48 protein-coding genes and 1 tRNA gene (1 of these 49 running past the window's edge) are annotated in these 57,671 nt (G+C 45.9%); 24 read left to right on the forward strand and 25 right to left on the reverse strand.

Features of this window, described 5'->3' with window-relative positions:
• The 5 genes from IRJ16_RS05110 to IRJ16_RS05130 all read right to left on the reverse strand — a co-directional run.
• Positions 1-458 carry the beginning of a M61 family metallopeptidase gene (locus IRJ16_RS05110; RefSeq protein ID WP_228079868.1) on the reverse strand. 1,339 nt of this gene lie to the left of the window's left edge, so the window shows 458 of its 1,797 coding nt (coding positions 1-458); its start codon is at positions 456-458; the stop codon falls past the left edge of the window.
• 214 nt (positions 459-672) lie between these two features.
• Complete coding sequence (locus IRJ16_RS05115) at positions 673-1,497, reverse strand: hypothetical protein (protein WP_194110455.1); 825 nt, start codon at positions 1,495-1,497, stop codon at positions 673-675.
• Positions 1,498-1,718: 221 nt separating this feature from the next.
• Positions 1,719-2,060: a TfoX/Sxy family protein gene (locus IRJ16_RS05120; RefSeq protein WP_194110456.1), complete on the reverse strand. Its 342-nt coding sequence runs from the start codon at positions 2,058-2,060 to the stop codon at positions 1,719-1,721.
• Positions 2,061-2,123: 63 nt separating this feature from the next.
• Positions 2,124-2,678: a pyridoxamine 5'-phosphate oxidase family protein gene (locus IRJ16_RS05125; RefSeq protein WP_194110457.1), complete on the reverse strand. Its 555-nt coding sequence runs from the start codon at positions 2,676-2,678 to the stop codon at positions 2,124-2,126.
• 44 nt (positions 2,679-2,722) lie between these two features.
• A complete protein-coding gene (locus tag IRJ16_RS05130; protein ID WP_194110458.1) occupies positions 2,723-4,033 on the reverse strand; it encodes a D-alanyl-D-alanine carboxypeptidase/D-alanyl-D-alanine-endopeptidase in 1,311 nt (436 codons plus the stop codon).
• A 63-nt stretch (positions 4,034-4,096) separates the two neighbouring features.
• On the opposite strand from IRJ16_RS05130, the gene IRJ16_RS05135 reads away from it, so the two are divergent.
• On the forward strand, positions 4,097-5,335 hold the full coding sequence (locus IRJ16_RS05135) for an aspartyl protease family protein (RefSeq protein ID WP_194110459.1): 1,239 nt from the start codon (positions 4,097-4,099) through the stop codon (positions 5,333-5,335).
• Between the two features lie 62 nt (positions 5,336-5,397).
• Here IRJ16_RS05135 and IRJ16_RS05140 read toward each other — a convergent pair whose 3' ends face one another.
• Positions 5,398-5,670 (reverse strand): hypothetical protein, encoded by a 273-nt coding sequence (locus tag IRJ16_RS05140; protein ID WP_194110460.1) that lies wholly within the window; start codon positions 5,668-5,670, stop codon positions 5,398-5,400.
• Between the two features lie 530 nt (positions 5,671-6,200).
• Between IRJ16_RS05140 and IRJ16_RS05145 the strand changes: the two genes are divergently transcribed.
• Positions 6,201-9,104 carry an outer membrane beta-barrel protein gene (locus tag IRJ16_RS05145; protein WP_194110461.1) on the forward strand — a complete coding sequence of 968 codons (2,904 nt, stop codon included), beginning with the start codon at positions 6,201-6,203 and terminating at the stop codon, positions 9,102-9,104.
• A 516-nt stretch (positions 9,105-9,620) separates the two neighbouring features.
• On the opposite strand, the gene IRJ16_RS05150 is transcribed toward IRJ16_RS05145, so the two are convergent.
• The gene (locus IRJ16_RS05150) at positions 9,621-10,001 is read right to left on the reverse strand and encodes a response regulator (protein WP_194110462.1); all 381 of its coding nucleotides are present in this window, start codon (positions 9,999-10,001) and stop codon (positions 9,621-9,623) included.
• Positions 10,002-10,219: 218 nt separating this feature from the next.
• On the opposite strand from IRJ16_RS05150, the gene IRJ16_RS05155 reads away from it, so the two are divergent.
• The 5 genes from IRJ16_RS05155 to IRJ16_RS05175 all read left to right on the forward strand — a co-directional run bounded on the left by IRJ16_RS05155 (position 10,220) and on the right by IRJ16_RS05175 (position 16,704).
• A complete protein-coding gene (locus IRJ16_RS05155) occupies positions 10,220-10,870 on the forward strand; it encodes an NAD-dependent epimerase/dehydratase family protein (protein ID WP_194110463.1) in 651 nt (216 codons plus the stop codon).
• Between the two features lie 5 nt (positions 10,871-10,875).
• Positions 10,876-12,753, forward strand: coding sequence for an ABC-F family ATP-binding cassette domain-containing protein (locus IRJ16_RS05160; RefSeq protein ID WP_194110464.1), 1,878 nt, complete (start codon positions 10,876-10,878; stop codon positions 12,751-12,753).
• A gap of 1 nt (position 12,754) precedes the next feature.
• Complete coding sequence (locus IRJ16_RS05165; RefSeq protein ID WP_228079870.1) at positions 12,755-13,000, forward strand: CBU_0592 family membrane protein; 246 nt, start codon at positions 12,755-12,757, stop codon at positions 12,998-13,000.
• Between the two features lie 81 nt (positions 13,001-13,081).
• On the forward strand, positions 13,082-14,944 hold the full coding sequence (gene mnmG, locus IRJ16_RS05170) for a tRNA uridine-5-carboxymethylaminomethyl(34) synthesis enzyme MnmG (protein ID WP_194110465.1): 1,863 nt from the start codon (positions 13,082-13,084) through the stop codon (positions 14,942-14,944).
• A gap of 113 nt (positions 14,945-15,057) precedes the next feature.
• The gene (locus tag IRJ16_RS05175) at positions 15,058-16,704 is read left to right on the forward strand and encodes an Ig-like domain-containing protein (RefSeq protein ID WP_194110466.1); all 1,647 of its coding nucleotides are present in this window, start codon (positions 15,058-15,060) and stop codon (positions 16,702-16,704) included.
• Here the strand turns inward: IRJ16_RS05175 and IRJ16_RS05180 are convergent, their stop codons facing one another.
• Positions 16,705-17,220, reverse strand: coding sequence for a gamma carbonic anhydrase family protein (locus tag IRJ16_RS05180; RefSeq protein WP_194110467.1), 516 nt, complete (start codon positions 17,218-17,220; stop codon positions 16,705-16,707). It abuts the gene before it with no gap.
• A gap of 51 nt (positions 17,221-17,271) precedes the next feature.
• Here IRJ16_RS05180 and IRJ16_RS05185 point away from each other — a divergent pair.
• A tRNA-Gly gene (locus tag IRJ16_RS05185) sits at positions 17,272-17,344 on the forward strand.
• Here IRJ16_RS05185 and IRJ16_RS05190 read toward each other — a convergent pair.
• Entirely contained in the window at positions 17,344-17,892 is a 549-nt protein-coding gene (locus tag IRJ16_RS05190) for a hypothetical protein (protein WP_194110468.1), read from the reverse strand. The two genes, IRJ16_RS05185 and IRJ16_RS05190, sit on opposite strands and share 1 nt — an antisense overlap.
• 12 nt (positions 17,893-17,904) lie before the next feature.
• Positions 17,905-19,497, reverse strand: coding sequence for an L-aspartate oxidase (gene nadB / locus IRJ16_RS05195; protein ID WP_194110469.1), 1,593 nt, complete (start codon positions 19,495-19,497; stop codon positions 17,905-17,907).
• A 408-nt stretch (positions 19,498-19,905) separates the two neighbouring features.
• On the opposite strand from nadB, the gene nadA reads away from it, so the two are divergent.
• The 3 genes from nadA (at position 19,906) to IRJ16_RS05210 (ending at position 22,735) form a co-directional block, all read left to right on the forward strand.
• Positions 19,906-20,898 carry a quinolinate synthase NadA gene (gene nadA, locus IRJ16_RS05200; RefSeq protein WP_194110470.1) on the forward strand — a complete coding sequence of 331 codons (993 nt, stop codon included), beginning with the start codon at positions 19,906-19,908 and terminating at the stop codon, positions 20,896-20,898.
• A 124-nt stretch (positions 20,899-21,022) separates the two neighbouring features.
• Positions 21,023-21,649, forward strand: a complete 627-nt coding sequence (locus tag IRJ16_RS05205) for a hypothetical protein (RefSeq protein WP_194110471.1) — start codon at positions 21,023-21,025, stop codon at positions 21,647-21,649.
• Positions 21,650-21,892: 243 nt separating this feature from the next.
• Positions 21,893-22,735 carry a DUF2911 domain-containing protein gene (locus IRJ16_RS05210; protein ID WP_194110472.1) on the forward strand — a complete coding sequence of 281 codons (843 nt, stop codon included), beginning with the start codon at positions 21,893-21,895 and terminating at the stop codon, positions 22,733-22,735.
• Between the two features lie 446 nt (positions 22,736-23,181).
• On the opposite strand, the gene IRJ16_RS05215 is transcribed toward IRJ16_RS05210, so the two are convergent.
• From IRJ16_RS05215 to IRJ16_RS05230, 4 genes are all read right to left on the reverse strand, one after another.
• Positions 23,182-24,861, reverse strand: a complete 1,680-nt coding sequence (locus tag IRJ16_RS05215; RefSeq protein ID WP_194110473.1) for a sodium:solute symporter — start codon at positions 24,859-24,861, stop codon at positions 23,182-23,184.
• Between the two features lie 108 nt (positions 24,862-24,969).
• Complete coding sequence (locus tag IRJ16_RS05220; protein WP_194110474.1) at positions 24,970-25,161, reverse strand: hypothetical protein; 192 nt, start codon at positions 25,159-25,161, stop codon at positions 24,970-24,972.
• Positions 25,162-25,400: 239 nt separating this feature from the next.
• The gene (locus IRJ16_RS05225) at positions 25,401-26,987 is read right to left on the reverse strand and encodes a S8 family peptidase (protein WP_194110475.1); all 1,587 of its coding nucleotides are present in this window, start codon (positions 26,985-26,987) and stop codon (positions 25,401-25,403) included.
• A 53-nt stretch (positions 26,988-27,040) separates the two neighbouring features.
• Positions 27,041-29,533 (reverse strand): PIG-L family deacetylase, encoded by a 2,493-nt coding sequence (locus IRJ16_RS05230; protein ID WP_194110476.1) that lies wholly within the window; start codon positions 29,531-29,533, stop codon positions 27,041-27,043.
• A gap of 218 nt (positions 29,534-29,751) precedes the next feature.
• On the opposite strand from IRJ16_RS05230, the gene IRJ16_RS05235 reads away from it, so the two are divergent.
• The 4 genes from IRJ16_RS05235 to IRJ16_RS05250 are packed head-to-tail and all read left to right on the forward strand — an operon-like array spanning position 29,752 to position 34,394.
• On the forward strand, positions 29,752-30,381 hold the full coding sequence (locus IRJ16_RS05235) for a TetR/AcrR family transcriptional regulator (protein ID WP_194110477.1): 630 nt from the start codon (positions 29,752-29,754) through the stop codon (positions 30,379-30,381).
• 20 nt (positions 30,382-30,401) lie between these two features.
• A complete protein-coding gene (locus tag IRJ16_RS05240; RefSeq protein WP_194110478.1) occupies positions 30,402-31,760 on the forward strand; it encodes a TolC family protein in 1,359 nt (452 codons plus the stop codon).
• A 29-nt stretch (positions 31,761-31,789) separates the two neighbouring features.
• Complete coding sequence (locus IRJ16_RS05245) at positions 31,790-32,848, forward strand: HlyD family secretion protein (protein ID WP_194110479.1); 1,059 nt, start codon at positions 31,790-31,792, stop codon at positions 32,846-32,848.
• 4 nt (positions 32,849-32,852) lie between these two features.
• Positions 32,853-34,394: a DHA2 family efflux MFS transporter permease subunit gene (locus tag IRJ16_RS05250; protein ID WP_194110480.1), complete on the forward strand. Its 1,542-nt coding sequence runs from the start codon at positions 32,853-32,855 to the stop codon at positions 34,392-34,394.
• A 324-nt stretch (positions 34,395-34,718) separates the two neighbouring features.
• Here IRJ16_RS05250 and IRJ16_RS05255 read toward each other — a convergent pair whose 3' ends face one another.
• From IRJ16_RS05255 to dapF, 3 genes are all read right to left on the reverse strand, one after another.
• On the reverse strand, positions 34,719-35,303 hold the full coding sequence (locus IRJ16_RS05255) for a carboxymuconolactone decarboxylase family protein (protein WP_194110481.1): 585 nt from the start codon (positions 35,301-35,303) through the stop codon (positions 34,719-34,721).
• A 167-nt stretch (positions 35,304-35,470) separates the two neighbouring features.
• Positions 35,471-36,016, reverse strand: coding sequence for a peroxiredoxin (locus IRJ16_RS05260; protein ID WP_194110482.1), 546 nt, complete (start codon positions 36,014-36,016; stop codon positions 35,471-35,473).
• Between the two features lie 256 nt (positions 36,017-36,272).
• Complete coding sequence (gene dapF / locus IRJ16_RS05265) at positions 36,273-37,064, reverse strand: diaminopimelate epimerase (RefSeq protein ID WP_194110483.1); 792 nt, start codon at positions 37,062-37,064, stop codon at positions 36,273-36,275.
• Between the two features lie 200 nt (positions 37,065-37,264).
• Between dapF and IRJ16_RS05270 the strand changes: the two genes are divergently transcribed.
• Positions 37,265-38,812: a trypsin-like peptidase domain-containing protein gene (locus tag IRJ16_RS05270; RefSeq protein ID WP_194110484.1), complete on the forward strand. Its 1,548-nt coding sequence runs from the start codon at positions 37,265-37,267 to the stop codon at positions 38,810-38,812.
• 142 nt (positions 38,813-38,954) lie between these two features.
• On the opposite strand, the gene IRJ16_RS05275 is transcribed toward IRJ16_RS05270, so the two are convergent.
• Positions 38,955-39,680, reverse strand: a complete 726-nt coding sequence (locus IRJ16_RS05275) for a YebC/PmpR family DNA-binding transcriptional regulator (protein ID WP_194110485.1) — start codon at positions 39,678-39,680, stop codon at positions 38,955-38,957.
• A gap of 89 nt (positions 39,681-39,769) precedes the next feature.
• The gene (locus tag IRJ16_RS05280; RefSeq protein WP_194110486.1) at positions 39,770-40,720 is read right to left on the reverse strand and encodes an NAD-dependent epimerase/dehydratase family protein; all 951 of its coding nucleotides are present in this window, start codon (positions 40,718-40,720) and stop codon (positions 39,770-39,772) included.
• A 190-nt stretch (positions 40,721-40,910) separates the two neighbouring features.
• On the opposite strand from IRJ16_RS05280, the gene IRJ16_RS05285 reads away from it, so the two are divergent.
• From IRJ16_RS05285 to IRJ16_RS05300, 4 genes are all read left to right on the forward strand, one after another.
• On the forward strand, positions 40,911-41,228 hold the full coding sequence (locus IRJ16_RS05285) for a hypothetical protein (protein ID WP_194110487.1): 318 nt from the start codon (positions 40,911-40,913) through the stop codon (positions 41,226-41,228).
• 77 nt (positions 41,229-41,305) lie between these two features.
• Positions 41,306-43,636, forward strand: a complete 2,331-nt coding sequence (locus IRJ16_RS05290; RefSeq protein WP_194110488.1) for a TonB-dependent receptor — start codon at positions 41,306-41,308, stop codon at positions 43,634-43,636.
• A 124-nt stretch (positions 43,637-43,760) separates the two neighbouring features.
• Positions 43,761-44,738, forward strand: coding sequence for an alpha/beta fold hydrolase (locus IRJ16_RS05295; RefSeq protein ID WP_194110489.1), 978 nt, complete (start codon positions 43,761-43,763; stop codon positions 44,736-44,738).
• A 62-nt stretch (positions 44,739-44,800) separates the two neighbouring features.
• Positions 44,801-45,535: a 2-phosphosulfolactate phosphatase gene (locus IRJ16_RS05300; RefSeq protein ID WP_194110490.1), complete on the forward strand. Its 735-nt coding sequence runs from the start codon at positions 44,801-44,803 to the stop codon at positions 45,533-45,535.
• 375 nt (positions 45,536-45,910) lie between these two features.
• Here the strand turns inward: IRJ16_RS05300 and IRJ16_RS05305 are convergent, their stop codons facing one another.
• Both IRJ16_RS05305 and IRJ16_RS05310 read right to left on the reverse strand, forming a co-directional pair.
• Positions 45,911-47,710, reverse strand: a complete 1,800-nt coding sequence (locus tag IRJ16_RS05305; RefSeq protein WP_194110491.1) for a tetratricopeptide repeat protein — start codon at positions 47,708-47,710, stop codon at positions 45,911-45,913.
• Between the two features lie 69 nt (positions 47,711-47,779).
• On the reverse strand, positions 47,780-48,445 hold the full coding sequence (locus IRJ16_RS05310) for an energy transducer TonB (RefSeq protein WP_194110492.1): 666 nt from the start codon (positions 48,443-48,445) through the stop codon (positions 47,780-47,782).
• Positions 48,446-48,536: 91 nt separating this feature from the next.
• On the opposite strand from IRJ16_RS05310, the gene IRJ16_RS05315 reads away from it, so the two are divergent.
• Positions 48,537-48,983: a hypothetical protein gene (locus IRJ16_RS05315; RefSeq protein WP_194110493.1), complete on the forward strand. Its 447-nt coding sequence runs from the start codon at positions 48,537-48,539 to the stop codon at positions 48,981-48,983.
• A gap of 20 nt (positions 48,984-49,003) precedes the next feature.
• Here the strand turns inward: IRJ16_RS05315 and IRJ16_RS05320 are convergent, their stop codons facing one another.
• Positions 49,004-49,771, reverse strand: coding sequence for a phosphosulfolactate synthase (locus IRJ16_RS05320; protein ID WP_194110494.1), 768 nt, complete (start codon positions 49,769-49,771; stop codon positions 49,004-49,006).
• Between the two features lie 179 nt (positions 49,772-49,950).
• Here IRJ16_RS05320 and IRJ16_RS05325 point away from each other — a divergent pair, with 179 nt between their 5' ends.
• Complete coding sequence (locus tag IRJ16_RS05325) at positions 49,951-50,253, forward strand: hypothetical protein (protein WP_194110495.1); 303 nt, start codon at positions 49,951-49,953, stop codon at positions 50,251-50,253.
• A gap of 5 nt (positions 50,254-50,258) precedes the next feature.
• Here IRJ16_RS05325 and IRJ16_RS05330 read toward each other — a convergent pair whose 3' ends face one another.
• Positions 50,259-50,780, reverse strand: a complete 522-nt coding sequence (locus IRJ16_RS05330) for a hypothetical protein (protein WP_194110496.1) — start codon at positions 50,778-50,780, stop codon at positions 50,259-50,261.
• Between the two features lie 126 nt (positions 50,781-50,906).
• Positions 50,907-52,316, reverse strand: a complete 1,410-nt coding sequence (locus tag IRJ16_RS05335) for a tetratricopeptide repeat protein (protein WP_194110497.1) — start codon at positions 52,314-52,316, stop codon at positions 50,907-50,909.
• A 223-nt stretch (positions 52,317-52,539) separates the two neighbouring features.
• On the opposite strand from IRJ16_RS05335, the gene amaB reads away from it, so the two are divergent.
• Together amaB and IRJ16_RS05345 are read left to right on the forward strand one after the other, a co-directional pair.
• The gene (gene amaB / locus IRJ16_RS05340) at positions 52,540-54,081 is read left to right on the forward strand and encodes an L-piperidine-6-carboxylate dehydrogenase (protein WP_194110498.1); all 1,542 of its coding nucleotides are present in this window, start codon (positions 52,540-52,542) and stop codon (positions 54,079-54,081) included.
• A gap of 205 nt (positions 54,082-54,286) precedes the next feature.
• Positions 54,287-55,930, forward strand: a complete 1,644-nt coding sequence (locus IRJ16_RS05345; protein ID WP_194110499.1) for a S8 family peptidase — start codon at positions 54,287-54,289, stop codon at positions 55,928-55,930.
• Positions 55,931-56,298: 368 nt separating this feature from the next.
• Here IRJ16_RS05345 and IRJ16_RS05350 read toward each other — a convergent pair whose 3' ends face one another.
• Positions 56,299-57,537: a PP2C family protein-serine/threonine phosphatase gene (locus IRJ16_RS05350; RefSeq protein ID WP_194110500.1), complete on the reverse strand. Its 1,239-nt coding sequence runs from the start codon at positions 57,535-57,537 to the stop codon at positions 56,299-56,301.
• Between the last annotated feature and the right edge of the window lie 134 nt (positions 57,538-57,671).

A 57,671-nucleotide genomic window follows, 5' to 3' on the forward strand; every position in this document is an offset into this window, starting at 1 on the left:
GTAGAAGCGTTAGCGATAGCACCAGCCGGATATAGGAAAGTGCTCGCACCTACAATAAAACCCTGGGCAGAGGTCACATAATTGTTCCTTACCGACATCTCGAAGCAGTAAAGTGAGTATTTCACCTTCAAGCTTTTAGCGCCCGCAAGGCTAACGCGCCAGGTGCTTTTGTCGGTCTTTTTAAATATAAGGGATTTACCTGCGTTCTCGGCGGAGAACGACTCGAGGTGTTTAGCATACTCGCGTACCATGTACGATCCGGGCGTCCAAACGGGTAATTTCAGGTCGATGGTAGGTTGGGTAATGCCGCTGATATTCATCTCCACCTCTACGTAGTGGGTCTGTGCCTGGGGAAATGATAAAGTATAATCGATCTTTAAATTGCCTGCAGCCTGGGCGGGGTCCATCATAGTTAAAACAGTTAAACAAGTGGTCAATAGTCCAATAATAGTTTTCATAACCGCAAGTTAGTAAAATAGCTGTGTTTGTTAATATGCGGATATTGCCTAAGGTAAAAAGGTTTCGTTTTAGGAGAGAGGTGTTTGGGATGCACCACATTTTACCCCTTATCAACGTCCGTGCTAAAGCAGGGTCTGTGTGTTCCCCTAAATTTAGGGAAAGCAATGGCAGTGCAATTGGCAAGAGCTTTAATAAGGGGTATTTGTACATGGATCAAGGCCTCTTAGCCATCGTATATTCGCCAGCAACATCAGTAGTGGCGTAGCGCGCTTGCGCAAGTCCTGCCATCACGGCGTTGGCCGCGTCAACTTCCGCTTGCGGTGCCGGGGTGCCGTCAGGGCCTTTAATGCCGGATATCCGTAGCTGGCTGGCCGCGCTTACGGTGTACTTGTCGGGGCCACCGTTAAGTAAGATCTGATATTTAAAACCGGCATCATTTTGTGATAGGCCCAGATATTTTAAAGGGATACACAATTCGTAACGGTAACCTAACTGATCATCAAAACGTCCGGCCGCTTTAATGCCCTGATCGTTAAATATGGATATGATCGTATCTACACCTTTAATGCCCCTTACCCCTATCTCTTTAGCTTTAGATGCAAATAAAGTATTGTTCTTTACAACGATGGGGTCCTCTGTATCGGCAGAGAATATCTGGCCCCTTTGCGGTGCATCAAATGACGGCAGTTCTTTATAAGAAAAAACGGGGTAACGGGTGCTCACTTTTTCCGCACTGGTCTTAACAATAAATGTTATCCCACCCGACATGGCTTTATAGAATATCCCCGCACGGTCGGTGACATGAATAGAAAGATAGAGGTTCTCATCGTCATTAGCGATGACATAACTTGCGCCGATAGCCATGTTCTTGGCTTGGTAACCTGCGCTCCACTCGTTGGCTTTGCCATCGATCTTGACGTTGGTGGGAGCCCACACACTTTTTTCTTGTTTGTTCGGGAGCTTTTGCGCCGAAGCTGAGAAACAGGCGGATGCGCATAACATTGCAGCGCAAAATTTAAATATCAGTTTAGGTTTCATAATTCAATTATAGTATAAGATCTGAAATGTAGGTCGTTGTCATTTCCTCGCCGATCGCTCGGCCAGCGGGTTAAAATCCAGCGCTAAACTTACCCAACGCTCTATTTTACCCCCTTATTAGCAGTCTGTGCTAAAGCAGGGTCCATGGTATTCCCCTAAATTTAGGGGAAAGCAATGGCAGTGCAATTGGCAATGGCTTTAATAAGGGGTAATCCCTACTATCACCTCCTCGCGGACCGCTCGGCCAGCGGGTTAAAATCCAGCGCTGAACCTACCCAACGCTCCAATTGCGTTTGGTTTTGCAGCATATCAAAGTCTATGTAAACATAACCCTTCATGGCGGTGTTGCCGCGTTTCATCAGGGAGATGCCTTCTTTATCTACTACCGCTTCATAAACCTCCGGTGCTAAACGTGCGAAGATCTTATCCGTCTTCACGGCTACGCAAAGTTTATCATCTACCAAAAACGCCAACCCGCCAAACATGGCACGCTCTTCTACTTTATCGGTGCGATCGGCAATGATCTCGCGCACACGGTTCACCATAGTTTCATCGTAGGGCATCGTTTTGAATGAGTGAGGGAGTGGATGAGCGGATGAGTGAGTGTTTTTGAATGAAGAATATTTCTATTGTGCTTCTGCCAAAGCCGTAGGCAATCCATCCAGACTTACTAAATTCTTCTCGCGCTTGTAAACCTCCAAGCCTTCGGCCCCCTTGTTTTGTGCCCATTTTTCACCATGGTCCCGCTCCCCCACATATTCATAGTAAGGGACACTGAACCCACAGGATGTTTGTACTTTATGCACATCTGATACGATGAACTGACGGATAGCCAGCGGCACATCAAACATCTCTGCAAATTCTTCCCACTCTGCATCACCCGGTAAAACGGTGCGACCCGTCCCGTACAAACGCAAAATATTCGGCGGGCCATCATAAGCGCAAAACATCAGGGTGATGCGGCCATTCTCCAGAATATGTGCCGATGTTTCGTTACCGCTACCAACAATATCCATGTAAACCACTTTGGTTGGCGACAATACGCGGAAACTATCCATCCCTTTGGGCGACAGGTTTACGTGGCCATCGGCCTGTAGCGGGGCGGTGGCTACAAAATACATTTTCTGTTTTTGTATAAAGGCGGCATGCGCCGGGGTCATCTCGTCAAAAAATTTTCCCATGGTTTGATGTGCTTATGATCAAAAATACGGTTTCGGGGCCGACGTTAAAAATTCTCGTGGATATAGGTCATGACCCTTACCATCTCGTTCCGTATCTCAGCCGTTGGCCGGGTGTAATTATTATTCATAAAACTAAAGGCCAGGTGCTTGCCTTTGCGGGTGGTAATATATCCGCTTTGGTTATGGTTATTACTTAAGGACCCTGTTTTGGCCCAAACAAAGGGTACCCCGTTGTCCGTTTTGTAAGCCGACTTAATTGTCCCGGCCACCCCGCCTATCGGCATCATGCTATGCAGCAGATCATCGTCACCCACTTTATCGCGGATCTTGATCAACAGCTGAACAATACTCCTCGGCGTAAATAAGTTGTAACGTGATAGCCCTGAGCCATCCACCCACTCGGGTTTATCGGGCAGATCGGTCAAATAAGTGCGATTGATGTAGTTGATGGTCGAATCTTTATTCAGTATCCCGAACTTAACGGATGAGCAAACCAGCAATAATTGCTCGGCTATAAAATTATCGCTCGGTTGCAGCATACGGCGCAGGGTCGAGTCGCGGTTAGCGTTGTTTATGGTACCTGCATTGGCCGGCAGCTGGATGTGTATTTCGCCTACGTTCTTTTTCAGGGTATCCTGCAACATATCGCGGGTAAGCGCCGGGGAGGTTTTCCAGGGTATCTCTTGCTTAAAGTTGGTTGTTATCGGCATGGCCGGATAGCGGAAAGTGTTATCGTCAAAATTACGTTGAACGCTAAATCTGGCCGGGTGGAAAGCGCTATCCTGTTTTAAATAAGCGCTCAAATAAGCCGGGCGGATCTTTAACGATCCACCATCAGCATAAACCATAGCCACGTTATCCATCACGGGCAGTTCGGTAATATCGGCCTGGTAGTAATCGTTATAATCGCTCCATGGCCAGCCTGCTCCCCAAAAATGGTTCTGGTACCAGCCCGATGAAAAGTAGATATTTTTATTGCTGCTCTTTAAAAAGTTGAGGGCGTTGGTCCCTTTCAAACTGGTATGCAAGAAGGTCGGATCGCCCGTCGCCCAAAATATCAACGAATCGCCGCGGGTTTGATAACGGATACCGGGGATAGAATCTCCCAGCATCATCAGGCTCGCATAAAAGGTGAACAGTTTAGTGTTCGATGCAGGGTTGTAATATTTATCGTCGTTCAGCCCGTAAATGGTCTTTTGCTCATCCAGATCATACAGGGTAAAGCCTGTAAAATGATCGTTCACTACCTCCGACTTTTTAAACAGCTTTTTGATCTTCCGTTTTGATTGGGCTTCGGCCGGCGCGCTGATGGTGACCGCTACCGTTAAAGATAAAATGATAAGTGACAATCGCATATCGGGTATGGCCTTGTAAACCTTTAATTTACTTAATTTTAATACACTAATTATATTCCTGCTTTGCAAATTAATGGTTTTGGTTGGATAGTGCGGTATTTATGCGTGGCTTTGCTATTGGCATTCTCGCCTGCGTTTGCGCACGGCCAGTCTTTTGATCTGTTGGGGAAAAAGAAAAGGGTTTATATGCCTTTCACCACCATCCGCAATATGGTGATCGTAAAAATGTCCATTAATGATAAAGGGCCTTTTAATTTTGTGCTGGATACCGGCGTGGGCATTATGCTGATCACCGAGCCACGATTAGTAGACTCGCTTAATCTGGCCACCAAACATCTGTTAAAAATTTACGGCTTGAACGGCGAAAGCTTCGATGCTTATATCACCCCTCCTTTAAAATTGGATATGCCCAACATCCAAAGTACCAGCGTCCAGGCGGCTATTTTAAAAGATGATCAGTTTGGCCTGTCCAACTACGCGGGCATGCCTATACATGGCCTATTAGGGTACGATTTTTTTAATAACCTGGCCGTGCGATTCAATTTTTACGATAGCACGCTGGTGATATCCAAACCTAAACATGTGCGGCTGTTAAGTAAGGGCATCAAAATACCACTAAGCATTGAGGATAAAAAACCCTACATCTACACCAATGTTAAAATGGCCGATGGCAGCGTGCAGACCAAAAAATTACTGGTAGATATTGGCGCCGGTCACCCCCTGTCGATAGAGAACTCTCTTGAAAGCGAAGGCATGCCGCAAAATTTTATTGCCGGTAACTTGGGCCTGGGTATCACCGGACCGATCACCGGATACATCAGTCGGATAAAAGAAATAGATCTGGGTAAATACAAGATCAAAGATCCGATCACTTCTTTCCCCGATCAGGAATCGTTGAAAAAAGCTTTGCCGCTAACCCCGCGCGATGGCAACATGGGGATAGGCATACTGCGGCGCTTCACCATGATAATTGATTATACCAACGGCGCCATGTATCTAAAAAAAGGCATCGATATGGACGAACCGTTCGAGCACGACATGAGCGGCATCGAGTACTTTTTTATAGGTAATGATTATAGTAACCTTGTCGTCGGCCGAGTAGAACCGGGTTCGGCGGCGGATGCTGTGGGCATGAAACCTAAAGACGAGATATTGGCCATCAACTTTAAACCTGTGGATAAATTGACCATCGACCAGATCGATAACCTATTTAAATCAAAAGACGGGCGCAACCTGCTTTTAGAGGTTTATCGCAATAAAGAATATATTAAAGTGTTGCTCACCCTGCGTAAACGGATCTGATAGTGCATAGTTATACACTCCGCTTACCTAAGCAGGTGTGAGCCTGTAAAAATGTGGTCCCGTTATTTTAGCTGACTAATATTATCAAAGAAAGCCGTTTGCAGATCCAGCAGCGAATTCACTTTCACTTTCTCGCCGTAAGTATCAAAACAAAGGAACTGGGCTTTTTCGGGGTGGCCTTTTTCTTGTTTCTCAAAAAAGTTAAAGGTCTCAAAAAAGTAGTGGTTTGTGGTGATCTTTTTCTTTTGATCTACCTGTGATGCATTCAGCCTGAACCCTATCCCGTCTATCCAGCTATGGATCTTGGAGTGCAATGATGCGCGGATGTTTCTCATTGTAGTGGTGCTTTAGATGATCGATGTGTTTTAACTTTAACGCAATTATTTTCTTAATGTTCCATTTATTTTAAATTCACTTATTCACGATCGTAGATAAAGTTTGTTGATAACCAGGGTGTTTAGTAGTGAGTATTTAGTATCAAGACTTTGGGTTAATATTTGAATTTCATCACATGCCAAGATCGCCGACGACACTCCTACTTGCTACTTATTCGCTACTTAATACTTCCTTTCGTCTACTTTTTCTCGGCGGTCGTCGCATTTATAAAATTTGATCAGGATAAAGTTGATATTTGCAGCCCGAAAAACATGGCTGTTCTACGGTCATTTTTGGAGATGGATCTTGTGGCTTTGTTATATATTATTTTTATTACAAATGCCTGTTTTAGGGGCATTTAGGGGCAGATCTGTAACAATGCTATGAATATTAAATATTTGATCCAAAGAAATTGAACTTTTGTGCCCCGTTAATGTATTAGAATAAAATTTGAGCTTTATCCTGTGCCGTAACGGCCTAATTAACATATATGAAACGAATACTTTTCACCCTTTCCTTTTGCCTGATGCTGTGTGGGTTTGCCCATGCGCAAGGTACTCACAACATTACAGGTAGCGTTATCGACTCTACCAAACAGACCGTGCCGGGCGCCAGCGTAAAGCTGAAGACCGATGCCGGCGATAGCACCGTGCGTGTTACCGGTATAGACGGTAAGTTCAGCTTTGCTAACATTAAAGCAAACAAGGTCGATATCACTATAACCTCTATCGGTTATCAGGGACAGATCAAGCATTTCACTTTCGCTAACGATAATGCTCCCTTAGAGATAGGTGCAGTTACCCTTAAAAATCTGTCTACTTTGTTAGGTGGCGTTACCATTGTTGGTATCACCCCGGTTACGTTAAAGGAAGATACTACCCAATATAGTGCAGCTGCCTACAAGGTGCGTGACAACGCCCCTGTTGAGGACCTGATCAAAAAACTACCGGGTATCGACGTAGATAAGGACGGCGCGGTGACCGCTAAAGGTAAATCCGTTGCCCGTATCCGTGTTAACGGTAAGGACGTTTTTGGCGGCGACCTGCAAAGTATCACCAAAAATTTACCTGCCGACGTGGTAGAGAACATCCAGTTGATCGATGATTACGGCGACCAGGCCAACCTCACCGGTATCAAATCCGGCGACCCGACCCAGATCATGAATATCACCATCCGTAAGGATAAAAACTACGGATACTCTGCTAACATTACTGCCGGTGGCGGTAGGGATGCTTTGCCAAGCCCTTTGGCTAACGATCAGCGTTATACAGGTCAGTTAAACTCGTTCAAATTTAAAGGCGACCAGCAGATCTACCTGTTAGGTAACTTTAACAACGTTAATGCCAACACCTTCAACTTTGGCGGCGGCGGTGGCGGCGGTAACTTTGGCGGTGGCGGCGGTGGTGGCCGTGGTAATGCGGCCCGTGGTGCTGGTGGTGGTGGCCAAAATGGTATCACTGATGTGCATACTGCAGGTGTGAACTTTCGTGATCAGTGGGGCGATAAGTTGTCGGTTTACGGTAGCTACAGCTTTCAGGACAACGTATCTAACACCAATAGTACAACTAAACAACAAACTAACATTGGTAACAACTACTTGCTAAGCGATCAAAGCAGCCGCGAGATCAATAACACCCTAAGCCACCGCTTCACGTGGAACATGGAGTGGAAACCGGATACGCTTAACTACGTTAAATTCACTCCAACTTTCTCTTATAATAAAATACGTACTAATTACTCGGATATGACCGCTAACACCAGCAGTAATGATGGTGTAGAAAATAGATTGGCTTACAACTCAACTACCGGTAGTAATTCGGTAGCGCCTAACTATGGTACGCAGTTAATGTTCAATCACAGGTTCTCAAAACCTGGCCGTAACTTTAACGTGTTCACCAACGCATCTTCAAACCACACCGAGCAAGATCAAAACCCTATCTACAACTATACCTTGGGCAACATCCCTCCGGGTGTAGATCCTAACCAGTTCATTACGGTAGCCAGCAGGGTAAATAGCATCAATACCAGCGTATCGTACGCCGAGCCATTGTCTAAAGTTTCTTTCTTAGAATTTAGCTACAATTTTAACTACTCGCATACTACAAGCGAGCGTGTAACATCGTCGTACAACGGCGCGGCAGATCAGTATGTGTTCAACCCAGCCTTGTCTAACGACTTTAGGTACACCTTTATGACCAACCGCTTATCGGTAAACTATCGTTTGATCGAAAAGAACTACAACCTGACCGTAGGTTTGGGTGGCCAGCCAAGTGTGTTGGATGGTGTATCGCCAATGCGTAATGTAAAAACAAGCATCAGCCGCTTCAACATCGTGCCAAGCTTACGTTACCAGTGGAATATCTCTAAAAGCCAATCGCTTAACTTACAATACAACGGTAATGCTAACCAGCCTACCTTTAACCAGATACAACCGGTAACCGATCGTTCTAACGCTCTTTACCCGGTTGAAGGTAACCCTAACCTGGCGCAGGAGTTCAATAACAATATCCAGTTAAGGTTCAACAAGTTTAGCTTTGATAGCGGCGATACTTTCTTCTTTAACTTCAACTACAACCAAACTGATAACAAGATCGTAACCAACTCGGTAACCTTTGCCGACACCCCGGGTACTGTATTAACACGTTACCGCAACGCTGACGGTTATTATCAACTGGGTGGTTTTGGTAATTATTCTAAACCTTTTGATAATCGTAAATTCACGGTTCAGGTTGGTACAGGTCTTCAATATACCAATAACATCGGTTTCCAAACCTCTGTGAACGCAGCCCAGGTAGAAACAAGCTTACGTAACGTGGCTAAAACCTTGACCTTGTCGCCTAACGCTAACTTCAGGGTTGATATTACCGACGTTATCGACACCAGGATATCAACCAGTTACTCTATTAATAAAACAGATAACAGCGTTCAGAACAGATTGACCGCGGCAAGCTCGAACGTACGTGAATGGAAAGTCGGCCTCAATGGTAAGAACTACCTGTGGAAAGACTGGACCGTTAGTTATGATCTTACCAAAACCAATAACTACGGTTACACCATCCCGGTAACTAACCCTACTATTTTGAATACTTACATCGAGCGCAGGTTCCTGAAAAACAACATGGCAACCATCCGTTTATCAGGTAACGACTTGTTTAACCAAAATACAGGTTTCAACTTGTCAACTTCGGCAACGTCATTTACCGAGACCAATACCAACCGTTTAGGCCGTCACTTCTTATTGACGTTGAATATCCGTTTGCAGAAATTTGCAGGCAGAGCGCCAACATCTGGCGACGAGCGCGGTGGTCCTGGTATGCCTGGCGGTCGCGGTGGTGACAGAGGTAACCGTGGTGGCATGGGAGGCCCTCCGGGCGGTGGCCCTGGTGGTTTCTAAAAACCGAACAGATACTTTGATGAAAAGAGCCGATCCATTTTGGATCGGCTCTTTTTTGCGCCTGATGCGACCTCATGGCAATGATAAAACTTTTGCTTTCCCATAGACAAACCTGGGTCTACCCGGTAATCACTTACATTTTCTGCTACCTTTTACTGATGTAAATGATAACTTCCTAAGCCATTTTAGAGGAGGATCAACGCATAAGAAATAATGATGGGGTTATTTAGCGCATCGCAATCAGAACAGAAACATAGCCTCCCTTTAGGTATTTTTATTTGCGTTTTAATACACAAAAATATCTACTTATGACACTAAATTGCTATAGTCGAGTGATCGATGGCTTATTGAAAACTTTATCAATTCCATTGAGATAAGATGCACCGGCTTTGGTAACTTGTTATCTATAAATGATCGATCAGCAAAGAAAATTAGCGACGGTCACGCCAATAAAAGCGTGTCAAGTTCAAATACCCATTTGCGTGATCTGAACATAAAACAAAATATGGGCAGTAATTAAGCTGCTTCTTTCTTCAAAACCCTGTTGATTACTTTCTCCAGGTCGTCAAGATCAAATGGTTTGGCCAGATAGGTTTCGGCGCCGGCATGGTTGGCTAAGGATTGGATATCGCTATTGGCCGAGAAGTATATTACGGGGATATTTTTAAGCTCAGGATCGCCTTTAAGCGTCTGTGTGGCGATAATACCACCAGCATCAGGTATCCAGTTATCCATCAGGATAACGGCCGGGATAATGCCCGATACGCGGTTAACGATGTCGTTACAGTCTGTATAAGTAAAAACTGTCCAGCCCTGCTGTTCTAAAATGTACGAACAAATAGAAAGGATGTCCTCGTCATCATCAAATATGATGACCTTTTTTTCGGCAGCGCTCATTTATCGTGTTAGTATCGGTTTTCCAAATTTATAGGTATAACACAAACAACCAAAATAAATGTTTTAACGTGTAGTAAATAATTGTAAATTTTTTGATTGGCGCCGGTTTCAGTACAATATTTCGGGTCAATTAGGCGGTAAAATAGCATCGCTTTACACAGCCGTTATATAGTCAAGATCAAACCTGATCTATTATGTGTATTTTTGCGGCAAAAATCATGGCAGGTAAAAAAGCGATCATAGCAGGGGCCAGTGGACTGATAGGCAGCAATTTATTGCAGATCCTGTTAGACGAGCCTTTTTACGACGAAGTTTTGATTATCGTGCGTAAGCATTTGAACGTCGATCATCCAAAACTGAGGCAGCTGATCGTCAATTTTGATGAGTTGTATAAGCACGCCGCTGAGTTTACCGGGCATGCCATATTCTTATGCTTAGGCACAACTGCCGCTCAAACGCCCGATAAGGCCCTCTACCGTAAGATAGACCACGACTATACTATCCAGCTGGCACAATTAGCGCATCAAAACAACGTTAAGCAATGCCACCTGATATCGGCAGTGGGCGCGGACGCAACTTCATCTAATTTCTATTTGAAATTAAAAGGCGATACTGAAGAGGATATTAAAAAAGTCGGCATCTCCTCGCTGCATATCTACCGGCCAAGCATGTTACGCGGCCGTAAAGAGAACCAGCGTTTTGGCGAAGGTGTGATCAATGGCATCATGACCGTTGCCGACCACCTGCTGATCGGCAGCTTTTCTAAATACCGAAGCATCTCAGCGGCACAAGTTGCCAGGCGCATGTTTATTCAATCAACTGATAATCAGTTAGGTACATTTTTGTACCATTATAAAGAACTAATATAATATAAGTGAGTACATTCATCTCAGCAGAAAATTTAGGCCACTCTTTTCATGATCGCTGGCTATTCCGCAACCTTACCATTGGTATCAACCGTGGTAGAAGGGTGGCGTTGGTCGGTATTAACGGGGCGGGTAAATCCACGCTGCTTAAGATCCTTTCAGGCAAACTGAACCCTACCGAGGGTAGGGCCGTACAGGCCCGCGACCTTAATATGGGTTACCTGGATCAGGACCCGCAATTTGATAAGGCGCATACCATTAGCGATTACATCTTCCATGCCGATAACCGCAGCCAACAACTGATACGCGAGTACGAGGAGTTGATGGAGAACGACCCGGAGAACATGGATAAGCTGGAAAAACTGACCAGCGAGATTAGCGACCTTAATGCCTGGGAGTACGAATACCAGATCAAGACCATTTTGGGCAGATTAGATATCCATCATCTAAATCAGCAGATAAGCACATTGTCCGGTGGTCAGAAAAAACGTTTAGCATTAGCACGCTTACTTATTGAGGACCCAGAGATCTATGTCATAGATGAGCCTACTAACCACCTGGATATTGATACCATTGAGTGGTTAGAGAAGTTATTGACCGAAGGCAACAAAACTATCCTGATGGTAACACACGACCGTTACTTTTTGGATAACGTTTGTAACGAGATACTGGAGTTGGACAATGGGAAGATCATCCCCTACTTTGGTAACTACGCCTACTATTTGGAAAAGAAGGCAGAGCGCGAAGCATCCGACGCAGCATCGTTTGCCAAGAACAGCAACCTCCTTAAAAAGGAGTTGGAGTGGATGCGCCGTCAACCTCAGGCCCGTGGTACCAAATCTAAAGCAAGGATAGATGCCTATTACGAGCTGGAAGAAAAGACCAAGAACCGTGGCCCTAAAGATAAGGTTGAATTAAGCGTAAAGACCGCGCGCCAGGGTAATAAGATCATGGAGTTGCATCATTTAGATAAAAGCTTCCGCGATCAAAATATCCTTGAAGATTTTAACTACGTATTTAAAAAAGGAGACCGTATAGGTTTAGCCGGCAAAAATGGTAGCGGTAAATCTACATTGCTAAATATCATTACAGGTTCTTTACAACCCGATAAAGGGCATATAGAAACGGGAGAAACAACCGTAATGGGTTACTTCCATCAGGCAGGTATCGTGTTTAAAGAAGATGACCGGGTAATAGATGTGGTGACTGATGTTGCAGAATATATTACCATGGCCGATGGGAAGACCATCACCGCCTCTGCCCTATTGACCTTGTTCTTATTCCCGCCTAAAAAACAATACGGTTTTATATCTAATCTTAGCGGTGGCGAGAAAAAGCGTTTGCAATTAATGGCGCTGTTAATGAAGAATCCCAACTTCTTGATACTGGATGAGCCTACCAATGACCTGGACATTGATACACTAAATGTATTAGAAGAGTTTTTGATGAGTTATACTGGTGTGTTAATGCTGGTATCGCACGATAGGTATTTGTTAGATAAACTAACCGATCAGCTTTTCATCATGGAGGGCGAAGGTCAAGTAAGGTTTTTTAATGGTAACTATTCATCTTATCGTTTAGAGTTAGAAGAACAGAAGCAAGCTGCAAAGAAACAAGCGTCAGCCCCTAAACCGGTAGAGGTTGCCCCTCCTGCACCTAAAAAGAATAAACTTTCTTTTAAAGAGCAAAAGGAGATGGAGACTTTAGAAGCTGAGGTTTCCAAATTGGAAATTCAGATAAAAGGATTGTCTGATAAACTAAATGCAGGTACTCTCAGCAGTCACGAAGAATTGACCGCTTTAGCCAAAGAGATACAGGTGTTGAGCAGCCAAATGGATGACAAGAGTGTCCGTTGGATGGAGTTAGTTGAATTGAACGAAGCGTAATATGAAACTATCAGACATTATAGCATCAGTTGGTGTGACCATCCTTTTAGTGGGCTTTTTCTTGAATTTGAACAAGAAAATAGCTTCAGATGGCAAACTCTATGCCTCATTAAACTTTATTGGGGCGGCAATGTGTGGGGTATCATCATACATGATCAGCTTCTACCCTTTCGTAATCTTAGAAGGGGTGTGGGCATCGGTAGCACTTTATTCGTTAGTAAAAGTTCCACGTGGAACATCTAATTAATGAATCTAAATTAGTGTTCCACGTGGAACATTTGAAAATATAAACAACTTAGATGTTCCACGTGGAACACGGAGGTTTAATATGTTTAAGAAATACGACGTTATAGTTGTTGGTGCAGGACATGCAGGCTGTGAAGCTGCCGCTGCTGCCGCCAACATGGGTTCATCGGTCCTTTTGATCACGATGAATATGAATACTATTGCCCAAATGAGCTGTAACCCTGCTATGGGTGGCGTGGCTAAAGGGCAGATAGTACGCGAGATCGATGCATTAGGCGGTTATTCAGGTATCATTACGGATAAGTCTACCATTCAATTCCGTATGCTTAATATGAGCAAAGGGCCTGCCATGTGGAGTCCACGGGCGCAGACAGACCGTATGCGCTTTGCTGAAGAGTGGCGTATAGCATTAGAAAGAACGCCAAACGTAGATTTTTGGCAGGATATGGTAAGCTCACTAATTGTAAAAGACAATAAGGTTTGCGGTGTAAAAACATCTATAGGTGTAGAAATTGAAGGTGAATCGGTTGTATTAACCAACGGTACTTTCCTGAATGGATTGATCCATATTGGTGAAAAACGCTTTGGTGGAGGCCGCACAGGTGAAAAATCAGCCACCGGATTGACCGAGCAATTGACCACTTTGGGCTTTGAAGCCGGAAGGATGAAGACCGGTACACCACCTCGGGTAGATGGCCGATCATTAAATTACTCCTTAATGGAAGAGCAATGGGGCGACCAGGGAGCAGGCAAATTCAGCTATACAGATACCGTCATATCTACCGACCAACGCTGCTGCTGGGTGACCTATACCAATCCTGATGTGCACGAAACATTAAAGGAAGGCTTTGAAAAGTCGCCAATGTTTACGGGTCGTATTAAAGGATTAGGCCCAAGATACTGTCCATCAATAGAAGATAAGATCAACCGCTTTGCAGAACGAGACCGTCACCAGATATTTGTTGAACCGGAAGGCTGGAACACTTGCGAGATATACGTAAATGGTTTCTCAACCTCATTGCCGGAGGATGTACAGTACCGTGCGTTAACACAAATACCAGGTTTTGAAAAGGCCAAGATGTTCCGCCCGGGTTATGCGATCGAATATGACTTCTTTCCACCTACTCAGTTAGAGTTGACGCTGGAGACCAAGCTGATCAAAAATCTGTTCTTTGCAGGTCAGATCAATGGTACCACAGGTTACGAAGAAGCCGGTTCGCAAGGCTTGATGGCGGGTATCAATGCGCATCAAAAAGTACACGATGGCCATGAATTGATATTAAAAAGGTCCGAATCATACATCGGTGTATTGATAGATGATCTGGTAACTAAAGGCACAGAGGAGCCATATCGTATGTTCACCTCGAGGGCAGAACACCGTTTATTGTTACGCCAAGACAACGCCGATATTAGATTAAGTCCGATCGGTCATGAGTTAGGCTTGATCAGTGACGAGCGTTTAGATAAAGTAAATAAGAAAATCAAAGACTCTGATGATATCGTCGCGCATACCAAAAAGACATCTATTGGCATGGCGGATGTAAATGGCTTGTTAGAAGAACTGGGCACCGCTCCTATCCCGCAGGCGGTAAAAATGTTCAACCTGATCAGCAGACCACAAATCGGAATTAATGATCTGCGCAAAGCCAGTACTGATCTTAACGAGCTTTTATCGAACTACGATCAACAAACTATTGAGCAGGCTGAAATAAAAATTAAATACGAGAGTTATTTTGAAAAGGAAAATGAGATAGTAGAAAAAATGAAGAAAATGGAGGACCGCTCCATCGACCCTAATTTCAACTATCAAACTTTGGGATCATTATCAAAAGAAGCCCGCGAAAAATTGCTGAAGATAAAACCAAAGACCTTGGGCCAGGCATCACGCATTTCGGGGGTATCACCATCAGATATTTCGGTATTGATGATCCATATTACCAGATAATAATATAAACTATTGATTATCAATTATTTATAAAATATCGTTCAGAATAAATTATTTCTGAATTTTAGACATAAGCTTCGTAAAAACGTAAAAGTCGCTGTAATCGCTTAAAAATGGGGTTAAATACAAAATGGTACTTTTCAGGTCAGTTTCTGCTGCTTGTTTTTGTAGTTTCGTTAATAATTGGTTGCGCAAGTATCCAAAAACCTCAGGGAGGTCCGCGTGACCGTACCCCGCCAAAACTTTTGCTGGCCACACCGGTAAATCAGACCAGGAATTTTGCGGCCAAACAGATCAAGCTGGATTTTGACGAATATTTTAAACTGACCAACCAATATCAGGAGATCACCCTAAGCCCGACGATGGAGACACCGCCGGAATATAAAGTGAAAGGAAAAAGCCTGGTGATCAATTTTAAAGACACGCTCTCCAAGAACACCACTTACGTGGTCAACTTCGGCAAGGCTATCCAGGACGTGAATGAATCGAACCAGTTGAAAAACTTCACCTACGTTTTTTCGACCGGTCCGCATATCGATTCGTTAAGTATTTCGGGTACCGTAGTAAATACCCAAACCAGTCTGAAAGAAAAAGATGCTACGGTGATGATATTTCCTTTAGATAAGGATACCACGTATTTCGGCAAAAAGAAACCCGCGATATTTGCTACGACAGACTCGGCCGGTAATTTCACGCTGAGCAATTTGCACGACGGTAAATACAAGATCTACGCGCTTAAAGAAACATCTGTCAACAGGATCTTTGATCAGGATGCTGAAGAGATCGCTTTCCTAAAAACGCCTGTTAACTTAACTAAGGATACCCAGAATGTACAGCTGTCCCTGTTCAAGCAAACGCCAGATAAATTCAGGGTAACTGATCGTCACTTTGATCCGGACGGTAAAATGGTATTGCTATTTAACAGACCGGTGCTTGAGCCGTCGCTAAAAATAAACCACCCGGCAGCGCTTGATGAACAAAAGATAGTGGATATCACTAAAACCCGCGACTCGGCCTATATCTATCTCAAAAACATGAATTTCGATTCGATATCGGTTTCGGTATTAGAAAAAGGACAAGTGATAGAGACCGTAAGCCGTACAAAAAGTGCGAAAGAGAGCTATCAGCGGGTGCTGAATTTTACCTATGGCCTTAATACCGATAGTAAACTTAAACCGGCTACCGACCTGATACTAATGGCATCGCAACCGGTGCAAAGCTTCGAACAGTCGAGAATCAGGTTACTGGAAGACTCGGTAGATAAAGCAGACTTCACCATCGTTAAAGATGATAAAGAACAACGGAAGTTTACCCTGAAATACAAATGGAAACAGAATGCTAAATACGAGTTGCAGATAAACGACAACGCTTTTACCAATATTTATGGGGAACGAAATAAACGCTTGTTAAGGCAATTCCAGGTTGATAAATTGGATAATTATGGCTCGGTACTAATGAAGGTAGTAGTACCTGACTCGACCAAAAGTTATATCGTTGAATTTATTTACGGACTTAACCAGGTAGTAAGGACCGATGTTGTTACAAAGACCACTAAACTGAACTATGCCAACCTCTTCGCCGGAAAATACCGCATTAAAGTGACCTACGACGATAATAGCAACGGTGTTTGGGATAGCGGAAATGTAAAGAAAGGCCTCTATCCCGAAAGCATTTTTGCACCGACTACCGTCTATACCATCAGGCCGCTTTGGGAAGATGAGCAAACTTTAGAAGTGCCCAAACAGCCAATAATACCCTAATTACTTATCAGTAAACCAGCTGGAATACAGTATATAATTTTGCGGTAATTTATTTAATAAAGCCTTTTGCTCATCAGTAAGAGGCTTTATTTTTTTAGCAGGAGAACCGGCATAAAGGTAACCCGACTCACAAATAGTATTCTCCAACACTACAGAACCTGCGCCTATGATCACATACTCTTCTACCACCGCATTATCCATTACAATAGCACCCATACCTATCAACGTATGATCCTGTAGCGTACAGCCATGCACAATAGCATTGTGACCGATAGATACATTACTACCGATCGTGGTAGCAGCTTTTAAATAAGTAGCATGGATCACCACGCCATCCTGGATGTTTGTGTTATTGCCAATGTGGATATAATTAACATCTCCCCTAACAACCGCGTTGAACCATACCGAGCAATTGTTGCCCATGATCACATCGCCAACTATAGTGCAGTTTTCGGCTATGAAACAGTCTTTACCCCAAGTTGGTATTTTATCTTTTACGGGTAGGATCAAAGGCATATATGATGTATTGAATTATTAAATTTAATTTCTAAGTTTGACCAACGATCAGCGAAAATAGCTCAGTTGGTAGAGCATCAGTTTCCCAAACTGAAGGTCGCGGGTTCGAATCCCGTTTTTCGCTCAATTGAAGTTTAAAATATTTAAATTTCTCTCCTCATGAATTTTTCTCAGCGCTATCTGCGCCTCTAATGGATAATCATTATACATTTTATAGAGACCTATCAATTCCCGTTCATCCGAAGAATTAAATTTATCGTAATAGAAAGTCGTCAATTTATCACTCTTATCTGTTATATCTTCATCTGACCCCTTAAAAAATTTGATGATCACTGATAAATTCATCCCTAAAAAAACAACAAGTATCAAAAAAACGATAGGGTCTACAAGAGAGCTAAATCTTGCTGAATGATAAGTAGTAATGGTATCTCCATCTTCAACCGTATAGGTGTAGTTTAGCAGACTAAATAGAGGTACAAACAAAGCCAAAAATATAACTAACTGTATCTTATTAGATCTGGACCACTTGGCCACCGTGCTACCAATTAATAACAACAAGGCAAAAGTTTCATTAATAAACATTACGTCATTTGAAATTTGCCAGAAAATAAAAGCGACAACAGTCAACAATAGCGTCGCTATGAGTGTTATAAATTTATATCTCCTCTCCATTTTAAATACCTTCTAAAACACCGTATCCTCCAAAACTTCCTGATGCTCCGGATAATCTGTAGTATAGTGCAATCCCCTACTTTCCTTACGTTTCATGGCTGATTTTACTACGATGTAAGATACCTGGATCAGGTTCCGCAGCTCGCAAAGTTTTACTGAGAGCTTGGTCTGTTTATAAAACGACTCCGTCTCTTCATACAACAAACCTAACCGGCGCATAGCTCGCTCCAAACGGAAATCAGAACGGACGATACCTACATAGTCATTCATCAATTTCTGCATTTCGCGCACGTTGTGTGTGACCAGGATATCTTCGTTGCTAAGTTTTACACCTTTCTCATCCCAATCGGGTATACTCTCGGGAATGTTATTTTCAGTAAACTCGATAATAGCATCTGTATAGATACGATGTGCAAAAACCAAGGCCTCTAATAAAGAATTAGATGCCAAACGGTTAGCGCCGTGCAAACCTGTTGATGCGCATTCGCCGCAGGCATATAATCTGTTTATGGTCGACTTACCAACATGATCTACCAAAACACCACCACACATATAATGGCAGGCCGGCGAAACCGGGATCATATCACGCGTCATATCAATACCGATATCTAAGCATTTGGCGTAAATGTTAGGAAAGTGTGCCAGGATATCAGCCTTGCTCCGATGGGTCACATCGAGGTGGACATAATCCTCGCCCGACTTCTTGATTTCGGCATCTATGGCGCGGGCAACAATATCACGCGGCGCTAAAGATCCACGTTCATCATACTCGTGCATAAATTCCTCGCCATTGGTACGTTTTAATATACCTCCAAAACCACGTACAGCTTCGGATATCAGGAACGAAGGATATTCACCGGGATTATATAAGGCGGTTGGATGGAATTGCATAAACTCCATATTGCGCACCTTACCTTTTGCACGATAAACCATGGCCACGCCATCACCGGTAGCAATGGTAGGGTTAGTGGTGATCGCATAGATATGCCCGGCACCACCTGCAGCCATTACCGTTACTTTAGATAATATCTTTTCCACAACACTGGTATGGGTATTAAAAGCATAGATACCGTAACAAGTGATGTCCTCGCTCTGCTTATCCACATACTCGCCCAAATGGTGTTGAGTGATCAGATCGACGGCAAAATAATGGGTCAGTATCTCGATGTTGGGGTTCTGGTGGATCTGTTCTAACAGGGTACGCTCTATCTCGAAACCGGTGATATCCTTATAATGTAGCACGCGAAACTCTGAATGTCCTCCTTCTTTGGCCAGATCATAAAAGCCTTCGGTGGTCTTGTCGAAGTTGGTTCCGTAGTCTATAATTTCCTGAATTCTTTCAGGGCCTTCTTCCACAACTATCCTAACAACTTCTTTATCGCACAATCCGTCGCCTGCATCTAAAGTGTCATCTATGTGTTTTTTAAAGGAATCTTCCTTTTTATCCACAACCACCGCAACGCCCCCCTGGGCATACTTAGTGTTGCTCTCGTCTTCGTTGGCTTTTGTAACTATCAGAACTTTACCGTGTTTGGCGGCCTTAAGGGCAAAACTCAATCCGGCTATGCCCGAACCGACCACCAGGAAATCCACATTTTTTGTCATATATAAGGTAACGATGTTTAAAAGGAGCGTATTTGTTAATAAGGGTACTAAAACCTGTTAGTTTTATGTAAACAAATAGAGGATAAGTTTCCTGACTGTGGACAACTCATCATTTATAGCCAAAATTGAATTACTTTTGCCCTACTTACAAGCAGATGTTCGGCATTAACTAACATTTTTAAAGCTAAGTAATTCTTAACAAATAACTTTTTAATAAATAATTTGGTTCTGTCATCTGCCTAAACATCAACCAAATAATAAAAACAAAAACTAACATTTTTGTTGATAACTGTGGTAAAACTCCTATTAGCAAATAAAGATCAACAGACTTTTTAACAGAACTAACACTATAATAACAATAGGTTTATTTTATATAAATAATTAATGGTTATTACTTGAATTGTGGAAATGGATACCTTAGCAGAAATAAACATCAAAGGTTTTGCCGACGAATACATCGACCCGACCCTCGATCTTTTTGATGAAATTGAAAAATTAAAAAAAGAGAAAAATGCCGTCATACTTGCGCACTACTACCAGGAACCCGACATACAGGACGTGGCCGATTACATTGGCGACAGCTTGGGCCTATCGCAACAAGCTGCCAAGACCGACGCCGACATTATAGTTTTTGCCGGTGTGCACTTTATGGCCGAAACGGCCAAGATCCTTTCGCCCACCAAGAAGGTGATCTTACCGGATATGAAAGCCGGGTGCAGTTTGGCCGACAGCTGCCCGCCACATTTGTTCGCCAAGTTCAAGGAGAAATACCCTGACCATCTGGTGATCACTTATGTGAATTGCACAGCCGAACTAAAGGCCATGAGCGATATAGTTTGTACCAGCAGCAACGCCGTACAAATTGTGGAAAGCCTACCGCCCGATCAAAAGATCATCTTCGGTCCGGATAAGAACTTAGGAGCCTACGTAGCTAAAAAGACCGGCCGCGATTTGGTATTGTGGAATGGAGCCTGCATGGTGCACGAGATATTCAGTCGTGAAAAGATATTTAAACTAAAAGAGCGCCACCCCGGAGCAAAGCTTTTAGCCCACCCCGAGTGCGAGGAAGTTATTTTGGAAATGGCCGACTATATCGGCTCGACCACCGGTATCTTAAAATATGCCACGTCCCATCCGGATAAAGAATTCATCGTAGCTACTGAGGCAGGCATTTTACACCAAATGCAAAAGGATAATCCGGATAAAGTATTTATCCCGGCGCCACCAAATAATGCCTGCGCCTGCAACGATTGCCCGCATATGAAACGTAACACGCTGGAAAAACTTTACCTGTGCCTAAAGAACGAACTACCTGAGATAGACGTCCCTGCAACTATCATTGAAAAAGCGGTAAAGCCTATCGAAAGGATGCTGGAAATATCAGCGAGATTGGGGTTGTAAAGAGAAAGGATACGATTGGCGGAATGCTGATCGTAATAAACATAACCGTCATTGCTAAGCAGCCTTGACGGTTTTTCATTTTATTGATAGACAAACACTTCGGCATAAATAATGTACTAACTGTATGAAAAGCGCCGACAAGAATATTCCTGAACAAAAGGAAGGGAAACAAACGGATTTCTCCAACGCTAAAGGCTATCCGGATCGGTTATCTGCTCATAAAGCTTATCTATCGGCAAAGGCCAAAATGTTGGACGTAAATAATTGGCACACGTATACGGGACCTGGCTCTTCGAAATTTGGCTTGGCGGACGTCAATGGAATACAACATTATAGGCTTGCCGAAAAAGGTGATCTTATTTGGGTGGATATGTCGGGCACGCCGGGACCAAATGCCGGCGATGGTTCGGAATGGGTAGTTGTCGAGGACATCTTACATATCGGTGATGCCGATGCTTTGGAAGAGTCTGTTACGATGACATTACGACCCACCAAAGCACCCGGTAACAACAGTGAAAGTATAGCGCATTTTTTTAGCGATGTATCTACTAACACTTTCATCGTAGCACGTTATGATGTTAAAGTTTCTGCTGAAGCCCACGGTAGAAATGAGGTGCCGAATAATACCGATGTCGGTTTATTTGACGCGGTCAGAAACACTTTAGTAGGTTTAACAGCCCGCACAGGTCTGTCGGGTATCCAATGGCAAACACTTGTTAATGGGCTTTTGGAAGATCAACCACATTTCTAAAAAAAAATTTTGGGCTTCGCCCATTCGACGTGGCCAGGTTGCGGCGCTAAACACACTTATCCACACCTTAAATATCAAAAAAATTTCCGGGGGCTTTGCCCCTTTTTTATGTTTTCAGGTTGCGCCGGAAATTTTGGAGCGTTAAGAAATATGTGAAAAACTCCGATCTGTCGTATCAGTAAAATCTTAAAAGATCAGCGGTCCAGATCTCGTACTTTAGCACCAAACTAAAACCAAACAAGCATGAAAAAACAATTAATAGGTTTAGTGGCCATGGCGCTTAGCGTGTGTGCTATGGAAACCAAAGCACAGATCGTTCCGCCGCCAAGTTCGGCGCAGACAATTTCTCAAGGGTTCGGCTTAGGAAAGATCACCCTGACCTACGCCAGACCAAATGTAAAGGGCCGCAAAATATTCGGCGGATTAGAGCCTTATGGTACTGTATGGCGCACAGGCGCTAACAACGCTACCTCGTTAAAATTCAGCGATGAGGTGATCATCAACAACACTAAAGTCCCGGCCGGTGAGTACGGTCTGTTCAGTATCCCGGGCGAAACCGAATGGACCATCATATTAAGTAAAAAACCGCAACAATGGGGCGCTTACACCTACAGCGATAAAGACGACTTGATGCGCTTTAAGGTGAAGAACGAAAAGCTAAAAGACCTGACCGAAACGATGTATTTAGACTTTATCAACGTTACCCCTACCACTTGCGATCTGCAAATGAAATGGGAACGCTCGAGCTTCGTTTTCCACATCGTTACAGACATCGATGCAAAAGTTGTGGCAAGGATAGACTCAGCCATGGCGACCGCGAAGAAACCTTTGTACGACGCCATTATCTACTACTACAATAATAACAAGGATATGGACAAGGCCTTAGTATGGGCCAACGAGTTAGAAAAAACTCCCGGCATGCCGGCCTGGGCTTCTAAAATGTGGAAAGCCCGTGTGCAACTAAAGAAAGGTGACAAAGCTGGTGCCATAGCTACTGCCACTGCCGGTATAGAAGCCGCTAAGAAAGATAAGAATGATGAGTATGTGCGCCTGAACAGCGAGATCATTGCTCAGGCGAAGAAGTAAGACAGTTTCGCTCAACGTCATTGCGAGGAACGAAGCGATCTCTACACGCTAAGGTCGGATAAACAAGTCCGCTCTGCAAACGCAGAGATTGCTTCGTTCCTACCCATGACGTGTTGGTCGAAGATGCTTTAAAGTCGCGCTTCCCCGCTTGATCGGGGTCAGGGGTGTGTCCTTGACTTGCAAGGTCTGCGAAAGGACACACCCCTATCAAGGGTTCTGCTTGATGCTCGTCCTGTGCTTCCCCGCTCAAGCGGGGAGACTTGGGCTTGTCATCTCACCTTCAAGTTCCAACTGATCTAAGAACTTGCATTGACGTATTTAGTAATTAACGATTTCTAAAAAAAATTCGGGGGGCTTCGCCCCTTTTTCATTTGTTCAGGTTGCGCCGAAAATTAGCACCACCAACCCCAATCAGCGGCAGCGTAATCATTCTCCTCAGCGGTCTATCAGCGGTTCAGACGAGAGACAAAGAAGCTAAAAATAATCACCGCAAAACACCCGATCGGATTCAACCATAAATAAGCCACACTATCTGTAAAACCCAATAGGCAAACCAAAGTCTCAGATAATAAAGCACCGACGAACACTGCCGTCCCTCCGATCTTTTTGAAATAGAAGGCTACTACGAACACGCCCAGGATGGTGCCGTAGATGAATGATCCTAATTGATTGACCGCTTCTAAAAGGTTACCCATCTTACCGGCAAATAAAGCCATGCCGATGCAAACTATCCCCCAAAAAAAGGTAGCCAAGCGAGATGCGAAAACGGTTTTTTTATCAGATGCTTCAGGATCGATAATGCGTTTATAAATATCGACGACCGTCGTCGACGCTAAAGAATTTAATGCGCTTGCCGTCGAACCCATCGAAGCGAGGAATACAATGGCGATCAAAAGCCCAATTAAGCCCGTAGGGAGATTTTGTGTAACGAAGCCAAGGAAGACGTAGTTGGTGTCGTCGGTGTTGGCTGAGGCGCTATTTTGCTTCATTAAGACGGTACCGCTTTTGCGAATAGCCAAGCTTTGGCTATCGATGACGGCAAGCTGTTGTTTGGCCACACCGATCTGCTGCTGATCCCCGGTTTTAATGGTCTTCAGCAGGTCCTCGCTTTTTTGATATTTAAGCTGACCGATGGCTTTGTAATCGCGCTCTAATTTTTGATACTCGGCAGCGTAAGGGCTCTGTTTGATCTTATCTACCTCGTAACGGTTAAAGAACATGGGCGAGGTATTGAACTGATAGAACGCGAACACCAGTATCCCGATCAGCAGGATCAGGAATTGCATCGGTATCTTGATCAAACCGTTCATGATCAGACCCAGCCTACTTTGTGCTACCGAACTCCCTGCCAAATAGCGCCCTACCTGACTTTGATCTGTACCAAAATAAGATAGCTGCAAAAAGAACCCACCGATCAACCCGCTCCAGACGGTGTAACGATTGTTCCAGTCAAACTTCCAGTCGATCACATTCATCTTGCCCATTTTGCCTGCCAATTGCAGCGAGTCTATAAAGCCGACCTCTTTGGGCAGCAGTTTCACCACCATCACCCCGGCAAAGAACATCCCTAAAAAGATAATGCTCATCTGCATTACCTGAGTATAGGATACCGCTTTTGTACCGCCGTACACAGTATAGAACGTAACCAGCAGACCGATGAACAGCGTGGTATGCACCACATTGATATTCAAGATAGTTGACAGGATGATAGAGGGCGCGTAAATAGTGATCCCGGTAGATAGTCCCCGTTGGATGAGGAACAGGCCGGAGGTGAGGGTGCGGGTCTTCAGGTCAAAACGTTGCTCTAAAAATTGATAAGCGGTATAAACCTTAAGCTTATGAAAGATGGGGATGAACGTGATGCACAGCACGATCATGGCCAGCGGCAACCCGAAGTAGAATTGCACAAAGCGCATCCCATCATTATAGGCCTGCCCGGGTGCAGAGAGAAAAGTAATGGCGCTGGCTTGCGTGGCAATGACAGATAACCCGACATGGTACCACTTCAGCGAACGGTTGCCGACCAGGAACTGATCAGCATTTTGCTGACGGCCGCTCTTCCACACACCGTACCCGACGATGGAGAGCAGGGTAACGATAAGAACGATCCAGTCGGTTATGCTCATTCAAGATAAATTGTAACGAGCCAAAATACTAAAATTAAAAAAACCAGCCATACAGCCACAAGGGTGTAAAACTGGTTCCAGTTACGTATAAATGATGGCAGCTCCGGATCAGGCGTCGGCACGGCCTTTAACCAATGCATTGTAGAAGAACGCCGCGAACAGCAGACCGGTAACTACACCGCCAATAATAGCGTTGATACCCAGATCCAACAGTAGGCCTACAAAAAAGCCGGCACCGGCACCTACTAACAAATACAGGTTAAGTATATTTTCTTTCTTTTCGGGAGTATGGTGTGACATAGTAATATTTTATGTGACGCAAATGTAGCCGATAAATGTTTAATGTGCAAAGTTTTTGTCATCCTTGAGCTTAGCTAAGGATCGGGATGTTGGTGGGTGTTATCAATATCCGTGAAGGCATCGATCTGCAACTCATCGGTTGCGCGTTTTGTAAAAAATTTCAAAACGCAAAAAAAGCATGTTTTTTTGATCAAAAACATGCTTTTAGCAGGGGTAAAACGAACGGATATTTGCAAGTCCTAATACGTTGCCGCCAGTTTCAAAGCTTCATAAGCGTTAACGATACCACCCGTTTGGCAGATATCACTGAACAATACTTTGCGTTTACCATCACCATTTTTAACGGTCACTTTATGGTCTACTTTTACTGCCGATTTCATTAGGATCTCCTTCACCTGAAGAGCGGTCAGTTTTGGGTAGTAAGAACGGATCAGCGCAGCCAGGCCCGACACTACCGGGGCCGACATGCTTGTGCCATCCTGCTCTTTATATTTTGAACCAGGCATGGTAGAGTTGATCTTTACGCCCGGCGCATAAACATCCACCGTATTTTTGCCGTAGTTAGAAAATGGCGCGGCCAGCGTTTCATCATCGATATAGCCCGATGCGCCTATCTCTATCCATGCGGCTGCTTCGCCACTTTTATCTTCATAAAATTTATTGGGGAAGCCCGGCTCTTTGTCGTTATCCTTTCCATCGTTGCCGGCCGAATGTACGATCAGTACATCTTTGCTCATGGCAAATTTAACGGCATCATCTACAGCGGTTTTGTTGCTGGAGTAGCCTTTACCAAAACTCATGTTGATCACTTTGGCACCGTTGGCCGCCGCGTACCTGATAGCATTAGCTACGTCCTTATCGCGCTCATCGCCATTAGGGACGGTACGTACCGACATAATAGCCACATCGTCGGCCACGCCTTTAATGCCCAGATCGTTGTCCCGTACAGCGGCAATAATACCCGCCACGTGTGACCCATGGTCAGGTGCCGGACCTGCCGCGTCGCCTGTGCCATAATTGCGTTCGTTCACGTCGGCATAGTTATCGCCAACGGTATCGCGCGAGTCGAAATTGATATTGAAATGGTAGTCTAACTGCTCGCGGTAGTGCTTCATCGCGCCGTAGATCTCTTCTTCCATAAAGTTATTGAAGTCGCCGGTACCCCAATTCTCTAAGGCTATCTTTTGCAATTGAGTTTCCGCCGGGTCTTCGGGACTATAATCTGCAAATTGCTTTTTGCTTGGGTTGCGGGAGCCCATTTTGCTCACCATAGAGTTAAACTTTAAAGCTACGTTAAGCATATTGTTCGAGCTTTCTTTGGCCTTATCTATTTTGCCCTGCAACTCGGCCACCATTTTTTGATAGGCCTTATAAGCTTCCTTATCGGTTGGTGCGATGTTCTTGGGGTCTGCAAACTTGGCCTGGCCGAGGCGGATCTGGCGCACCAGTTCTAAATTATCATACTGGATACTGCCTTTGGCCGAGCCTAAAAAGCTCCAGCCGTGTACGTCGTCGGCGTAGCCGTTCTTATCATCGTCGGTGGTGTTGGCGGCTGTCTCTTTGGGGTTTACCCACATGATCTTTTTCAGGTCCTCGTGTTTGATGTCTACCCCGGCATCCAGTACGGCCACAACTACCGGCACATGTTTTTTACCTTTCAGCAACTCGTTGTAGGCTTTTTCGGTACTGATGCCGAACTGCCCGTCAGCTTTCAGATCCAGGTTTTGCCAGTTAGGCAGCGGCGCTTTAATTTTTTGTGCCGACGAAAAAATAGGCGCGCAAATAGCTGCGCCCAAAAGCAATAGTTTAAAATGACGAGGAATCATTGTGTTAAGGTTTGTAGTTAATTATTGTTTATTGTGTTGAAGCAGCGGCCCGCTTACTTGGGCCGCGCCAGCAAATTAATAAATAATCTGTATGCGCCGGGCACACCGGCAGGCAACTCTCTAAAAAAATCTAAAGAAGTGTAAACGAAGCGCCCCTTACCATAGTCGGTGTATATCAGCGAGCCATTGTTGGCTTTCTCGCCCGGATCGTTCATCTCAAATGGGGTTTGATACTTAGGGTCGATGCTTGCGGCGAAATACAGGCCACGCTCTTGTACCCAATCTTTCATATCATCCTGGGTGATCTTGTTGGGGTAATTCAACAGCGGACTGTTAGGCAACACATAATTTACAGGTGCCGACTCGTCGGTTACCCGTTGATTCACTACTTTAAAAGGATACGGACCGATCTGGTTAGTGACCAAATTATTATAGGTATTATACTGTACCAGGTAAGTGCCGCCCGCATTTACATATTCCAGTAACTTGGGCTGCATCACCACCATGCGGGGGTTAACATTGTAGGCGCGCACACCAGCAACAATAGCATCATAACTTGACAAGTTGCCGTGCAAAACTTCATCCTCGGTCAACATCACCACATCAAAACCTACTTGCTTTAAAGCATCGGCCACCTGATCGCCGGCACCGTTAATGTAACCTATCTTTTTTCCTTTAACCAACAGGTCTATGTTCACCAGTTTAGCTTCCGCGGGAGGGAAGAGGGTGATGTTGGGGATGTGATCATACTTAATGCGCATAAAACCCAGGGACGAAGTTTGCCCGTTGATCTCAGCCACGGCGGTCACCACATCATTTTTAGGCCGGCCATCCAATGGTGATACCTGGAATTCGGCTACCCATTCGTCACCTTTCTTTTTGCCGGTAAAATCTATCTTAGCCGGACTGATCTTCCAGCCTTGTACCGGTTTCAAACTCACGCTACCGTTGCCGTCCACAAAGGCTTTCAGGTTCACCTGTACAGTTTGCGGCTTATTCATTTGCAGGGTATAGATATAATTTTTACCTGCGATATTGGCCGTGATCGGTGGGGTGATCTCTACCGGTTGGTAGATCTCGCCTTTGGCAGGATCGGTGAATTTGTAAACAAGTTTTCTGTCGACTTTTATTTTAAAAAGTCCTGTATCCATTCCAAATCCTAATGTAAAGATTACTTTAGGTGCGTCTGGATTTTCGGGGTTGCCAACGAGTGTATCATTTGGCAGAGTATACATTCCTATTCCATGTGGAGCAGCCAACCAATACGGTTGGGACAGATTTTTTGCATACGGAGTTGTGCCACGTGAACTCGATCGATTTTCCATTTGATTTGATTCTAACAGAAAACCGTGTGTCGATATGGTGCTCATTGTAGCATATCCTCCCGCATTAATATTGGATGACACCACCAGCGGATGCCTACCTATCATTTGTGCTTTAACTCTTATTGTGTCTCCAAGTGCGTACGTTGGAGCAAAGGAATATGCCTCGAACCATAATCCTGAACAAGCTACTATCAGATCTTTTAATTCACCGTCTTTCTCATCTCGCCAATAAGCCTTCGATAATTTTTGTATCATGCCAAGTAATTTGAGTTCGTTCTTCACCGACCTTTCCGGATGCTCATCATCAAAGTTCTTTTTAATATCAGCGATCGCTGCTGATATCCCTTCGCTGCCTTTCACCCTGTTCCAGGTCACATCCACACCATCCATCAGGTCGGTCTTGGGAGCATCGCCTAAAATGGTCTTAAAATATTCAAAATACTGCCCGCGTTGACGGGCGGTACCAAAACCTTGTGAACGATGGTTGGAGCGGCTCTCGGCAGCTATCTCGCCAATATTCTTTCCTAAAAGTGGGTTGTAAACCCCAACATCTATTTTGAACTGATCTGGTGCGGTCAAGTTAGTGCCGCCAAAATTGAAGGTGTTCCACAGCAGGCGTTTGGCTTGCCATGGTTGTACATATTTTAACTGTTCGGGGAAACGTTTCGGGTCGGCTGCCGCGGCAAAGGCTTCTTGTGCTAAAATAGCGGATGAGGTGTGGTGGCCGTGGCCACCCTCCCCCGTCGTGGGGAAGCGGGTGATCATTATATCGGGACGGAACTTGCGGATCACCCAAACCACATCACCTAAAATCTTTTCGCGGTCCCAGATCTTCAGCGTCTCCTCGGGATTTTTGCTGAAGCCGAAATCGTTGGCGCGGGTAAAGAATTGCTCGGCGCCATCCACACGGCGGGCAGCTAATAGCTCTTGTGTGCGGATCAATCCTAATAGTTCGCTTTGCTCGTTACCGATCAGGTTCTGCCCACCGTCGCCGCGGGTGAGCGAGAGGTAGCCGGTGCGGTAGTGTTTCTCCTGGGCTAAATAGGCTAACAGGTTGGTATTCTCGTCGTCGGGATGGGCGGCGATATAGAGTACGCTGCCCAAAACCTGCATTTTATTAAGGGCCTGTTTAATGGCGACGGTGTTGGCGGGTGGTGCCGTTTGCGCTATGGCACTTTTTACAAATAGCAGCGAAAACAGGGGTAAATATTTCAATATCATTTACGAGCGGATGGATACTGCCAAAATAATTAATAAAGTTTTAAATAATGGTCACGGCAGATCAATTAACGATGTGTGGTAACCGCCGCGCTGTTAATCGATTGATTGATATTTTTATCATTGATAATCAAATACTTAATTAACGTTTACAATGTTATGACAGGTAGCAAAACACAATAATCAATCGTTTGATTAATTTTGTGCCGTTAAAAATTATCATGGACAAAGATAAGATAGATAAAAAGGACCATATCCTGGATGTAGCCGAGCGCGTGTTCTCGGATCATGGTTTCGACGGCGCTTCTACCCGCAAGATATCGGGCGAGGCCGGCGTGAACATGGCAATGCTAAATTACTACTTCGGATCTAAAGAAGGATTGTTCCTTGCTGTGATCAACCGTAAGATCAGCGGGTTCAGGGATATCCTGATCAGTATCACCAACGAGAGCGATACCACCCAATGGGAAAAGATCGCTAAATATATTGAGCTCTATAGCGAGAAAATAGTCTCTAACAATTGTTTCCAAAAATTACTGTATCAGGAAATGGGCATGAACCGCCGGACTGGATTGGCTAATGAAGTGCGTAGTATATTGATGCAGAACGTTGGCGAATTGAAGAAGATAATGCGCGAGGGTATTGAAAAAGGCGAGTTTAAAGAGGATAGTGATCTGGAGATGGTGATAGCCACCTTGTATGGTACTAAAAACTACGTCGTCAACATGCCTTTAATGTCATCAGCTCTGTTCGGGTTTGATATACAAGATGATAAAATGTTGGAAGGGCAATTTAAGCCTCGCATGAAAACCTACATGAAAAACCTACTCAAGTCATACTTACTTAAATAATAAGCAGCACACACAAATATATGAACACACCTAATAATTCATCAACCCAACGGTACCTGCCGGGTACAGCGGGCAAGGCTTTGGCTTTGGCGCTGGCACTCACAGCTTCCGTTTTTGGCGCACGGGCGCAGGACCGGGCCATTACGCTGGATGAGGCCATTAAGTTGGGCCTGGAGACCAGCAAAACATTAAAACTATCGCAAACTAAGATAGACCAGGCGGTATCGCAATTTGCCCAGGCTAAAGATAAGGCCCTGCCTACCGGTAATGTAAGCCTCGCTTATAACCGTGCACAGATCCCGGCTAATACGTTAGATCTTGGCGCTGGCGACCCTATCCGGTTGCCATCAGCAGCTAATGCTTTTTTAGGCATTGCTTCGGTTAACGAAACCATTTTTGCAGGCCGCAGATTGCGCTACGCGCAAGAGTCGACCGATCTGTTGGTCAAAGCCGCTAAGCTGGATGCAGATAAGGATAAGGAAGAGATAGCTTATAACGTCATCTCCGAATATTATAACCTGTATAAGGTAATGCAAAGCAAAAAGGTGGTCGACCAGAACCTGAAGACCATTGATGCGCAGATCAAACAATCGCAGCGCTTTTTTGAGCAAGGCTTAGTGACCAAGAACGATGTGTTACGTTTCCAATTGCAACGCGCTAATGTGGAGTTGAACGGCATCGACCTGGAGAACAACCGCAAAATCGTTAACTACAATCTGGATATCCTGTTGGGTTTGCCTGAAGGTACCCAACTGAGCATTGCCCAGAACATGACCCCGGATAAAAATGTTGGCCCTATGTCTACCTACTTAGATTCGGCATATACTAACCGTAAGGAGCTAAGGGTGATGGATATCCGCACACAGTCGGCAGAGACCAACATCAAGTCGATCAACGCAGAAAAGTCGCCGACCTTATCGGCAAGTCTTGGCGCATACTATGTAAATGCTTCGGCTAATCCATTGCCACGTAGCGGCCAGTTCATAACCCCCATAACCGCCGGCTTAACTGCTGCCTGGAACTTCGGGACGTTATGGACCACTAAAAATAAAGTGACCGAAGCAAGGATAGAGCGCGACCAGACCGTGATCAATAAAGGCATCGTTACCGACAACATCAAGAACGAGGTTAACCGCAACTATCAAACATATCAGACCGCTTTAAGCAAGATCAAATTGCTGCAAACGTCAATAGATCAGGCGGGCGAGAACAACAAGATCCTGGAGAATAAATACCAAAGCAACATCGCCTCAGCAACCGATCGCGCAGACGCGAACACCTTGCTTTACCAGGCCCAGATCAACCTGGAATTAGCCAAAGCCGATGCAGGCCTGGCTTACTATACTTTACTAAAGTCGACCGGATCATTAACCAAATAATTTTAACACACGCATAACATCAAAATACAATGGCAACAGAACAAAATACCGCAGCAGCACCTAAAAAGAAGAATAAGGTTGTTCCCATCATCCTTGCGCTGGTACTGATAGGCGGCTCGATATTCGGGATAAAAGAATATATCTATTACAGCAAACACGAGGATACTGACGACGCTCAGATAGATGCCGACATCAGTCCGGTAGTGGCCCGCGTTGGCGGATATGTAGACAGTATCTATTTTGAGGATAACCAACTGGTAAAAAAAGGCCAGGTATTAGTTAAGATAGATGACCACGACTATAAAATAAAAGTAGAGCAGGCCCAAGCCGCTAAAGAAGGCGCCGGCAGCAGCACCGGTGTAAATGAGGCACAAGTGCTATCGCAAACCGCAAATTCATCAAGCGCTAAAGCGCAGGCTGTATCGGCACAGGCCCGTTTAGAGAAAGCCGAGAAAGATTACGCTCGTTACGCCAATCTGGTAAAAGATGGTAGCGTTACCCAACAGCAATTTGATCAGGCTAAAGCCGACCGTGATGTAGCCGTTGCTACTTACCGTGCCGCGCAAGATCAGTACAAAGCTTCGGTTGAGCAGATCGGTGCAACACGTAGCCAAATGAACGTGATCAATACCGGTGTCACTCAAAAGCAAGTAGATATAGATTATGCTAACCTGCAATTAAGCTACACTACACTTAAAGCACCTGCCAATGGTATCACATCAAAAAAATCTATCCAGGTAGGTCAGTTAGTGCAAGCCGGGCAGACCTTATTTTCGGTAGTGAACGAGAACAGCATGTACGTGACCGCCAACTTTAAAGAGACGCAATTAGAGAAATTGAAGAACGGCCAAAAAGTGGATATAGAGGTTGATGCTTTCCCCGATACTAAGATAGAGGGTACGGTTTACAACTTTTCGCCTGCTACCGGCGCCAAATTCTCTTTGCTGCCTCCGGATAATGCTACCGGTAACTTTGTGAAAGTAGTACAAAGGGTGCCTGTAAAAATTAAAATTAACGCTGATAAAGAGGTGATGGCAAAATTGCGCGCCGGCATGAGTGTTAATGTATCTGTACTAACTAAAGAATAATACAATGGCTGAAACAGGCTTTAAAAAGTGGATCATCACCATTACGGTGATCGTGGCTTCGTTACTGGAGCTGATAGATACCACTATTGTGAACGTTGCCCTGCCCCACATGCAGGGTAACCTTGGGGCGACCCTTGAAGACGTGGCCTGGGTAGTGACCGGATATGCAGTTGCCAACGTAATTATATTACCGATGTCGGGCTGGTTAGGTGCCCGCTTTGGGCGGAAGAATTACTTCCTGACATCGATCATCGTGTTCACCATCGTGTCTTTTTTATGCGGTAACGCAGAGACGATGGACGAGCTGATCATCTTCCGTATCCTGCAAGGTTTAGCCGGTGGTGGTTTAATATCTACCGCGCAAGCTATCCTGATAGAGACCTGGCCGCGCGAACAGATCGGTACGGCTACGGCTCTATTCGGTCTGGGTGCGGTGGTAGGCCCGACGTTTGGGCCAACCATTGGTGGTTGGATCGTAGAACATTACGACTGGCCTTGGATATTTTATGTAAACATCCCGGTAGGTATCCTGGCTGCATTCTTTACCTACACGTACATTAATGAAACGCCCAAGGACACCAGTAAACCGGTGGATTGGTGGGGTATTATCTTGCTGGCGGTTGCCGTAGGCAGCTTACAGACCGTGTTAGAGAAAGGTGAAAGCGAAGATTGGTTCGCTAAGACGTACATCATTGTACTGACCGTGACCGCGGTATTAGGGGTACTCCTCTTTATATGGAGGGAAATGACCTACGACCACCCGATCGTGAATTTCGCCATCCTCCGGCACCGGAGTTTTACGGTGGGGATGTTTACATCCTTTGTATTAGGGTTTGGTTTGTATGGGTCTATGTTCGTGTTCCCGGTGTTCTGTCAGAATTTGTTAGGGTTTAACGCCCAGCAAACCGGCGAGCTATTGTTCCCCGGTGGTATATGCACCATTGTGATGATGCCTTTTATTGGTAAGATGCTGAACAAGGGTATCCCGGCGCAATTTATGGCGACAGTGGGCATGTTCTTATTCTTTGTGTTTGCCAATATGCTAAGCAAGTCGACACTGGCTACCGGCGAGAAAGACGTGTTAGTGCCCTTATTGATCCGTGGTGTTGGTATGGCTCTACTATTCGTTCCGTTGACTACTTTAGCCATGGCCGACCTTAAAGGCCCGGAAATAGGCCAGGGGTCCGGTCTGAATAACATGATGCGCCAGTTAGGCGGCTCGTTCGGTATCGCGATCTTAACTACTGTTATCCACAATCGCTCTGGCAAACACCGTAGTGATCTGCTGGTAAACGTTAACGAATACAACCCGATATTTACAGATAGACTTAACGGCCTGGTCCACGGTTTTATGAATACCGGTAAGTCATTGCACGATGCCACCGCGATGGCCTATAAAGCCATTGAAGGCATGGTGACCCGCCAAACCATGTTGCTGACCTACGATGATGCCTATTGGTTATCGGGCATGATCATGCTATGTTCTATACCGTTATTGTATCTGCAGCCATTTAAGAAATTAAAGGCGGTTGCGGATGCGCATTAAAGTTCAAGACCCCTCCCAACCCTCTCCGAAGGGGAGGACTGTAAAAGTCCTTAGAACCCTCCCCCTCGGGGAGGGCAGGGAGGGTTAAAAAAATAAAGCCGTTCTGCTATGAAACAGAACGGCTTTTTTCCCAAAAATCAACAATTAAGTTTACGCCTCTCGGCGTGTTTAATCATTTTACTAAACTAAAAAATTTTAATTAATATCTAAAATTTTTTTCAAATGCTCATTATGAGTTTATTAAACTCATTTTAGCTTAAAAAAGGGATAACAACAACTTAATGCGCTATCCCTTTTTGTTGGTATTGTAAAGCACCTAAAACTTTAGTAAAGGATCTTTCCGGTAGCGGTCACTAAAGACGCGATGCGGACAGCGTCGAAAATACGCTCTTCTGTGGTCTGCAATTTGATCAATGAATCCTCGTGCGCGTTAACACACATTTCGCAACCATTAACAGCCGAAATAGCTAAACTCATCAATTCAAAAAATTCTTTACCGGTCACCGGCTTCATCATCAGCTGCATGCGAATGCGGGCCGGGATCTGGGTGTACTTTTCTTTTTGCGTAAAGTGACGGAAACGATAGAACACGTTGTTAGCGGCTAATAGCGATGCACAGCCCGCAGCCTCAGCTATTTCTGCAGCAGTTGCTTCGCTTTGCTCGGCGTAGGCGGTAAAGTATTTGGTCAGCACATCATTGTTATTGTTAATGGCGGTGCTTAGGGCCAGCAGGGCGCATTCTTTATTGCTCAGGTGCGCTGATGTCAGCACGCTGGTGAAGTTCAGTTTAAAGTCGCGTAAGTAGCGTGATTCGCCTTTCTCTAACAAGGTAAGGCTTTCGGTACGATAAGCGGTATCAACGCCAATGGCGGTCAATATTTCGGATATGATCTCTGTAGATTCGTTCATGATGTTTTTTGTTTAAGATGTAACCACAAAGGTCACAAAGAAAGAAGCACGAAGGACACAAAGCCCTTCTTAGGCAAATGCTTTTAAAGACAAAGGCCACATCGAATATTCTTTGTGACCTTTGTGAAACCTTAGTGTCCTTTGTGGTTAAAAAGACTAAAAGCTAATTATACAGTTAAAGTTTCCTGACCTTTTTCCCAGTTGCAAGGACAAAGCTCGTCGGTTTGTAAGCCGTCCAGTACACGTAAAACTTCAGCAACGTTACGGCCAACGCTCAGGTCGTTAACACATACCCAACGAATAACGCCGGTAGGGTCGACAATGAAAGTAGCACGGTAAGCGATCTTTTCGGTAGGCTCTAAAATACCCAGGTCTTCGGCTAATGATTTAGAAGTATCAGCTAACATTGGGAATTTAAGATCACGCAGATCGTCGTGGTCTCTTCTCCAGGCAGCGTGTACAAATTCAGAGTCGGTAGAAGCACCGATCAAACGGGTCTCGCGGTCGCGGAATTCGCCAAAGTTCTTGTTGAACTCAGCGATCTCGGTAGGGCAAACAAAAGTAAAGTCTTTTGGCCACCAGAACATCACGGTCCAAACGTTATCGTCATTCACCAGGTAATCAGAGGTTAATGTTTCAAATTCTTTACCTTTTTCAAGGCTAACAACCGCTGTTTTAGAGAATGATGGGAATTTTTGTCCTACAGTTAACATAATTGTATGTTTTTTTAAGTTTTGTTAATTATTTGCTACAAAAATACGGTTTTTGATGCAAAGGCTTTTATCGAAAGAGTTGATGCGATATAGAAAAAATCGATGTGGTGTAACTGGTTGAGGGTCATTGATAAGAGAGTCAAGGTCACAAAGAAACGGAAACGCAAAGGGCACAAAGCTTTGCATCCCGAACACAACCTTTGTGTCCTTTGTGCAAACCTCCGCGCCCTTTGTGGTTAGTTAAACACCAATGAGCTTAAAAGAGCAACTCGATCTCCCCGCCAAAAACCAACTCGGCCGGGCCTTCTAAAAAGATGTTGGTGAATTTAGCGCCGTCGTAGTTAAAACGAATATTCATGTTGCCGCCCAATACACGGATAGGTGTGTTGATGGTACCCGTTTGTCCTTTATCTCGCGCCATGGCTAAAGCCACGGCGGTTACACCGGTACCGCAGGCATAGGTCTCGTCCTCTACACCACGTTCGAAAGTGCGGACGAAGTAGCCCTCGCCTTCCGGCTCCACAAAATTTACGTTGATGCCTTTGACTTTGTACGTTTCGTTATTGCGGATGGCGTAACCGTCGTTGTAAACATTTTTATCGGTAAGGCCTTTGGCAAATGTTACGTAGTGTGGTGATCCCGTGTTCAATACGTAAGCTTCTGCATCGCGGGTCACGGTATCTACATCTATCATTTGCAGGCTTACCCAATTGCCATCTGCTGAAATTTTGGCATGGTGCGGACCGTCCACCGCCAAAAAGTCGGTCTCGGTGTCAATGACACCCAGTTGCTTAGCGAATGCGACGATGCAACGACCACCATTGCCACACATGCTGCTCGGTTGGCCGTCGGCATTGTAATAGACCATCTCAAAATCGTAGCCATCCTTACTCTGCAAGAACATGATACCATCGCCGCCGACACCGAAACGGCGGTCGCACAGGCGGGCTATCATAGCCGGATCGTGGTGGTTTATAGCTAAAAACCGGTTATCGATCATAATAAAATCGTTGCCGGCACCCTGATATTTATAAAAAGGAATTTTCACAGTCCAATATTAAGCATTTATGTGTTTTTACGGTCTAACAAAAACCATGCTTTGGGTATTAATGACATAGCGCTGAGCATTTAACATTTTTTAACAAAATTGCCGTTAACATATTATTGACTAAATAGTCCTATTGGTACTAAATTTGAAATTAGAATTTAAACCTATTTAAACTCAAGTAAAAGCAAAGTGATAGAAATATGAAAAAGTTTGGTTTAACCCTATTGACCGCCTGCGTCGGCGGAGCTATAGCCATAGGTGGCTATAAAGCTATCGAGAGCAAGTATAATGATGACCTTAGTTTTGAGGACAAACAACAAGTTTATTTTACCAATAACCCGGTATCCAAGAACATCACCGGATCTGCCGGGGATGTGGACTTTACGCAAGCCGCGGCATCAGTAACCCCGGCGGTGGTCTATATCCGTACCACTTACCCAATGTCGCAAGGTGGCGGCGGTGGTGGTAGCGAGATGCTGGAGCAATTGTTCGGCGGGCGTATGCGCCGTCAGCCGCAGCAAGCCCGCCAGGCATCTGGTTCGGGTGTGATCATCTCTCCGGATGGCTACATCGTGACCAATAACCACGTGGTAGAGAAAGCCGAAAAAATACAGGTGACCACAAACGATCACCGTGTAATGGAAGCCAAAGTTATAGGCCGTGACCCAAATACCGATCTGGCCCTGATCAAGGTAGAAGGCAGTAACTTGCCAATCGTTAAATTGGGCAACAGTGACGATGTGCGTGTTGGGGAGTGGGTTTTAGCCGTTGGTAACCCGTTCAACTTAACATCAACTGTTACGGCGGGAATCGTTAGCGCCAAAGGTCGTGGTATCGGTATCCTTAACCAGCAACAGGACGAGGAAGACTACAATCCTTTTCAGCCGTCGCGTAATACTCCTAAGCAGCCACAGGGCAACACCGCTATCGAATCGTTCATACAAACCGATGCGGCAATTAACCCGGGCAACAGCGGCGGAGCGTTAGTAAATACCAAAGGCGAATTGATCGGGATCAACTCGGCTATCGCATCGCACACCGGCTCTTACGAGGGTTATGGCTTTGCGGTACCGGTAAACCTGGCCAAAAAAGTATTGAACGATATTAAGCAATTCGGCACAGTTAAACGCGGCTATTTAGGTATTGGTTACTATGACCTGAGCGACCGTGAACAAGCTCAAAAAGCGGGCATCACAGATAAATATATTGGCCTGTCTGTAGGTAACGTGGCTAAAGGCAGTGGTGCCGAAGCAGCAGGCATCCAATCGGGGGATATCCTGACCAAGATAGATGGTAACGTGATATCGGCCGCGTCTGACCTGACCGAGCACGTTGGCCGTATGCAGCCGGGTGATAAAGTGAAACTGACCGCTACCCGTAACGGTGTAGAAAAACAGTTCACTGTTACCCTGAAAGAGAACGCCGGCGAGTTGACCGCTGCGGTTGGTGCCAATGCAGATCTGTTCAAAAAATTAGGGGCGACATTTAAACCGCTTACCCCGGCACAAAAGTCTCAATATAAATTGCAGGCAGGCGTGATCGTTACCAATATTACCCCGGGTGGTATTTTGGATGATCTGGAAGTAGCTGAAGGCTCTGTGATCAGCGGTATTAACCGTACCATGATCAACAGTGTTGAAGACATCGACCGTGGTTTGGAAGCTGCCCGCCGACGTGGTATGGTGGTGATATCGGGTATCGACCCTAACGGCCGTGCCTTCACCAATACCTTTGGGTTGTCGCGCTGATCAGGATAATTAATGTGTGATAGTTTTTCCAAAAGCCCCGTTGGTGCAAACCGACGGGGCTTTGTTGTTGATAGACTAAAGTCAAACAAAAAGCCCCTGTCCGGAATGGACAAGGGCTTGATATCAATATATTGATGAGTGACTATTCTGCCATGTTATGGTACACAGCTTGCACGTCGTCGTCCTCTTCCAGTTTGTCTATTAGTTTCATAATGTCGGCCACCTGATCTTCAGAAACTTCGTGGAATGATTGCGGAATACGCTCCAGCTTAGCCGACTTAGTTTCGATACCCAACTCTTCCAGCATCTTTTGCATTTTGCCAAAATCCTCGTAAGCGGTGTGGATAACGGCAATGTCGTTGCCCTCTTCATCGGCCTCTACAAATATCTCTTCTAAGCCGGCGTCAATAAGTTCAAATTCCAGTTCTTCCAGATCACGTTCACCCGGAACAAAGGTGAATACCGCTTTGCGGGTGAAGATAAAATCCAGTGAACCGGTCTTGCCTAAGCTACCACCAACTTTGGTAAAGTAGCTACGCACGTTGGCAACGGTACGGTTAATGTTATCGGTAGCGGTCTCTACCAATACGGCCACGCCATGGGGCGCATAGCCCTCGTACACCAGCTCTTCGTAATCTTTCTCATCACGGCTCGTTGCGCGCTTAATGGCGGCCTCTACGCGGTCCTTAGGCATGTTCACGGCCTTGGCGTTCTGTACGGCAGTACGCAGGCGCGAGTTGGTTGTCGGGTCGCCGCCGCCGGCTTTGACAGCCATAACGATCTCTTTACCCAAACGGGTGAACTGGATGGCCATTTTGGCCCAACGTTTAAATTTTCTCTCTTTACGGAATTCGAATGCTCTTCCCATGTAGCCCCCTAACCCCCTAAAGGGGGAATTTGTTGTTTTAAGTTTATCTAATGAACCCTTCCTGTTCCCCCTTCAGGGGGTTAGGGGGCCTATATCGTTTGTTTCAAGTTCGTCAACATATCATCTACCATCTTTGGCAGATCGTATTCTAATTTCCAATCCCAGTCTATGGCAGCCTGGCTGTCATCGATAGATTTTGGCCAGCTATCGGCAATGCTTTGGCGCGGATCATTATCAGCATAGCTGATATCGAAACCGGGGATACGCTCGGCAATCTCGGCGGCCAATTGTTTTGGCGTAAAGCTCATGCCCGCTAAGTTATAGCTACTGCGGATGGTCAGTCGTTCGGCCGGTGCATCCATCAGGCTTAAAGTAGCACGGATGGCATCATCCATATACATCATTGGCAGGGCGGTGTTTTCGCTCAAAAAGCTTTCATACTTGCCGGTCTTCAGCGCCTCGTGAAAAATGTGTACCGCATAATCGGTAGTACCACCGCCGGGGGCAGCTTTCCAGCCAATCAACCCCGGATAGCGGATGCTGCGTACATCCAATCCGTATTTGGCAAAATAATATTCGCACCAGCGCTCGCCGGCTAACTTACTGAAACCGTAAACCGTGTTAGGGTCCATTACGCAATATTGCGGCGTTTGGTGTTGTGGTGAGTGCGGCCCGAATACAGCGATAGAGCTTGGCCAAAAAACCTTGGCCGTTTTAAATTCAACTGCCAGATCCAATACATGGATCAGTCCGTTCATGTTCAGGTCCCAGGCCAGTTTAGGTTTCTTTTCGCCTACGGCCGATAGGATGGCCGCTAACAAATAAACCTGTGTTGGCTGATGCTTGGTGAACACGTGGTGCAGGTTATCCTTATCCAAAACGTTAACAAACTCAAAAGGTCCGCTGTTGCGGATAGCGTAGGCCGGCTCGTTGATGTCGGATGCGATCACCTGGTCCCTGCCATGTATGCCACGCAGTGTGTTGACCAATTCGGTACCTATTTGTCCGTTCGCGCCTATTACTAAGATCTTTTCGCTCATTCGTTTTTCAGGATTGATGCGCAAAGGTAAAAAATTGTATGATCTGTTGGCAAGTGCCCAGTACGGAAAAATACGGTAGAGAAATGTCTGCCCGTCATCATCTTAAGCGCAGATCAACACGATCGTTACGAAGCGGCCCATCCGCGCTATGCTATTTTGTTAACTTTGCGCTGTATTTACCCCCTGCGGTTTGAAACGTAAACAACAGAATATACTTTATGCCTGGCTTTTGCTGCTGTTTTTTGCGGCGGGGCAGTATATTGTATTCTCGCATACGCACTACCGCATAGGCAAGGTGATCACAGCGCCAAAGTCGGCCACGGCTACGGTAAAAGAGAAGTGCGACATTTGCGACGTAATGCACCATACCCATGCCGAGATCGTTGAGCATGCTTATTTTACCCCGGTAGCGGCCATACTTTGCCACTACACTTTTAAACAGACCGATGTTAAACTCATCCAGTTGGTGCTGGCATCGGGCCGGGCTCCCCCTGTTGTAATTTCATAATTACCCACATTTATTATTTTCTTGTTTTCATTGCCCGAGCGTTTAGCACGGGCATGCTACTATTTAATTGATTTTTTATGAAATTAAGGATATTCGGCTTTTTGCTGTTACAATTGATATTTGTTGCCGCTAAGGCAAACGTTATAGCCATTACCGGTAAGGTAATTGATGCTAAAGATAAAAGCACCCTGCCGGGTGCAACCGTTTCTATCCCCGATCTTAAATTGAGCGCCGCTACCGATGCTAACGGTAATTTCTCGTTCCGCTCTTTACCTAACCGCGGAAAGATCCTGATGGAGGTGCAGTACGTTGGCTACAAGGCCATGACCAAGATCGTTGATCTGCCGTTGAACGGGGCGCTTGTTTTTGAACTACAGCCGACCAGTATTGAAACGCGCGAGATCGTGATCACCGGTACGCCAACAAGCTCTAACTCTAAGCGCAACAGTACATCGGTATCTACCCTGAACAAAAATGATCTGCAAAGACCATCTACCAATCTGATAGACGCGATAGCCAAACAAGTGCCGGGCGTATCGCAGATCACTACCGGTCCTTCTATATCAAAACCGGTGATCCGCGGCCTAAGTGCTAACCGCGTGGTGACCATGGATGGCGGTGTAAAGCAACAAGGCCAGCAATTTGGCGACGAGCATGGTATGGAGATAGATCAATTTAAAGTTGACCGTGTGGAGGTGCTGAAGGGTGCCGCGTCGCTGATCTACGGATCTGACGCGTTAGGTGGTGTGCTAAATTTCCTAGATCCCTTGACCACGCCCGACGGTCAGATCCGCGGCGAATTATCATCGAACTACCAAACCAACAGCGGGCTGACCGGTAACTCGTTGATGCTGACCGGTAACGAGAATGGCTTTGTGTGGCGCGGACGCGGTTCTTACAAGAACGCGCACTCCTTCAATACGCCGGGTGGATACTTCCCTAACTCGGGCTTTAACGAGACCAACTTTAGCGGGATGGTGGGTGTAAATAAAAGCTGGGGTTTCTCGCACCTTAACTTTTCTTACTTTAAAAACAACATAGGTTTTTACGAACCTAACTTGGACGCCAATGGTCAGTTTGTTGACGAGGACGGCAACGATTATACAGATAAGGACTACAAGAGCCGTGCATTGGCTTATCCTCGTCAGGACATCCGCCACTATAAAATATCATTAGATAATAACTTCCTGTTCAATTCGGGATCATTAAAGGTGACGTTGGGTTACCAAAAGAACCAGCGCCGCGAGTTGGAGGAAGCGATCCCGGGATTATTCTTCGACCTGAACACGTACTCTGCCGATGCTAAATATTACCTGAACCAAAAGAACGGTTGGGAGCCGGTATTCGGTATCAGCACAGATGCGGGTCAAAGCCAAAATAAAGGCACCGAGTTTTTGATCCCTGCTTATGATACTTATGGCTTGGGTGCTTTCGGTTACATCAAAAAGAACTGGGAAAAGAATACGCTGAACTTTGGCTTGCGTTACGACTATCGTAGCAACAAAGGCAAAGGCCTGGTTGATGATGGCGAAGTAAGATTCACTGAATTTACTAACACCGCATCTAACATCAGCACAGCCTTAGGTTTCACCCACGAGTTTAACGAGCAGCTGAGCTTTAAGGCTAACGCCGGTACCGCCTTCCGCGCGCCTAACGCAGCCGAGCTGGGTTCTAACGGTGTCCACGAGGGTACTTACCGTTATGAGGTGGGCAATGCTAATTTATCACCCGAGCGCAGTTACCAGACAGATGCCGCTTTGCAGTACGATAGCAATATCATATCGGCAGGTGTAAGCATTTACAATAACTACATCAATAACTTTATTTACGCGGCCAACACCCCGGGCGACGAGACGACTGTGACCGATGAGAATGGCAATAGCGAACTTTTCGCGGTCTATCGTTACCGCCAGGTTAAAGCGAACTTGTACGGTGCTGAAGCAAACCTGATCATCCACCCCGTAAGTTTCCTGCATATCGATAATACTTTCGGTTACACGCACGCGCAAAACACTACGCTGAACAGGCCATTGTCGTTCATTCCGGCGGGTGTGGTGCGTAACAGTATTCAGATAGAGCCCAAGATAAAAGGCTTGCAGGATAACTATATCTCCTTCGGTATAGAGAACTATTTTACACAAAACCGGGTGGATACAGAATTTGAGACACCGACGGCCGCCTACACATTACTGAATGCATCGGCAGGTGCCACCGTGAAGATCGGCAGGAAAAAAGTAAAGATATTTGTAGCCGCCAACAACCTGACCAATAAACGCTACTACGACGCGCTGAGCCGCCTGAAACCTGGCCGCTTTGAAGCCAGCAACCCAGCCTTGGGTGTTTATAACCCAGGCCGTAACATCACGTTCGGGCTGAATATACCGTTTATGCTGAGCCTGGCTAAATAGGCAGAGCCGGGATAGAGTCAAGACGCAAGAGTCAAGATACAAGGCCTGTTTGAGAGCGCGGCCGACTAATCAGTCGGCCGCGCTTGTTTATAAACCTTTTGCACAACAACATTGTATTGATACTATGAGACTACGCCATCTGCTTACCCTGCTATTTTTTATCTCGACATGCGGCTTCGCGCAAGATACGCTGTCGATCAACCTTGAGAATGTAAAGTACCCTTACCCCGTCCACTTCTTGTCTCTGAATACAGAGGGCCAGGATATCCGTATGGCATTTATGGACGTCAAGCCAAGTTCGCCCAATGGCAAAACATTTATACTGTTCCACGGAAAGAACTTTGGCGGGTATTACTGGACCAACGTCATTAAAGCGCTTAGCGCAAACGGCTATCGGGTGATAGTGCCGGATCAGATCGGGTTTGGAAAATCTTCCAAACCTTTTATCCACTACAGCTTTCACGGTATGGCACGTTGGAATAAAAAACTATTGGACACTTTAGGCATCGGTAAAACCTACGTGCTCGGCCACTCCATGGGCGGGATGTTGGCTACCCGATTTGCGTTAATGTACCCGGCTGCTGTCCAGCAATTGTTATTAGAGAACCCGATAGGTTTGGAAGATTACCGAACCTTTGTCCCTTATCGCTCGGCTGAAGATCAATACAAAACCGAACTGAAGACGACCGCCGAGAGTGTGAAGACGTATTACCAAGGCTCCTATTTTACCCAATGGAAGCCTGAGTATGACTATCTGGTAGAAATAGGCAGTGGTGTTGCCAAAAGCTCTGATTTTCCGCGCTACGCTAAAGTTGCGGCGATGACCTTCGAGATGATATACGAGCAGCCGGTATGCTATGAGTTTGTGGACATTAAAGTACCCACCGTCCTATTCATTGGCCAAAAGGATAATACCATAGTGGGCAAAGCCCTGCTTAGCGAAGTGGAAAAAGCCAGGCATGGTCGTTATGCCGAACTTGGCCCTGCTACGGCAAAAAAAATACCCGGCAGCCAGTTGGTCATCTTCCCGCAAGCCATGCATATCCCTCACGTAGAGATAGCTGACGAGTTTTTAAAAAGCCTGTTGTCCAATATCCGTTAAGTGAAAATAATATGGGTTGATGGGGATGATAGGTTTATCTTTGCCGTTATAAAAATTTGATAGTGGACAAGAAGTACTTAGACGTTTGCCTTACCCCGGCCCTGATACATTTATACAACGTTGAAAAATATGTAGTGGTGATCATCGATATCTTCCGTGCTACGTCATCCATTTGCTATGGCATGGATAACGGCGCCGAAGCGATCATCCCGGTAGCTGAGGTGGAAGAATGCGTGGCCTACAAAGAAAGCCATCCCGATTACCTGGTGGCGGCAGAGCGCAACGGTGAGGTTGTTAAAGGCTTCGACTTTGGTAACTCACCATTCAGTTACACACGCGAAAAAGTAGCCGGAAAGACCATCGTACTGACCACTACCAACGGAACGCAGGCGCTACACCTGTCGCGCAATGCCAAACAAGTTTTCATCGGCTCGTTCCTTAACCTGACCGCCCTTTGCGATAAGCTTCGTACCCTTAACGATAATATCCTGCTGGTGTGCGCCGGCTGGAAATATAATTTTAATCTGGAAGATACGCTATTTGCCGGGGCCGTTGCCGACCAGCTTAAAAACGACGGTTATATTTTGGATGACCCTGCTTTAGGGGCCTTGGACCTTTACCAATGCGGTAAAGAGGATATTAGAGCTTACCTGAAAAAGACATCACACAGCGAGCGGCTAAAGCAATTGGGAATAGAGGATGATATAGCGTTCTGTCTTAATGTAGATATTACCACAGCCATACCTGTTTTACAGGGCGAGCGGCTTGTAAAACTCGACCTTAGTTTTCAGGCTTAACTACCCGTAACGGACTTTCCGGGTTTGCCGGTGGTGCGGGCGGAGTACGGTTATAAATATGTGTTTTACGGCGGCAATTATCGCATTTGTAACGCGTAATAGGCAACCAAAACAGCAATACTTTTACCAATGTTGCGCGCGCCGTTCGGGTATCTAAGTGCCCCCGCTTACATTTGGGGCATCGCCGGATAATATTTGCTGGTTCCATTATGCTGCTTAAAAATACCAGGGTAGGTGTCAAAATTTTACTAACACGAATATACGCCGACGTATGTGCGATATTATTTAGGTGGCAGGGACAAATAAGGGACAATTATTCTTAAAATGGGTACAAATAATATTTGAAAGGCCAAAATTTGTACCCTTGGGAGTGGACTATATGCTTGCTACCACACCTTCAATGTCGGTATCCTGATCCAACTGCATTTTTTTGCGCAGGCGTTGCTTCGATTTTTTGATGCCCTCTACCGTTATCCCTAACATATTGGCCATTTCGCGGTTATTAAGGCCCAATTTTACAAGCGCCAGCAGGCGGGTGTCGGTATCGGTAAGGTAAGGGTACTTATTGCGTAGTTTTGAAAAAAAGCCGCCGTGTACTTTGGTGAACAGTTTCTTAAATTCGTCCCAGGTCTCATCTGTCATGATGTGGGCTTGCATTAGGCGCTCCAGGTTCTCGGTACCGGCCCGGTCTTTAGATTGGGCTTTAAACAGGTCGATCTCCAATTTAAATTTCTCTATCAGAGCGTTATTCTGCTTCAGGTTCTCGGTGTATTGCTCTAACGATTCGGCTGCAGCTTTCAACTTCTCGTCCACCCGCTTCTTACGGATAAGCAACATCTCCTGATCCCGCTTGGCATCCAGCCTAAGCCGGTTGAATACTAACAGGAAGATGATCATCAACAGGAACAGGATAGCTATTACAGCATTGCGTTTAAAGGCATCAGTATCGTGTTTGGTTTTTAGGTGATCTACCTCGTCCCGGTATTTTTCCTGCTCCCATTTCAGCTTTACACCTTCTATATCGGCTACATTATCGCGAGCGGCAAGGCTGTCTTTGGTCTCCTCAAATCTCTTTCGGAATTTGAGCGCTTCGCCCAGGTTGCCTAACTGCTCGTTAAGGTCGCTTCGTTGCCAGTTGTAGCTTATAGCAAGCTCCAGTTCCTCGTCCGGGGTTTTTGCTGTCAGCCATTTCACGGTGTCTAATTGTCTGGCTGATATATCAAGCTCGTGCCTCGCCAGGGCTATCCTGGTCATCCTTAATAAGGTGCGTGCCGCGTTAGACCATTGCTCGTATTTTACAGATGCCTGGTAGTCGGCCTTAAGCAAAGGCAAAGCCCTTTCATAATCTTCCTGCCAAAAATACACCGAACCTATGTTACCCGTGACAATACCGATCCAGGCGCTGTCCCTACGGGCGATGGCGGTATCGCGTGCCCGTTCAAAATATCTGATCGCTGTATCGTATTTTTTTTCCATGCGGTAGATCAGTCCGATGGTATTGATCACATTGATATGCACCCGGGGGTTTTTGATCGGGTACTTCAAGGCTATCTCTAACATTTCTTTGGCGGTAGCCAGATCTTTAACGGTGTAGTAGAACTTGGCTTGCTCTAAAATATAGGTAGAGATATCGGGGATATTGCTAAAGCCTATCTCCTTAAACTTATCATAAGCTTGCAAAAAATACCGGCAAGCATCAACCTGATGGTTAAACACATAATAGTAAAGCCCCTTTTTATGCAAATAAAGTGCTTCCTCCAAAGGCATTTTGTTCTCTGCGGCAAACGCTATAGCCTGCTCATGATAGAACAAACTGGTGTTATTAAACCCCTTATTCACCGAGTAATAGTCGGCCCGCATCAACGCTATACCACCCTCCAGTTCTTTATCATTCAGTTTACGGGCTTGCGTTCGCATACTGTCCAGCAATGCCATTGCCGTTTTTTCGGGCAGGCGGCGGCAGTACTTTCTGTACATATCGTTAGCGCGTTGTGTGCGATCAGTAGTAGCAACAGTATCTAAATGTTTAAAAATGTTGAGTGCGGTGATGATCGTATCCCGGCGAGACGCCTGTGCTTGGGTGGGCTGCACATATAATGTCAGTAATATAACTCCTGTAAAAAGTTTGATCAATAGAGATGGCATATATACGGCCTTGCGATCGATATTCGACATTGTAATTATTAAGGGATACGCAAATATGGCGAACAATTTGCTGTTTTTGCAATAAGGCGGCTGTTTTTATTACTTAATACAATAACGTGCTAATAGAGGATCGGCTTTTATACTGCCAATATTACGGATAAACTTCCAATCGGCACAAGCGCCTTCGTTATCTCCCTGCTTGCGTTTTTCATCGGCCTGGGCCAGTATGTCTTCAATAAAGTCTTCGTCGAACCCAAGCTGCTGTTTCAGGGAGATGATGTAGGCCTCTTTGGAGGTATCGGCTTTGCCTGCGTGTTTGTTTTGGTAGTAATTGGTTACGGCGTTCTCCTGCTCCTGCCGCTGGTGATAGGCGTTAATGGCTTGCTCGCGACTTAATTTGGTAGATGAATTGCACCGTGACGGATCCGGGGTAAACCTGACAGGCAGCACGGCGGTAGCAGCTTCTACTCCGGCCGGCAACGTCCACTTACCAGCGGTGCGTTTTACCACACGGATAGCTTCCTCGTCAAGATCGATACCGGGGCCGCTTTGTACTTTTACCTTGTCCACACGGCCATCTTTATAAACCCTGAACTTGACATGCACCACCGCGCTAATACAATTGCGGCTGGCAAAATCGGGATAGATGATCTTCTCTTTCAAAAATTTGTTCAACGCCTGCTCGCCGCCTTTAAAGGTGGGTTGGGCCAATGCCGCGTAAGCTCCGCTGATCAGCGCTATGGTGAAAATTATCCGTCTGAACATAATTGGTAAAATACTATAACGGTAACAACCAAATATACGTATGGTGTTGCTGCATCCGAAGTATTATCTTGCAGCACAATTATTTGGTGCGATGAAAAGAATATTTGTTTTGATGGTTTTGATATTAGCGTTGGGCGAGACAAGCTTTGCTCAGGATAAACTTGACAAGGTACCACCAATGGTATTAGGCAATTTTACCGACGACTACGGCATTAAATACGCTATCAGCGATACGCTTTGGCAGCAATTGCCGCGTACCAAATTCCATATCATCCGCTGGAATGTGGCGCAGCAATATTTGATCGCCAAAAATGATGAAGCTAATCCCGGCGACCGCGGCCTTTATACCCGCATAGACTTTATGCACTTTGATGGCATGGATCCCTGGAAATGGGGTTATTGCCTGACGGCCTACAACGCCAAAAGTGATAAAGATGCCGAAGCCGTAGCAGCGGCCGACCGCGCCAATCCAAAGAAAGGCTGCGGCGGTTATCCCTTCTCGCGCATGAAGGTTAACGAGAACGGCCGCACTAAGTAGCGCGGCCGTTGCGGTATGTTTTAAACTTGATCATTTAAAAAGTGGTCGAAGGTATCGCTTCGTAAGCCCAGTCGAATGGTCTCTAACGGGATCATATCGGCTGGGGCAATGTTGCCCAGGTTTACGTTGGCGCCGATCAATTTAATGAACCAAACCTGCTGTGGTTTTTGCGGGGCTTCCCAAATGATCTTTTCTTCGGGGATCTGGGTCAGGATCTCGTCCACCAAACCCTGGCGCACCTCGCCCGAGTCGCGGTAGATACCTACGTTACCGCTTTCGCGGGCCTCAGCAATCACTTTCCATGATCCGGCTTCCAATTCGGCTTTCATCAGTTGGATCCATTTATAAGGGGCAAATATCTTTTGCACATCTTTAGAACCCACTTCGGATATGACGGTCACTTGCTCTTTTAATTTATGAATGTATTCGCATTTAACCTCGTGAGGGATGGTGATCGATCCGTCTGATATTTCGGCGTGTTGCAGTTGATATTTGTCCAGTAAACGGCGATAATCCTCAAACTGACCGCGGACAATGAATGCCTCGAACATGGTACCGCCAAAATATACCGGGATGCCGGCATCTTTGTACAGTTTTAGTTTTGCATCCAGGTTAGGACTAACGTAAGATGTTGCCCAACCTAATTTTACAATATCGGTATTATGGCCTGCCGTCTCTATCAGGTCCTCTACCCCACGCAGGCTTAAGCCTTTATCCATCACCATGGTATAACCCTTTTCGCGCGGCTTTACGGTACGATCGGGCAGGTCGTTTATTGTAAAATTCATATTGGTTATAAGCTATAACTAAAAGTACTAATGGCGCAAATTTAGCAATTAGTCTTTAAACTAATGTTAAAAATGTAGCTGACCTGTTGCTTATTAGCAGATAATGGTTTGGAAGGGTTAAACTAACGTCTTATGAGCCTATCCAAGAGCTATAAAAACCAAACTACCACCGGCTATTTATGAAAACATCAATCAAATTATTATCGATCATGGTGATCGTTCTTTTCCTATCATCATGTGCTGCATTACGTGGGCCTGATATGACCAAAATATCTATGGGTATGGATAAAGAGACCGTTATAGCCACACTGAAACGCAAACCAGAAAGCGTCATCGGAACTAAAAAATACTCGAGAGAAACAGAGGAAATACTGCAATATGTACACCAGATCAACACCACCCCTGTGGAATACGACTGGCTTTTCTTTTACAATAACAAGCTGGTGCAGTATGGCCGCAGTATGGGCATTTTGATCAAATAGCGGCTTTATTCGCATTGGTGGATACAGGCGTATTTCTTTCCGGTCCAATAGATCAACCCTCCTGCCAATGGAGAGCCATCCTCCGACTGCCAAATTGAAAGCCCGCCATAAGGCGTCTTTACTTTGGCCGACCCAAGTATATCACCGTCTTTGTCAAAGGTCGTCTCATAAGCAACCATCGCTTTGTCCACTTTCCATCGGTCCATCCAGTCCAACCTGTCGCTTTCATCAAAATTTGGCTTGCCAACTTTTGTGCCCGCACCAAAAACGAAGTAGCGGTCGCTATTGCCTTCAATAAGTAGGATACCTTTTTTCTTGGTGCGTTTTTGGATGATCAGGGCAGCTACGTCTTTAACGCCATCGCCGTTAAAGTCAGCCTGCTGATAAGATGGTTTGGCGAACGTTGCTAACGAATATTGCAGATCCAATTTCAACGCCTTGAACTTAGCTGTGTACCAAGCAGGTCTCTGAGCGTTGACAAATTGCGACAGTAATGTCAATGAAATAATGGCGATGAATTTGTTCATGTTTAGGTAGATAAGATATAAGAATGCCCTTTGTGGTCAATTGATCCGAACACAAAGGGCACGAAGGTTTTTCACAACGATGGATCCCTGCTTTCGCCTTTCAGCTTTAACCTTTAACCTTCCCTCTTACCCCTGCATGTACTTATTCACTATCTCCATGATCACTTTATTCTGCTGCAATTGCGGCAAGTACTCGAACAGGATATAGTGTTTTTCTGGGTCTGTCGAAAGCGCACGTTCCAGTTGGGCCAGTGCTTCGGTATATTCTCCTTTAGCGAACAGGTAAGCTACCATGCGGTAGTACAGTTCGGCGGCGTCAGGGTTATTCTTGATAGCTTGAGTGATCACATCGATCGCGTCGTCCAATCGTTTTTGCTCGTATAGGATGGACGAAAAATCCAGCCAGGCATCCACATCCAGCGGGTTCAATTCAACCACTTTTTCGTAAGCTGATTCCGCCTCGGGCATGTGCCCAAGTTTGTATTCCGCATCGGCAATGGCAAACCAGTAGTCGCCGTTGGCAATGTCCAGATCTAATGCTTTGCGGTAAAAGTGCAGGGCCTCAAAATAGCGTTCCTCAAAATCAAGGGTCACCCCTATGCCAAACCAGGCATCGGCCAGTTTGCTGTCCATTTTTACCGCTTTTTTGTAGAAAGAGCGGGCCTCGTCCATTTGTTCCAGCTTTTCGTAGCACTCGCCAATGGCACAATAGGTATCGGCATTGGGCTGCTCGTACTCGAAAGTTTGGCGGTAAACGTCTATCGCATCCTGATATTTTTCCAGGTTAACCAAGGCGTTACCTTTGTTAAAATATGCCGATGCAAAGCTATCCTTGATCAGGATGGCATAATCGTAAGCATCTATGGCTTTCTCGAACAAGCTCAGCTTGGTGAACGCGTTACCCAGATTATACCAGGCGGCATAGCTGTATGGCTCGTTGTCGATATATTGCTCGTAAAACTGGATACTCTCCTGCTGATTGTCCAGCACATCATAACAGAAAGCCAGTTCATAAAGGGCATCCTGATTCTCCATGTTCTGCTCCAAACACTGTTTCAGGTAGCTGATGGCCGTGGTATAGTCGCCCATGTTTTGATGGACGTAGGCAATGTGCAGTAAAATATCGTCGGTCTCTTCGGCCAGCGAAAGGGCTTTTTCGTAATTCTCTAAAGCTTCGCCAAAGCGCTCCAAATTCTCGAACAGGTTTCCGCGGATGATATAGATATCGGCATCGCTGGCTTCCAGCATTTCGGCTTTTTCAAGACAGGTCAGCGCTTCGTCAATGCGGTTGCTAACCACCAGTAATTGCGCTTGCTTGATCAGGAACACGGCGGCATAAGGGTGCTGGTTGCGGGCAAATTCAACTACCTGCAGGGCGCGGGCCGCGTCGTTCTTTTCGATGTAGTAATCAGTGATGTTCTCGAAAGCTTGGGCATCGAAAAAATACTGATCGTGGTTGCGGATCATTTCCTCGTAGCGTTCTACAGAAAACTTCGGGTCCTCGCTGTTAAGATCAAATTCAAATTCGTCTTCCATTCACTTCAATTTGATGTAAAAACCGTCCGGAAATTAGGGTCAGGGAAAATCAACTTTGATCAAATTACGTTTTAAAGACGTTAAAGTATTACTTTAGTTTTCAACAAGCGGCCGTTTTTAACACCCCGGCTTGTTAAGTGATTGATAATAAACAGTAATTGAACTATCTAAAAAAGCCGTGAGAAATTAGCGGCGCAAGAATAAAAATGCCAAATTGATCGCCATGCACGTTAACATCCCCTCTATCCTGGATCGTTTACAAATAAACGAAAATAACGGGTCATTTAGTATCGGTAACGGCTTGGCCGGTTATCATGACACCGCTGTGAAGAACATCAACTCACCGGTAGACGGTAAACTGATCGCGGCTGTTACCATGGCATCCGGCGCCAATTATGATCAGGTAGTCGCCGCCGCTCAGGACGCTTTTAAAGTGTGGAGGACCTGGCCCGCCCCCAAGCGCGGCGAGATCGTGCGGCAAGTAGGCGATGCCTTACGCCAACACAAAGCCGACCTCGGCGCGCTGGTATCCTACGAGATGGGCAAGAGCCTGCAGGAAGGCTTTGGCGAGGTGCAGGAAATGATAGACATCTGCGACTTTGCCGTTGGCCAAAGCCGGCAACTGTATGGCCTTACCATGCACTCCGAGCGGCCACAGCACCGCATGTACGAGCAGTATCATCCGTTGGGTGTGGTGGGTATTATATCCGCCTTTAATTTTCCGGTAGCGGTATGGAGCTGGAACGCTGCCCTGGCCTGGGTTTGCGGCAATGTCTGCATTTGGAAGCCGTCAGAAAAAACACCATTGACGGCGATCGCCTGTCAGCATATCGTTGAGGAGGTTTTTAAGGCGAATGATGTGCCGACGGGAGTATCCTGCTTAGTTCTTGGCGATAGGGCCATCGGCGAAGCCATGGCGGACGATACGCGTGTGCCGTTAATATCAGCGACGGGATCTACCCGAATGGGCAAAGCCGTGGCTACTAAAGTAGCTGCGCGATTAGGCAAAAGCCTGTTAGAGCTTGGCGGCAACAACGCCATCATCATTACCGAAAATGCCGATCTGGATATGGCACTGATCGGGGCAGTATTCGGTGCGGTGGGCACCGCCGGGCAGCGTTGTACCACCACGCGTCGCTTGATCATTCATAACAGCGTTTACGATAGTTTTAAGCAGAAACTGATCAGTGCTTATGGGCAGATCCGCATTGGCGATCCGCTGGACGAGCATAACCACATGGGGCCACTGATCGACCAGGACGCCGTAACGGCATATTTACGATCCATTGAAGCTTGCAAAGCCGAAGGCGGACAATTTGTGGTCGATGGCGGCGTTTTAGAAGGCGCGGGATATGAGTCGGGTTGCTACGTAAAACCTTGCATTGCCGAGGTGGAGAATAGCTTCGCGATCGTTCAGCACGAGACCTTTGCACCGATATTATACCTGATCAGATATAATGCGTTGGATGAGGCCATCGAATTGCAGAACGCGGTACCGCAAGGATTATCATCGGCCATTATGACCAATAATTTGCGGCAGGCCGAACAATTTTTGTCGTACGCGGGTTCTGATTGCGGCATTGCCAACGTCAATATAGGCACCTCTGGCGCTGAGATAGGTGGCGCCTTCGGCGGTGAAAAAGAGACCGGCGGCGGCCGCGAATCCGGCTCGGATGCCTGGAAAGCCTACATGCGCCGGCAGACCAACACGATCAACTACTCCTCGGCATTGCCGCTGGCACAGGGGATAAAGTTTGATCTTTGATCGGCGGGCGTAGGCCGTTGGCGCATTTTAAACCCTCTTTCCGCTTTAGCGGAGAGAGGGTGACAAGCGAAGCGATGTCGGGTGAGTCAACTCGGCGGCTATGCGTAACCGCTCTGCCTGTCTGTTGACTCAGAAACGATTTGGAGATTGACCGCTTCGGTTGCGAATAATTTAACAATGCCGCAATGGCATAGCAAAACAATAAATGAATATAACCAAATACGCCGCCGGCATGGCTTTAAGTGCCGCCCTTTTTGCAAGCATTAACGTAAACGCTCAGTTTGTCCCTGCACCGCCACCCAAGCCATCGCCACAAAACTGGCATGCGCTGGATCTGACTACCGATGGCTACTACGGCGTCAGCTTGGCTAAAGCTTATGCCTTGCTGAAAGGCAAAAAAAGTAAGCCCGTGACCGTAGCTGTGATAGACAGCGGTGTAGACACCCTGCAAAAAGACCTGAAAAGCATTTTTTGGGTAAACACCAAAGAGATACCGGGTAACGGTATCGATGATGACAAGAACGGCTACATAGACGACATACACGGATGGAACTTTTTAGGCGGCCCGGGTGGCCAATGCGACCATAACGAGACCACCGAAGAGGTACGTGAATACAACCGCCTGAAAGGCAAATACCTTGGTGCGAACACTTCTACGACCGCCGATCCGAAAGAAGAAGCTTACTGGCAGCAGGTGCGCACCACTTATGAAACGACGGTAAATAAATCGCGTGAGGAGTTGCAAGACTTGAAACCTTACATGAATATTTTGGTGGGTACCAGCGGCTTTATTAAACGCGAACTGAAATTGAAGCCTTCGGATAGTTTTACCATGATGGATCTTGGCCGCATCACTACCCCTAACGACACGGTGCGTGAGTGCAAAAATGCCTGGATGTCGGTATTTCAACAGCAGGGTGTAGAAAAAAGTAACGCTGATATCATTAAAGGCCTGAGTGAATATATCACCAAGCTAAGCAACGACGTTAACCCGGATCTGGAAGCCCGCAAACGCATTGTAGGCGATGACCCGAATAATTGGGAAGACAAAAAATATGGCAGCAACCAACTCAAATTCCCGGATGCGCAGCACGGGACAATGGTGGCAGGTTTTATTGGCGCTATGCGTGGCAACGGTTATGGCATTGATGGCGTGGCCGATAACGTGCGCATCATGGCTATCAAAGCGGTACCTAACGGCGACGAGTACGATAAAGATATTGCCTACGCCATCCGCTACGCGGTGGATAATGGTGCTAAGATCGTTAACATGAGTTTTGGTAAAAAGCTGTCGCCGCATAAGGATTGGGTAGATGCTGCATACAAATATGCTGCCGAGCACGATGTACTGCTCATATCGGCAGCCGGTAACGACAATCAAGATGTGGACAGTAAAGCCGATTACCCCAATGACACGTTTGCTGATGGCTCGGCCGCCGATGCCGACAACGTGATCAACGTCGGTGCATCGGGCCCTAAAAAGGATGAGACCCTGGCTGCCGAGTTCAGCAACTACGGTAAAAAGAATGTGGACGTATTTGCTCCGGGTGTTAAAGTAACTTCGGTAAATACCGACGGCGAGTTCAGTACAGAGGATGGTACCAGCTTTGCCTCGCCGATAACCGCCGGTATAGCCGCGCTGATCTTAGAGTATTACCCTACCCTAAGTTCAAAACAGATCAAGCAGGCCATTTTAGGTTCGGCCAAGCCATTGACTGGTGTAATGGTTTTGAAACCCGGCAGTAAAGAAGAGAAAGTTGATTTCGCCACCCTAAGTAAGACCGGCGGTGTAGTGAATGCCTACGAAGCCTTGTTACTGGCATCGAAGATGAAGGGCGAAAGGAAGTAAGCCCCGGCTCCCAAAAGGGGAGCCAATGAGTGAACTGCGAAGTCAAAAAAGCCGTTCGTTTTAACCATACTAAAAGCACGTTTTTGTTCAAAAAAGCGTGCTTTTTTTGCGTTTTGAAATTTTTTGCAAAATGCGCAACCCACGGTTGCGCGTTTTGCGGATCTGTTGCTACTGACGCCGTTTTTTGGCTGTCATGGTGAGCGTGTCGAACCATGGTGCGGAGGGTTCGACACTATGCCAGTGGCGACCATGCACATCGGCCAAGCCCTGCGCACGTCGCTCTTCGACACGCTCAGGGTGAATCCCTCTCATTAAAGGTCCAATGGGACCATAAACTCGCAACTGTAAAAGCGAAAAGCAGTTTTTTACTAAAACACCCTCAAAGTCAGCAAAGTAACATCATCGATAGGCTTGCCCCGCATGATCAGGTTAAGGTGGTCCATCAGCATTTGGTTGAACTTGTCGGGGGGGCGGTGGCCTTGTTGCAGGGCAAAGTTCAGTAGCTCGTGCTCGTTCCAGCGTTGGTTGGGGTTAAGCTCGTAGTCCATCAGGCCGTCGGTATAGTTGATGATGAGCGAGCCGGGGTCAACATCCACCTCGCCCTGATTAATGAATGGCAGCTCCTCAAAAGCGCCGATCATGGTGGTGCCCAGCTTTAATAACATGGCCTGGCCATTGCAATACAGGATCGACGGATTATGCCCGGCGTTGATGTAGGTAAGCTTGCGGGTCTGCTGGTTGTATTTCGCTAAAAAGAGGGTAATGAATTTCTCGCCCCGTGTGTTCTTTACTACGATACTGTTCAGGCGTTCGATAACCGACGTCAGGTCATCATCAACCGTGGCCCAGGCGCGTAGACTGGCCTGGAAGTTAGCCATCAGTAGCGCGGCTGATACGCCCTTGCCCGATACGTCGGCTATGCACCAGATCAGCTCGTGCTCGTTAATGCGCATAAAGTCGAAGTAGTCGCCGCCGATGTTTTGGTGGGGCAGGTACATGGCTCCTATCTCCACCGCCGAATCCTTATGCAGCTTGCCGGGGATCAGCATGTTCTGTACTTCAGATGCCAGCTCCATTTCGCGCTGCATACGCTCGGCCTCCAATCGCTGGCGGAACAACTTTTTATTTTGCAGGGCCAGGATAATAGCATTGATCAGCGTCTGAATGAACGACAGGTCGTTGTCCATCATCTCTGCCGGCGAGTTAAAATCACCTATCAGTGCGTATGCAAGGTTCTTGGTCTTATCGTTAAAGGGGATAAAATGGCTGTAGTTTTTCAGCAATGCATGTTCGCTATCTGCCAATGGCAGGGGATGGCGGTTTTTCTTTAACGTGGTGCAGGCCTTAAGGAGCACAGGCAGCGTTTCGAACTGGCCGCCGTACTTGGATATGCAGATAAAGCTACCGTCCTTCTCGATCAGTAAACGCAACTTGCCCACATTCAGGTGGTTCTGCAAAATAGCTTCCATCATCTCTATCAACACGGGGGTCGATGAGTTTTTGTTGATGGCGCGGGTGATCTCTAAAAGAGCGTTCAACTCCGATTGCCGTTTTAGCAACAGTCGGATCAGTTCGTCTTCTCCAGGGTCAAAGTTGGTATCTTGCATTAGGCAGCTTGTGGGCTCGCATCTAAATTATAAAAAATACTTCAAAAACGCCGGTTATGCATTTTTTAACAAATTCGCAAAAAATGTCCGCCCGGATATTTGCACTTTAAAACCTGTTTGCTATATTTGTTAGT

Source organism: Mucilaginibacter myungsuensis (assembly GCF_015222005.1).
GTDB classification, from domain to species: Bacteria; Bacteroidota; Bacteroidia; order Sphingobacteriales; family Sphingobacteriaceae; genus Mucilaginibacter; species Mucilaginibacter myungsuensis.

What these genes read in the sequence shown, in the direction of transcription:
- IRJ16_RS05120 (WP_194110456.1), bottom strand. Translation starts at nt 2,060, where the DNA reads ATGCCCTACGATGAAACTATGGTGAACCGTGTGCGCGAGATCATTGCC.
- IRJ16_RS05260 (WP_194110482.1), bottom strand. Translation starts at nt 36,016, where the DNA reads ATGTTAACTGTAGGACAAAAATTCCCATCATTCTCTAAAACAGCGGTT.
- IRJ16_RS05150 (WP_194110462.1), bottom strand. Translation starts at nt 10,001, where the DNA reads ATGAGCGCTGCCGAAAAAAAGGTCATCATATTTGATGATGACGAGGAC.
- IRJ16_RS05315 (WP_194110493.1), top strand. Translation starts at nt 48,537, where the DNA reads ATGAAAAGAATATTTGTTTTGATGGTTTTGATATTAGCGTTGGGCGAG.
- IRJ16_RS05130 (WP_194110458.1), bottom strand. Translation starts at nt 4,033, where the DNA reads ATGCGATTGTCACTTATCATTTTATCTTTAACGGTAGCGGTCACCATC.
- IRJ16_RS05305 (WP_194110491.1), bottom strand. Translation starts at nt 47,710, where the DNA reads ATGTCGAATATCGATCGCAAGGCCGTATATATGCCATCTCTATTGATC.
- IRJ16_RS05215 (WP_194110473.1), bottom strand. Translation starts at nt 24,861, where the DNA reads ATGAGCATAACCGACTGGATCGTTCTTATCGTTACCCTGCTCTCCATC.
- IRJ16_RS05155 (WP_194110463.1), top strand. Translation starts at nt 10,220, where the DNA reads ATGGCAGGTAAAAAAGCGATCATAGCAGGGGCCAGTGGACTGATAGGC.
- IRJ16_RS05320 (WP_194110494.1), bottom strand. Translation starts at nt 49,771, where the DNA reads ATGAATTTTACAATAAACGACCTGCCCGATCGTACCGTAAAGCCGCGC.
- IRJ16_RS05190 (WP_194110468.1), bottom strand. Translation starts at nt 17,892, where the DNA reads ATGGAGAGGAGATATAAATTTATAACACTCATAGCGACGCTATTGTTG.
- nadA (WP_194110470.1), top strand. Translation starts at nt 19,906, where the DNA reads ATGGATACCTTAGCAGAAATAAACATCAAAGGTTTTGCCGACGAATAC.
- IRJ16_RS05255 (WP_194110481.1), bottom strand. Translation starts at nt 35,303, where the DNA reads ATGAACGAATCTACAGAGATCATATCCGAAATATTGACCGCCATTGGC.
- IRJ16_RS05235 (WP_194110477.1), top strand. Translation starts at nt 29,752, where the DNA reads ATGGACAAAGATAAGATAGATAAAAAGGACCATATCCTGGATGTAGCC.
- IRJ16_RS05145 (WP_194110461.1), top strand. Translation starts at nt 6,201, where the DNA reads ATGAAACGAATACTTTTCACCCTTTCCTTTTGCCTGATGCTGTGTGGG.
- IRJ16_RS05345 (WP_194110499.1), top strand. Translation starts at nt 54,287, where the DNA reads ATGAATATAACCAAATACGCCGCCGGCATGGCTTTAAGTGCCGCCCTT.
- IRJ16_RS05210 (WP_194110472.1), top strand. Translation starts at nt 21,893, where the DNA reads ATGAAAAAACAATTAATAGGTTTAGTGGCCATGGCGCTTAGCGTGTGT.
- IRJ16_RS05220 (WP_194110474.1), bottom strand. Translation starts at nt 25,161, where the DNA reads ATGTCACACCATACTCCCGAAAAGAAAGAAAATATACTTAACCTGTAT.
- IRJ16_RS05275 (WP_194110485.1), bottom strand. Translation starts at nt 39,680, where the DNA reads ATGGGAAGAGCATTCGAATTCCGTAAAGAGAGAAAATTTAAACGTTGG.
- IRJ16_RS05205 (WP_194110471.1), top strand. Translation starts at nt 21,023, where the DNA reads ATGAAAAGCGCCGACAAGAATATTCCTGAACAAAAGGAAGGGAAACAA.
- IRJ16_RS05140 (WP_194110460.1), bottom strand. Translation starts at nt 5,670, where the DNA reads ATGAGAAACATCCGCGCATCATTGCACTCCAAGATCCATAGCTGGATA.
- IRJ16_RS05230 (WP_194110476.1), bottom strand. Translation starts at nt 29,533, where the DNA reads ATGATATTGAAATATTTACCCCTGTTTTCGCTGCTATTTGTAAAAAGT.
- IRJ16_RS05240 (WP_194110478.1), top strand. Translation starts at nt 30,402, where the DNA reads ATGAACACACCTAATAATTCATCAACCCAACGGTACCTGCCGGGTACA.
- IRJ16_RS05175 (WP_194110466.1), top strand. Translation starts at nt 15,058, where the DNA reads ATGGGGTTAAATACAAAATGGTACTTTTCAGGTCAGTTTCTGCTGCTT.
- IRJ16_RS05125 (WP_194110457.1), bottom strand. Translation starts at nt 2,678, where the DNA reads ATGGGAAAATTTTTTGACGAGATGACCCCGGCGCATGCCGCCTTTATA.
- IRJ16_RS05165 (WP_228079870.1), top strand. Translation starts at nt 12,755, where the DNA reads ATGAAACTATCAGACATTATAGCATCAGTTGGTGTGACCATCCTTTTA.
- IRJ16_RS05270 (WP_194110484.1), top strand. Translation starts at nt 37,265, where the DNA reads ATGAAAAAGTTTGGTTTAACCCTATTGACCGCCTGCGTCGGCGGAGCT.
- IRJ16_RS05180 (WP_194110467.1), bottom strand. Translation starts at nt 17,220, where the DNA reads ATGCCTTTGATCCTACCCGTAAAAGATAAAATACCAACTTGGGGTAAA.
- IRJ16_RS05335 (WP_194110497.1), bottom strand. Translation starts at nt 52,316, where the DNA reads ATGGAAGACGAATTTGAATTTGATCTTAACAGCGAGGACCCGAAGTTT.
- IRJ16_RS05245 (WP_194110479.1), top strand. Translation starts at nt 31,790, where the DNA reads ATGGCAACAGAACAAAATACCGCAGCAGCACCTAAAAAGAAGAATAAG.
- IRJ16_RS05310 (WP_194110492.1), bottom strand. Translation starts at nt 48,445, where the DNA reads ATGTTCAGACGGATAATTTTCACCATAGCGCTGATCAGCGGAGCTTAC.
- mnmG (WP_194110465.1), top strand. Translation starts at nt 13,082, where the DNA reads ATGTTTAAGAAATACGACGTTATAGTTGTTGGTGCAGGACATGCAGGC.
- IRJ16_RS05290 (WP_194110488.1), top strand. Translation starts at nt 41,306, where the DNA reads ATGAAATTAAGGATATTCGGCTTTTTGCTGTTACAATTGATATTTGTT.
- IRJ16_RS05295 (WP_194110489.1), top strand. Translation starts at nt 43,761, where the DNA reads ATGAGACTACGCCATCTGCTTACCCTGCTATTTTTTATCTCGACATGC.
- IRJ16_RS05115 (WP_194110455.1), bottom strand. Translation starts at nt 1,497, where the DNA reads ATGAAACCTAAACTGATATTTAAATTTTGCGCTGCAATGTTATGCGCA.
- amaB (WP_194110498.1), top strand. Translation starts at nt 52,540, where the DNA reads ATGCACGTTAACATCCCCTCTATCCTGGATCGTTTACAAATAAACGAA.
- IRJ16_RS05350 (WP_194110500.1), bottom strand. Translation starts at nt 57,537, where the DNA reads ATGCAAGATACCAACTTTGACCCTGGAGAAGACGAACTGATCCGACTG.
- IRJ16_RS05225 (WP_194110475.1), bottom strand. Translation starts at nt 26,987, where the DNA reads ATGATTCCTCGTCATTTTAAACTATTGCTTTTGGGCGCAGCTATTTGC.
- IRJ16_RS05325 (WP_194110495.1), top strand. Translation starts at nt 49,951, where the DNA reads ATGAAAACATCAATCAAATTATTATCGATCATGGTGATCGTTCTTTTC.
- IRJ16_RS05250 (WP_194110480.1), top strand. Translation starts at nt 32,853, where the DNA reads ATGGCTGAAACAGGCTTTAAAAAGTGGATCATCACCATTACGGTGATC.
- nadB (WP_194110469.1), bottom strand. Translation starts at nt 19,497, where the DNA reads ATGACAAAAAATGTGGATTTCCTGGTGGTCGGTTCGGGCATAGCCGGA.
- IRJ16_RS05330 (WP_194110496.1), bottom strand. Translation starts at nt 50,780, where the DNA reads ATGAACAAATTCATCGCCATTATTTCATTGACATTACTGTCGCAATTT.
- IRJ16_RS05280 (WP_194110486.1), bottom strand. Translation starts at nt 40,720, where the DNA reads ATGAGCGAAAAGATCTTAGTAATAGGCGCGAACGGACAAATAGGTACC.